At 61.7% G+C, this 48416-nt stretch carries 51 protein-coding genes, 2 tRNA genes and 1 pseudogene (1 of these 54 cut by a window edge); 25 read left to right on the top strand and 29 right to left on the bottom strand.

The window, feature by feature from the left end:
* The 5 genes and pseudogenes from guaA to M511_RS08775 form a co-directional block, all read left to right on the top strand.
* Positions 1-599 carry the 3' portion of a glutamine-hydrolyzing GMP synthase gene (gene guaA, locus M511_RS08755; protein WP_085501956.1) on the top strand. 961 nt of this gene lie to the left of the window's left edge, so the window shows 599 of its 1560 coding nt (coding positions 962-1560); its start codon lies beyond the left edge, outside the window; the stop codon is at positions 597-599.
* A 294-nt stretch (positions 600-893) separates the two neighbouring features.
* Positions 894-1448: an integrase arm-type DNA-binding domain-containing protein gene (locus tag M511_RS08760; protein ID WP_217809590.1), complete on the top strand. Its 555-nt coding sequence runs from the start codon at positions 894-896 to the stop codon at positions 1446-1448.
* Positions 1360-2487: pseudogene (locus M511_RS08765) on the top strand (IS3 family transposase). The gene M511_RS08760 and the pseudogene M511_RS08765 overlap by 89 nt, the downstream one beginning before the upstream one ends.
* Before the next feature lie 428 nt (positions 2488-2915).
* The gene (locus tag M511_RS08770) at positions 2916-3371 is read left to right on the top strand and encodes a tyrosine-type recombinase/integrase (protein ID WP_441339019.1); all 456 of its coding nucleotides are present in this window, start codon (positions 2916-2918) and stop codon (positions 3369-3371) included.
* A 116-nt stretch (positions 3372-3487) separates the two neighbouring features.
* Positions 3488-3664, top strand: coding sequence for a hypothetical protein (locus M511_RS08775; RefSeq protein WP_010396787.1), 177 nt, complete (start codon positions 3488-3490; stop codon positions 3662-3664).
* Between the two features lie 53 nt (positions 3665-3717).
* On the opposite strand, the gene M511_RS08780 is transcribed toward M511_RS08775, so the two are convergent.
* From M511_RS08780 to M511_RS08805, 6 genes are all read right to left on the bottom strand, one after another.
* Positions 3718-4011, bottom strand: a complete 294-nt coding sequence (locus tag M511_RS08780) for an FtsB family cell division protein (RefSeq protein ID WP_010396789.1) — start codon at positions 4009-4011, stop codon at positions 3718-3720.
* A 205-nt stretch (positions 4012-4216) separates the two neighbouring features.
* Positions 4217-4293, bottom strand: a tRNA-Met gene (locus M511_RS08785).
* A 210-nt stretch (positions 4294-4503) separates the two neighbouring features.
* A complete protein-coding gene (locus M511_RS08790; RefSeq protein WP_085501957.1) occupies positions 4504-5346 on the bottom strand; it encodes an ATP-binding protein in 843 nt (280 codons plus the stop codon).
* Between the two features lie 7 nt (positions 5347-5353).
* Positions 5354-6199, bottom strand: coding sequence for a twin-arginine translocase subunit TatC (gene tatC, locus M511_RS08795; RefSeq protein ID WP_010396793.1), 846 nt, complete (start codon positions 6197-6199; stop codon positions 5354-5356).
* Positions 6200-6232: 33 nt separating this feature from the next.
* Positions 6233-6724 (bottom strand): Sec-independent protein translocase protein TatB, encoded by a 492-nt coding sequence (tatB, locus tag M511_RS08800; RefSeq protein WP_010396795.1) that lies wholly within the window; start codon positions 6722-6724, stop codon positions 6233-6235.
* A gap of 18 nt (positions 6725-6742) precedes the next feature.
* Positions 6743-7069, bottom strand: a complete 327-nt coding sequence (locus tag M511_RS08805; RefSeq protein ID WP_010396798.1) for a twin-arginine translocase TatA/TatE family subunit — start codon at positions 7067-7069, stop codon at positions 6743-6745.
* Positions 7070-7240: 171 nt separating this feature from the next.
* Between M511_RS08805 and M511_RS08810 the strand changes: the two genes are divergently transcribed.
* Both M511_RS08810 and M511_RS08815 read left to right on the top strand, forming a co-directional pair.
* Complete coding sequence (locus M511_RS08810; protein WP_010396801.1) at positions 7241-7852, top strand: MarC family protein; 612 nt, start codon at positions 7241-7243, stop codon at positions 7850-7852.
* A complete protein-coding gene (locus tag M511_RS08815) occupies positions 7852-8427 on the top strand; it encodes a retropepsin-like aspartic protease family protein (protein ID WP_085501958.1) in 576 nt (191 codons plus the stop codon). Before M511_RS08810 ends, M511_RS08815 begins: the two co-directional genes overlap by 1 nt.
* 9 nt (positions 8428-8436) lie before the next feature.
* On the opposite strand, the gene M511_RS08820 is transcribed toward M511_RS08815, so the two are convergent.
* Positions 8437-8886, bottom strand: coding sequence for a DNA polymerase III subunit chi (locus tag M511_RS08820; protein WP_010396811.1), 450 nt, complete (start codon positions 8884-8886; stop codon positions 8437-8439).
* Positions 8886-10385, bottom strand: coding sequence for a leucyl aminopeptidase (locus M511_RS08825; RefSeq protein ID WP_010396814.1), 1500 nt, complete (start codon positions 10383-10385; stop codon positions 8886-8888). Before M511_RS08825 ends, M511_RS08820 begins: the two co-directional genes overlap by 1 nt.
* Before the next feature lie 129 nt (positions 10386-10514).
* Here M511_RS08825 and lptF point away from each other — a divergent pair, with 129 nt between their 5' ends.
* From lptF to rsmA, 6 genes are all read left to right on the top strand, one after another.
* A complete protein-coding gene (lptF, locus tag M511_RS08830; protein ID WP_085501959.1) occupies positions 10515-11663 on the top strand; it encodes an LPS export ABC transporter permease LptF in 1149 nt (382 codons plus the stop codon).
* The gene (gene lptG / locus M511_RS08835; protein ID WP_085501960.1) at positions 11660-12784 is read left to right on the top strand and encodes an LPS export ABC transporter permease LptG; all 1125 of its coding nucleotides are present in this window, start codon (positions 11660-11662) and stop codon (positions 12782-12784) included. Before lptF ends, lptG begins: the two co-directional genes overlap by 4 nt.
* Positions 12784-15165 (top strand): LPS-assembly protein LptD, encoded by a 2382-nt coding sequence (locus tag M511_RS08840; protein ID WP_085501961.1) that lies wholly within the window; start codon positions 12784-12786, stop codon positions 15163-15165. Before lptG ends, M511_RS08840 begins: the two co-directional genes overlap by 1 nt.
* Positions 15166-15196: 31 nt before the next feature.
* Positions 15197-16471 (top strand): peptidylprolyl isomerase, encoded by a 1275-nt coding sequence (locus M511_RS08845; protein WP_029372146.1) that lies wholly within the window; start codon positions 15197-15199, stop codon positions 16469-16471.
* Between the two features lie 64 nt (positions 16472-16535).
* The gene (pdxA, locus tag M511_RS08850; protein ID WP_085501962.1) at positions 16536-17510 is read left to right on the top strand and encodes a 4-hydroxythreonine-4-phosphate dehydrogenase PdxA; all 975 of its coding nucleotides are present in this window, start codon (positions 16536-16538) and stop codon (positions 17508-17510) included.
* Complete coding sequence (rsmA, locus tag M511_RS08855) at positions 17507-18355, top strand: 16S rRNA (adenine(1518)-N(6)/adenine(1519)-N(6))-dimethyltransferase RsmA (protein ID WP_010396830.1); 849 nt, start codon at positions 17507-17509, stop codon at positions 18353-18355. Before pdxA ends, rsmA begins: the two co-directional genes overlap by 4 nt.
* A gap of 5 nt (positions 18356-18360) precedes the next feature.
* Here rsmA and M511_RS08860 read toward each other — a convergent pair whose 3' ends face one another.
* The 3 genes from M511_RS08860 to prfA form a co-directional block, all read right to left on the bottom strand.
* Entirely contained in the window at positions 18361-19239 is an 879-nt protein-coding gene (locus tag M511_RS08860; protein WP_040602027.1) for a DUF4167 domain-containing protein, read from the bottom strand.
* A 246-nt stretch (positions 19240-19485) separates the two neighbouring features.
* Positions 19486-20313 carry a peptide chain release factor N(5)-glutamine methyltransferase gene (prmC, locus tag M511_RS08865; RefSeq protein WP_085501963.1) on the bottom strand — a complete coding sequence of 276 codons (828 nt, stop codon included), beginning with the start codon at positions 20311-20313 and terminating at the stop codon, positions 19486-19488.
* 4 nt (positions 20314-20317) lie between these two features.
* Positions 20318-21376: a peptide chain release factor 1 gene (prfA, locus tag M511_RS08870; protein WP_085501964.1), complete on the bottom strand. Its 1059-nt coding sequence runs from the start codon at positions 21374-21376 to the stop codon at positions 20318-20320.
* A gap of 139 nt (positions 21377-21515) precedes the next feature.
* Between prfA and M511_RS08875 the strand changes: the two genes are divergently transcribed.
* Positions 21516-22595 carry a cytochrome-c peroxidase gene (locus M511_RS08875; protein WP_085501965.1) on the top strand — a complete coding sequence of 360 codons (1080 nt, stop codon included), beginning with the start codon at positions 21516-21518 and terminating at the stop codon, positions 22593-22595.
* Positions 22596-22655: 60 nt separating this feature from the next.
* Here the strand turns inward: M511_RS08875 and M511_RS08880 are convergent, their stop codons facing one another.
* Positions 22656-23237: a YceI family protein gene (locus tag M511_RS08880; RefSeq protein ID WP_085501966.1), complete on the bottom strand. Its 582-nt coding sequence runs from the start codon at positions 23235-23237 to the stop codon at positions 22656-22658.
* Between the two features lie 288 nt (positions 23238-23525).
* Between M511_RS08880 and rpsF the strand changes: the two genes are divergently transcribed.
* The 4 genes from rpsF to M511_RS08900 all read left to right on the top strand — a co-directional run bounded on the left by rpsF (position 23526) and on the right by M511_RS08900 (position 25637).
* Entirely contained in the window at positions 23526-23906 is a 381-nt protein-coding gene (rpsF, locus tag M511_RS08885; RefSeq protein WP_010396838.1) for a 30S ribosomal protein S6, read from the top strand.
* A gap of 17 nt (positions 23907-23923) precedes the next feature.
* Complete coding sequence (gene rpsR / locus M511_RS08890) at positions 23924-24151, top strand: 30S ribosomal protein S18 (protein WP_010396850.1); 228 nt, start codon at positions 23924-23926, stop codon at positions 24149-24151.
* Between the two features lie 12 nt (positions 24152-24163).
* Positions 24164-24748 carry a 50S ribosomal protein L9 gene (rplI, locus tag M511_RS08895; protein ID WP_085501967.1) on the top strand — a complete coding sequence of 195 codons (585 nt, stop codon included), beginning with the start codon at positions 24164-24166 and terminating at the stop codon, positions 24746-24748.
* Between the two features lie 148 nt (positions 24749-24896).
* Positions 24897-25637 (top strand): hypothetical protein, encoded by a 741-nt coding sequence (locus M511_RS08900; RefSeq protein ID WP_085501968.1) that lies wholly within the window; start codon positions 24897-24899, stop codon positions 25635-25637.
* 60 nt (positions 25638-25697) lie between these two features.
* On the opposite strand, the gene tig is transcribed toward M511_RS08900, so the two are convergent.
* Complete coding sequence (gene tig, locus M511_RS08905; protein ID WP_085501969.1) at positions 25698-27032, bottom strand: trigger factor; 1335 nt, start codon at positions 27030-27032, stop codon at positions 25698-25700.
* A gap of 735 nt (positions 27033-27767) precedes the next feature.
* Positions 27768-29093: a glutamate--tRNA ligase gene (gene gltX, locus M511_RS08910; protein ID WP_085501970.1), complete on the bottom strand. Its 1326-nt coding sequence runs from the start codon at positions 29091-29093 to the stop codon at positions 27768-27770.
* Between the two features lie 77 nt (positions 29094-29170).
* Between gltX and M511_RS08915 the strand changes: the two genes are divergently transcribed.
* Together M511_RS08915 and M511_RS08920 are read left to right on the top strand one after the other, a co-directional pair.
* Positions 29171-29578 (top strand): metallopeptidase family protein, encoded by a 408-nt coding sequence (locus tag M511_RS08915; RefSeq protein ID WP_085501971.1) that lies wholly within the window; start codon positions 29171-29173, stop codon positions 29576-29578.
* On the top strand, positions 29578-30537 hold the full coding sequence (locus tag M511_RS08920) for a 1-phosphofructokinase family hexose kinase (protein WP_085501982.1): 960 nt from the start codon (positions 29578-29580) through the stop codon (positions 30535-30537). Before M511_RS08915 ends, M511_RS08920 begins: the two co-directional genes overlap by 1 nt.
* 11 nt (positions 30538-30548) lie before the next feature.
* Here the strand turns inward: M511_RS08920 and M511_RS08925 are convergent, their stop codons facing one another.
* The 10 genes from M511_RS08925 to rpmH form a co-directional block, all read right to left on the bottom strand.
* Positions 30549-31067 carry a SixA phosphatase family protein gene (locus tag M511_RS08925; RefSeq protein ID WP_010396860.1) on the bottom strand — a complete coding sequence of 173 codons (519 nt, stop codon included), beginning with the start codon at positions 31065-31067 and terminating at the stop codon, positions 30549-30551.
* A gap of 123 nt (positions 31068-31190) precedes the next feature.
* Positions 31191-32090: an acetylglutamate kinase gene (argB, locus tag M511_RS08930; protein ID WP_010396861.1), complete on the bottom strand. Its 900-nt coding sequence runs from the start codon at positions 32088-32090 to the stop codon at positions 31191-31193.
* A 75-nt stretch (positions 32091-32165) separates the two neighbouring features.
* Positions 32166-32816: a ribosome biogenesis GTP-binding protein YihA/YsxC gene (yihA, locus tag M511_RS08935; RefSeq protein WP_010396864.1), complete on the bottom strand. Its 651-nt coding sequence runs from the start codon at positions 32814-32816 to the stop codon at positions 32166-32168.
* Positions 32813-33571 (bottom strand): MOSC domain-containing protein, encoded by a 759-nt coding sequence (locus tag M511_RS08940; RefSeq protein ID WP_085501972.1) that lies wholly within the window; start codon positions 33569-33571, stop codon positions 32813-32815. The genes yihA and M511_RS08940 overlap by 4 nt, the downstream gene beginning before the upstream one ends.
* A complete protein-coding gene (yidC, locus tag M511_RS08945) occupies positions 33568-35487 on the bottom strand; it encodes a membrane protein insertase YidC (RefSeq protein WP_085501973.1) in 1920 nt (639 codons plus the stop codon). The genes M511_RS08940 and yidC overlap by 4 nt, the downstream gene beginning before the upstream one ends.
* Before the next feature lie 184 nt (positions 35488-35671).
* Positions 35672-36958: an EAL domain-containing protein gene (locus M511_RS08950; protein ID WP_085501974.1), complete on the bottom strand. Its 1287-nt coding sequence runs from the start codon at positions 36956-36958 to the stop codon at positions 35672-35674.
* A 58-nt stretch (positions 36959-37016) separates the two neighbouring features.
* Complete coding sequence (gene ttcA / locus M511_RS08955; RefSeq protein WP_010396873.1) at positions 37017-37913, bottom strand: tRNA 2-thiocytidine(32) synthetase TtcA; 897 nt, start codon at positions 37911-37913, stop codon at positions 37017-37019.
* A 54-nt stretch (positions 37914-37967) separates the two neighbouring features.
* Positions 37968-38213 carry a membrane protein insertion efficiency factor YidD gene (gene yidD, locus M511_RS08960; protein ID WP_010396875.1) on the bottom strand — a complete coding sequence of 82 codons (246 nt, stop codon included), beginning with the start codon at positions 38211-38213 and terminating at the stop codon, positions 37968-37970.
* On the bottom strand, positions 38210-38647 hold the full coding sequence (gene rnpA, locus M511_RS08965) for a ribonuclease P protein component (RefSeq protein WP_010396877.1): 438 nt from the start codon (positions 38645-38647) through the stop codon (positions 38210-38212). Before rnpA ends, yidD begins: the two co-directional genes overlap by 4 nt.
* Before the next feature lie 29 nt (positions 38648-38676).
* The gene (gene rpmH / locus M511_RS08970; protein WP_010396879.1) at positions 38677-38814 is read right to left on the bottom strand and encodes a 50S ribosomal protein L34; all 138 of its coding nucleotides are present in this window, start codon (positions 38812-38814) and stop codon (positions 38677-38679) included.
* A 247-nt stretch (positions 38815-39061) separates the two neighbouring features.
* Here rpmH and M511_RS08975 point away from each other — a divergent pair, with 247 nt between their 5' ends.
* From M511_RS08975 to M511_RS08985, 3 genes are all read left to right on the top strand, one after another.
* Positions 39062-40492: a sensor histidine kinase gene (locus M511_RS08975; protein ID WP_010396882.1), complete on the top strand. Its 1431-nt coding sequence runs from the start codon at positions 39062-39064 to the stop codon at positions 40490-40492.
* Positions 40493-40583: 91 nt separating this feature from the next.
* Positions 40584-40660: transfer RNA gene (locus M511_RS08980), tRNA-Arg, on the top strand.
* Positions 40661-41000: 340 nt separating this feature from the next.
* The gene (locus tag M511_RS08985; RefSeq protein WP_085501975.1) at positions 41001-41513 is read left to right on the top strand and encodes a GNAT family N-acetyltransferase; all 513 of its coding nucleotides are present in this window, start codon (positions 41001-41003) and stop codon (positions 41511-41513) included.
* Between the two features lie 64 nt (positions 41514-41577).
* Here the strand turns inward: M511_RS08985 and M511_RS08990 are convergent, their stop codons facing one another.
* Positions 41578-42474, bottom strand: coding sequence for a LysR family transcriptional regulator (locus M511_RS08990; RefSeq protein WP_085501976.1), 897 nt, complete (start codon positions 42472-42474; stop codon positions 41578-41580).
* A 163-nt stretch (positions 42475-42637) separates the two neighbouring features.
* Between M511_RS08990 and M511_RS08995 the strand changes: the two genes are divergently transcribed.
* Both M511_RS08995 and M511_RS09000 read left to right on the top strand, forming a co-directional pair.
* Complete coding sequence (locus M511_RS08995; RefSeq protein WP_085501977.1) at positions 42638-44179, top strand: AbgT family transporter; 1542 nt, start codon at positions 42638-42640, stop codon at positions 44177-44179.
* A gap of 15 nt (positions 44180-44194) precedes the next feature.
* A complete protein-coding gene (locus M511_RS09000; protein ID WP_085501978.1) occupies positions 44195-45358 on the top strand; it encodes a M20 family metallopeptidase in 1164 nt (387 codons plus the stop codon).
* A gap of 256 nt (positions 45359-45614) precedes the next feature.
* Here M511_RS09000 and M511_RS09005 read toward each other — a convergent pair whose 3' ends face one another.
* The 4 genes from M511_RS09005 to M511_RS19160 form a co-directional block, all read right to left on the bottom strand.
* On the bottom strand, positions 45615-45998 hold the full coding sequence (locus M511_RS09005) for an H-type lectin domain-containing protein (protein WP_010400911.1): 384 nt from the start codon (positions 45996-45998) through the stop codon (positions 45615-45617).
* A 59-nt stretch (positions 45999-46057) separates the two neighbouring features.
* A complete protein-coding gene (locus M511_RS09010) occupies positions 46058-46336 on the bottom strand; it encodes a hypothetical protein (protein WP_010400914.1) in 279 nt (92 codons plus the stop codon).
* A 96-nt stretch (positions 46337-46432) separates the two neighbouring features.
* Positions 46433-46651 (bottom strand): hypothetical protein, encoded by a 219-nt coding sequence (locus M511_RS09015; RefSeq protein WP_010400916.1) that lies wholly within the window; start codon positions 46649-46651, stop codon positions 46433-46435.
* A 302-nt stretch (positions 46652-46953) separates the two neighbouring features.
* Positions 46954-48375, bottom strand: coding sequence for a Hint domain-containing protein (locus M511_RS19160; RefSeq protein ID WP_254901044.1), 1422 nt, complete (start codon positions 48373-48375; stop codon positions 46954-46956).
* Between the last annotated feature and the right edge of the window lie 41 nt (positions 48376-48416).

Raw genomic sequence — 48416 nt, forward strand, 5'->3', positions numbered from 1 at the left:
AGGGCGCCGAGTTTCTGGCTCAGGGCACGCTCTATCCCGATGTGATCGAATCGGTCAGCTTCTCGGGCGGACCTTCGGTCACGATCAAGAGCCACCACAACGTCGGCGGCCTTCCCGAAAAGATGGGCCTGAAACTGGTCGAACCCCTGCGCGAGCTTTTCAAGGATGAGGTTCGAGCCCTTGGCCGCGAACTTGGCCTGCCTGATCAGTTCATCGGCCGCCACCCCTTCCCCGGCCCCGGGCTTGCCATTCGCTGCCCAGGCGAGATCACGCGCGAAAAGCTTGAGATCCTGCGTAAAGCCGACGCGGTTTTTATCGACCAGATCCGCAAGCACGGGCTCTATGACGAGATCTGGCAAGCATTCGTTGCGATCCTGCCGGTGCGGACCGTGGGGGTGATGGGCGACGGGCGGACCTATGATTATGCCTGCGCGCTGCGCGCGGTGACCTCGGTTGATGGCATGACGGCGGATTATTATCCCTTCACCCACGAGTTCCTGGGTGAGACCGCCACGCGGATCATCAACGAGGTCAAGGGCATCAACCGCTGCACCTATGACATCACCTCGAAACCGCCGGGAACGATTGAGTGGGAATGATTTTTGCTTATCCGTGGGTATCCGAAAATACGCTGCAGCACGCTGTTACCCGTTGGTAAAAAAAGAAAAATTTGGTCGGCACCTATCCGCTGCTATCGGTGTGTAAAGGTCGGCGATGACGGACCGCCTGACGGGTCTCTCGCATATTGATCAGTTGTGAAAACGAAAGTACCGTCAAGGGTGAGCAGGCCTTTGACGGTATTTTTCCTCGATAACGCTTTGTAAAAGCAGCGAATTTTCCGCCAAAGCTATCCAGAAGCCGCATGACGGTACTTTTTTGGAGGTGGCGCGGAGATGCTAACGGATGCGGCAATCAAGGCTTTGAAGCCTCAGAGCAAAGTGTACAAAGTTGCGGATCGGGATGGCATGTATGTGCGTGTCATGCCGTCCGGTGCGATATCGTTTCGCCTAAACTATCAGCTGAACGGCCGTCGCGAAACCGTTTACCTCGGGAAGTACGGCCGCGATGGCATCTCACTGGCTTGCGCTCGCGAACTCTGTATTGATGCAAGAAGGGCCGCCAGCGAGGGGCGCTCCCCCGCGATCGAAAAGCAGCGTGAGAAGAGACGCCTGAAGGAAGCAAAGAGCTTCGGAGAATTCAGAGAGAAGTGGCTCGTCAACGCGCCGATGGCTGACAGCACGCGGACAATGAGGCGGTCGATTTTCGAACGAGAGCTGCTTCCGGTTTGGCGCAATCTGGACCTGTCGCGGTTTCGTTCCGGTCTTCTGAGAGCGATGCTCTCCCCAAAGGAGACAGGATATGGCAGCGACACACAGCGCGGAATTCAAACGGGATGCGGTTCGCATTGCACTCACCAGCGGCCTGACACGGCGTCAGGTTGCGTCTGATCCTGGCGTCGGCCTTTCGACGCTTGGCAAGTGGATACGGGCGATTTCCGCTGAGGCGAAGATGCCGGAACGGGATACCGGTCTTCTTCGTGAGAACGAACGGCTGCGCAAAGAGAACCGCATACTGCGCGAGGAGAGGGAAGTACTAAAAAAGGCGGCTCAGTTCTTCGCGGCTCAAAAGCCGTGAAGTTTCAGTTCATTGCCGGCTATCGTGGCAGCCTTTCTCGCCGCCATCTCTGTCGCATGATGGGCGTAACGGATCGCGGGTTGCGCGCGTGGCTGCGCAGGCCCGTCCATCGGTCAGCGGCGCGATATGGTGATCCTGGCCCATATCCGCGAACAGCATCGGCTGAGCCTGGGCAGCTACGGCAGGCCGCGTATGACCGAGGAGCTGAACGAGCTGGGCCTGCGGGTCGGACAGCGCCGGGCAGGCCGTCTGATGCGCCAGAATGGCATTCGCATCATCCGCAGCCGGAAGTTCAAGCGCACCACCGACAGCGATCACGCCTTCAATATCGCGCCGAACCTCTTGCAGCATGACTTTTCGGCGAGTGCCCCGAACCAGAAGTGGGCGGGCGACATTACCTACATCTGGACGCGTGAGGGCTGGGTTTATCTGGCCGTCGTCATCGACCTGTTCCCGAGGCGCGTGATCGGGTGGGCCATCAGCAACCGGATGAAGCAGGATCTGGCGATCAGGGCGCTGAACATGGCCGTTGCCCTGCGCCGCCCGCCACCCGGCTGTATTCACCACACGGATCGCGGCGCGCAATACTGCGCCCATGACTACCAGAAGCTTCTGCGCAAAAACGGGTTCAAAGTATCAATGAGCGGCAAGGGCAATTGCTATGATAATTCGGCCGTCGAAAGCTTCTTCAGGTCGCTGAAGGCAGAATTGGTCTGGAGGCGCGACTGGCCCACCCGGCGTGATGTCGAGATTACCCTCTTCGAATACATCAAAGGCTTCTATAACCCACGCCGCAAACTCTCAGCCCTCGGCTGGAAATCACCCGCGGCCTCCGAACAGAGGGCCGATTAACATGAGCACCTCACCGGAACGAAACCGCCACAGGTCCACAGAGCCCCGTCCACACACTGGGAATGTCGTGGATCTCCTCTCTCGATAAGGCGATCTGGTATGCTGCTCATCACGCCTCGTACTACGATCCCCCCGATTATGCGGTTTACGTCACCACCATCTCGGTCAGCGAAATCTATTGCTGCTTGGACCACTACGACCACGACTGTATCGCCCAAGCACCCGGTTTCTATGGCATGACAGATGGTACGACTTGAACCTGATGCCCCATGTTCAGCCCTCGATACCATGCTGCTCCTGATCGGGTGATCATGGTATTGAATTTGTATAATAAATTGTTATATAATGATTTTTATGGAAGGTGCGCGGCTTTTTGAGCATGGTACTTTTGAAAGGAAACCCAATCCGACCATGCTGGCTGATATCAAATGGCTGACGTTACCCGCGATATGTGTCGAGCTACCTTCGAGCGCGGGCTTAAGCCGAAGTTCGGTAGCCAGAAGCTCACAGAAATCACCCATGAAGATTTACGGGCGCTGACTGATGCGATTGTGGAACGCGGGGCACCGGCAACGGCCGCGCTTTGCCGCGAAATTGTGATGCAGGTCTTCCGTTGGGCTATGGAACGCGGCCAGAAGGTTGAGAACCCAGCCGATCTGGTGCGCCCCTCGACCATCGCCAAGTTCGAGCCGCGAGATCGAACACTGACGCCGGATGAAATCGGCTTGATGTACCAGTACACCAAGCGCATCGGCACGACGCCATCCATTCGCGCGGCCGCCAAGCTTCTGCTGCTATCCGTTGGTCCAAAGCAAACAGCCCTCTACTCCGGAATCCGGCCATTTCCTGGGGGGAGCTTCCAGAGGATGCCGGAAACCGTCTGAAATATCAGAAATTTTTCTTTCTATAATATCTAGCGATTTTATCGTGAAAAATTCGCCGGATCGTGTTAACCTCGAGTCACGGCGCAATCCTGCGCAGTCTGTTTGGAGGACCTCAGATGATCCGCAAACCAAGCAACAGCGAAGTAAAACAAGCCATCTTTGACGAGCGCCGGGCGCTCAAGGCGGCTGCAGATATATTTGATGATCGGGGCGCAGTCAGCCTGACAGACCAGGACAGCGTTCCCGTAGCCCGGCCAAGCTGGGAACAGCAATACGACGCGCTCAGCAGGTAACCAAAGGGCGGCGGGGGTGACCTCGCCGCCTCGTAGGCTTGACCGCACACCGCCTATCTGATCACCACCTCATCCGGCCTCAGAACGCCCAGCATGGCTCTGGCCCGCTCATCAAGCAGGTCCAGGTCGAGGTAATGATCCGATAACCTTCTGGTCAGGTTACGCAGCCGGTCCACCTCAGCTTGCAACCTGTCCCGCTCGGCAACAAGCTCACGCGTTTCGGCCATGATCTGCATACGCTGCAGGACCCCCGAGGGGCCGTAAATGGCTGCATGAATGAAATAGGCGCCAACCAACATCATCACGACAAAAAACATGACGGCGCCAAAAGAATGGCTCTGTTTCATGTCCTGCTCTTCTGCTGTGGCGCTATTCTGCCCAGCTTTGGCAACTGGATCAACCATGACACCAGAACGCAGAGCACATTGAAGGCGGGCCTCAGAGGCCGCTCTTATCGGCTAAGGCAAGGCAATCAAAACAGAATGGAAATCCGCCTCACTGCGATGTGGGCAGATCGTCTTTGATCAATCTTATTAATCAGATGAGGGATTTTGGTAGCGGAGGAGGGATTTGAACCCCCGACACAAGGATTATGATTCCTCTGCTCTAACCAGCTGAGCTACTCCGCCACGGGTGCGTGCGATTTACGGTGCCTAGCGGGGGGCGTCAAGGGGCCGAAAGCAGGTTTTTGGAAGTTTTTGCCGCGATCTGTCACGCGATGGGAAAGCGGGTCCGGCTCGTCGAAATCTGCCCGGTCCAAAGGTACAAAAACAATCGACGCCCCTACCCCCAGCCGGAGTGGGACGTTGGGATTGTTGCTGGAATTAAACGTTTTGCCCTTACAGCGAGATGCCGTGGCGACCAGCAAGGTCGGTAAAGAACTGCCAGGCCACGCGGCCAGAACGCCCGCCACGCGTCGCCTGCCATTCGATAGCCCCGGCACGCAGCTGCTCTTCTGCAATCCGCAGCCCATAGGCGTCGCAATAACCGCGAACCATGGCAAGATATTCGTCCTGCGAACAGGGGTGAAAGCCCAGCCACAACCCGAAACGATCTGATAGAGAGACCTTTTCTTCGACCGCTTCGCCGGGGTGGATGGCCGTCGAGCGTTCATTGTCGATCATATCGCGCGGCATCAGGTGCCGCCGGTTCGAAGTCGCGTAAAGAATCACGTTCGTCGGGCGCCCCGAGATGCCGCCGTCCAGCACCGCCTTAAGCGATTTGTACTGCGTATCGTCGTGACTAAAGGACAGATCGTCCGAGAACAGAACAAAGCGCCGGTGCTTGGCACGGCCCAGAATCGCCAGCAGCCGCCCGACAGACCCCAGATCCTCACGTGCGATCTCGACCAGCACCAGCGGCAGGCCCTGACGCACCGCCTCGGCATGGACCGCTTTGACGAGCGAGCTTTTCCCCATCCCGCGCGATCCCCAGAGCAGCGCGTTGTTCGCGGCATGCCCGCGGGCAAATTGCAGCGTATTGGCCAGCAGCACGTCGCGCGCCCGGTCAATGCCGATCAGCTGTACCAGTTCGACTCGGCTCACTTCTTCGACCGGCTCAAGCCGGTCAGGGTCGGGATGCCAGACATAGGCGGTCGCTTCGGCAAAGCTGGGCTCGGGGGCCGGCGGCGGCGAGACGCGTTCCAGCGCCTCGGCGATGCGCAGCATGATTTCGTCAGACATTGACTTCCTACTCTTCAAGTTCACGTTTGCGCTCGATCCGGCGAACAAGGAAGATCGAAATCTCGTAAAGCCCGTAGATCACCGAAAAGAGCACGATCTGGCTGATGACATCGGGAGGCGTAACCATGGCGGCCAACACCAGAATCACCACGATGGCATAACGCCTTACGCTCGCCAGCCCTTCCGAGGACACGAGCCCCGCCTTACCCATCAGCGTCAGTGCCACAGGCAGCTGGAAAGACAGACCAAAGGCAAGAATGAACTTGGTGGTCAGGGTCAGATATTCCTCGACCGAACCTTGGAAGACAATACCAGCCCAGGGCTGCTCGGCCGAGGCCGTGGCCTGGGCCGCAGCACCCGCCGCCCCGGCAGGATCGTCCGGCAGGGCCAACGGCCCCTGCTGGAAGCCCAGGAAGAAGTCAAAGGCCCAAGGCAGGATGATGTAATAGGCAAAGGCCGCGCCACAGATGAACATGATCGGCGAAGCGACCAGAAACGGCAGCAGAGCGTTCTTTTCGCTGCGGTACAGGCCCGGAGCGACAAAACGCCAAAGCTGGTAGCCCACCACCGGGAAGGCCAGCACAAAGCCGCCAAAAAAGGCGATGCGCATGGCGACAAAAAAGCCTTCCTGCAGTTTCAGCAGGATCAGGCCACAAGTCTGGCTGCGCTTTTCAAGGGCGTAACAGATCGGCTGGGTCAGGAAATCAAAGATCGGGTTCCAGACGAAATAGCACAGCACCATCGCCACGACAAAGGCCAGCACCGACCAGATCAGCCGGGTGCGCAGTTCGGCCAGATGCTCGATCAGCGGGGCGGAGGTATCGTCGATATCTTCTGACTTGGCAGATTTCATCGCCACGGAACGGCTCTCCTGTTGTCAGTCTGGTCAGGCCCGATCCGAACGGCGCACGGCATGCAGGCGGCGGCCACTGGTGGCGGAATCACTGTCTGTCGCCTCTGTGGGCAACGGGGCCGAGACACCCGGCGCGGGCGGCAAAGCGTCATTTCCTTCGACAGCGGGATCGGGCGGCCGGGGCGCGGCGGGATCGGGCGTTGGCCCTTTCTGCGCGGCATCTGCCCTGGTGGGGGTCAGCGGGTCCCATTTCTCGAACCGCTCGGTCGCGCGCTCCAGCGCATCAAGCCCAAGGGCGCGCTTAGATCCAAGCCCCTTGACCTCTTTCAAGGTCTTTGCAGCATCATCAAGGCCAGAGGATTTGGCCGCATCCTCCATCGCGCTGCTGAACTCGCGCGCCATCGAACGGGCACGCGCAGTCAGCCTGCCCAGCGTATGAAACAGCTTGGGCAGATCCTCAGGGCCGATGACGATCAGCGCCACAACGCCGATCAGCAAAAGCTCGCTCCAGCCGATATCGAACATGACCTTTGAGCCGGAAGATCAGAGCTTGTTCGTATCGTTTGGCGTCACATCGCGCAGCGTGCTGTCAGCAGCAATGCGGGCGCGCTCGGCTTCCAGTTTGGCGCGTTCGGCGGCCAGTTCGGCGCGGGCGCGCTCGATATCGTCGGCGGTGTTGACCTGCTCAAGCTCTTTGGTTTCGCCGCGGGCAGCCGCGTCGATATCCTCAGCGCCTTCCTTGACGCCTTTCTTAAAGGCGGTGATCCCCTTGCCGACCTCGCCCATCAGTGACGAGACCTTGCCGCGCCCGAAAAGAACCAGAACGACGATTGCGATGAGCAATAGCGCCATGGGTGAAGGTGCGTGCATCTATTTACCTCCGTGGCAGGCCCCTGTGGACCTTGCGGTGCATCTATCTGTCCCGATATAGGGCGGGATCGCCTTGATCGAAAGCCCCAAACGCGTGATTGCGCGGTGCAAAGCCGGTCGGGTGCCTGTGCCCGCTTCCCCCATCCGCGCTTCTGCGCAATACTGACTTTCATGGAAATTACCCAGATCATCAGCGCCTTCGTCACGCTTTTTGTCGTGATTGACCCGGTGGGCCTTGCGCCCCTGTTCATCGCCCTGACCCGCGGCATGTCGTCCCAGAGGCGGCGCCGAATCGGCCGAAGGGCACTTGTGATCGCCGCCATTCTGCTGACGCTTTTTGGCCTTGCGGGCGAGGCGATCCTGGCCGGCATCGGCATCTCGTTATCCGCGTTCCGCATCGCGGGCGGGCTTTTGCTGTTCCTGACCGCGCTCGACATGCTGTTTGAGCGGCGCACCGAACGGCGCGAGGGTCAGGCGCGTGATGATGACGACGACCCCTCGGTCTTTCCCCTGGCCACACCGCTGCTTGCCGGACCGGGGGCGCTGGCGAGCATGGTGCTGCTGGTCGGACAGAACCCGAGCCCGGCCCATACGCTGATGATCCATCTGGTCATGCTTGCAGTTCTGGGCATCGCGGCAATCCTTTTCTCGATGGCCGGGCCGATCGGTAAGGTGCTGGGCCGGACGGGAACCATGGTGGTCACGCGACTTTTCGGCATGTTACTTGCCGCCTTGTCGATCCAGTTCGTGATCGACGGCCTCAAGGGGTCAGGACTGGTGTAATGAGTGATGATTTCGGACGTTTTGCCTATCTGGCGCTGCTGCTCGTCGTGGTCGGCGGCTATCTGGTGACCGAATTGCGCAGCCGCCCCGGACAGGCCACCCGGCAGGCCGTGGCATGGGGACTGATTTTTCTGGGGGTGATAGCGATTGCCGGGTTGTGGGACGATATCCGCAACGCCATCTCGCCTCAGGCGCGGATGCTGGAGGGCAACCGTATCGAGGTTCCCGTCGGCAACGATGGCCATTACCACCTGCAGGCCGAGGTAAACGGGACTCCCATTCGCTTTGTCATTGATACCGGGGCAAGCACGATAGCACTTGGGCCACGCGACGCGGCACGGGTTGGCATCGATACCGAAAGCCTTGCCTATGCTGGTCAGGCCCGCACGGCGAATGGCCTTGTCGAGACGGCGACCGTGCTGCTTGATTCGGTCGCCATCGGCGATATCCGTGACAGCCGGGTTCCGGCGGTGGTGCTGCGATCCGACCTGGAGCAATCGCTGATGGGCATGTCCTATCTGTCCAAATTCGCCCGGGTCAGCATCGAGGGCGGCCGGCTCGTTCTGGAGCGCTGACCGCCCGGTTTACTGCTTGCGTTCCCAGCGGCCACCGGCCTCGGACCAGTATTCCGCGGTCACGCCTTCGGCCTTGAGCACACGCCATTGTGCCCTTGCGCGTTCAAGTGCCCCGGGGTCGTTACCGTCAAAGACGATGCAGGCACGCTCAAGCTCCTGACATTCGGCGCTTGTCACTTCGGCCCCGTCAACCGCGATCAGGCAACGCACCTCGTTGGCCGCCGTTTGACCTTCGACCGTCAGCAGCACCGGTTGGCGCGCGTCGTGCGGACCTCCGGCAAGGCCATGGGGCAAAAAGCCCTCGCCCAGCCACAGCGCCTCATCAAGCATCACCTGCCGGGCGCGGTCCCTGCCCCGCAGCTCGACCCGCCATCCGGCCTGCAGGCTTTTGCCGATCAGCATCGGCAAAAGCTGCACCGGGCCCGAGCGGGTCAGATGATAGAACAGGGCCGATCCCATCAGCCCTGCTTCTCGAAGCGATCACGGACCAGCCGGTCCAGCGTCATCACGCCCCAGCCGGACGCGCCCTTGGGCGCAAGCGCCGTACCCGAAGGCGGCAAAGCCACCCCGGCAATATCAAGATGCGCCCAAGGCGTTTCCTTCCGCACAAAGCGATTAAGGAACTGCGCCGCGGTGATCGAGCCAGCAGGCCTGCCGCCGGTGTTCTTGATATCGGCCAGACGGGAATCGATCTGCTTGTCATAAGCATCGCCCAGCGGCAGACGCCACAGCCCCTCGCCCTCGGCTCTGGCGGCGACAAGCAGGGCGGCGGCGAAAGCATCGTCGTTCGAGAACAGCCCCGCATTCTCATGCCCCAGCGCGATGATGACAGCCCCGGTCAGCGTCGCCAGATCGACAATGGCCGCAGGCTGAAAGCGTTCCTGCGCATACCAAAGCACATCCGCCAGCACGAGGCGGCCTTCGGCATCGGTGTTGATGACCTCGATCGTATCGCCCTTCATCGAGCGGACGATATCGCCTGGACGCTGGGCGCGGCCATCGGGCATATTCTCGACCAGACCGACCAGGCCGACCACATTCGCCCTGGCCCGGCGCAGGGCCAGCACCCGCATGACCCCCGCAACAACACCCGCGCCGCCCATATCCATGGTCATCTCCTCCATGCCGCCGGCGGGCTTGATCGAGATGCCGCCGGTGTCAAAGACGACACCCTTGCCGACCAAAGCCAGCGGCGGCTCTTCCCCACCACCATTCCAGCGCATCACCACGACCTTTGAGGGGCTTTCAGAACCCTGCCCCACGGCCAGCAGCGCACGCATGCCCAGCCGCTCAAGCTCGTCCTCGTCCAGCACTTCGACCTCAAGCCCCAGTTCACGCATTGCAAGCAGGCGGTCGGCAAAGTCGCTGGTGGTCAGCACATTGGCCGGCTCATTGACGAGATCGCGGGTGAAGAACACCCCTTCGGCCAGCGCCGCTCCGTCAGCCGAGGCGCGGGCGAGGACTTCGGGGTCCTTGTGCATAAAGGTCACCCGGCCGCGCGCGGTTCCGGTCGCCCCGTCCTCACCCTCTGCGCCGTCACCCGATTTCTTTGACTTATAGGCCGTGAATTCATAGGCGCGCAGCGCCAGCCCCAGCGCCACCTCGGCCGCGCCCGGGTGATTGTCGGCCAGAACCAGCGTCTCATCCTTGCCCAGTTTCGCACCGATGCTGGCGCCTGCCGCACGCGCGGCCGGCACATCGGCATCCTTCGGCAACAGGACGATTTGCAGCGCATCAGCCTTCAACCCGGCGGGAAAGGCGAGTTCAAGCGCCTTGCCGGGCTTGACCGCCTTCCACGCGTCCGATGCAAATGCCCGCATCAGCGCCTCGCGCGTCGGGCGCGGCAGGCCCGTGGGCAGCCGCCCGGCCCCGGACACAAGAATAGCGATGCGGCCGGACCGCTCTGCCAGCCCCGCGACATTCATTGCCGTGAAAGAAATTTCGACGGGATGCGTCATAGCCCTGCCCCTTGCATTGTTCCTATGGGCGGAAACTAGTCACGCACATGCGCCTTGACCAGAGCCAGGGCTTTCCCAATGCTGGCGCAGCGGCTAATCAGTCGAAATCCGAGCCTCGTGAAAGCCACCATGCCGCGCATTGACCGCTATATCCTGTCGCAATTCATGACCCTGTTCGGGTTCTTTGCGCTGGTGCTGGTTTCTGTCTATTGGATCAATCGGGCCGTGTCCTTGTTCGAGCAACTGATCTCGGATGGGCAGACTGCTCTGGTCGTGCTGGAATTCACCGCCCTGACCCTGCCCCTTGTCATATCGGTTGTGCTGCCCATCGCGGCCTTTGCCGCCAGCGCCTATGGCACCAACCGGCTGGCATCGGAATCAGAGCTTGTGGCGATGCAGGCAACCGGCATGTCTCCCTGGCGGCTGGCACGGCCGGTCCTGGTTTTTGGTGTGCTTGTCGGGCTGATGGTGGCGCTGCTGGTCCATGCCGTGGTGCCGATGGCACGCGGACGGCTGGCCGACCGGCAGGCCGAAATCGCACAGAATGTCACCGCGCAATTCCTGCGCGCAGGCGCGTTTCAATATCCGGTCAAAGGGGTCACGCTATATATCCGCGACATTGCCGCGGACGGGCGGCTCATGGATTTTTTCCTTGAGGACGCGCGCGACCCCAACAACCAGGCCACCTATACCGCGACCGAGGCGCTGCTGGTCAGGACCGACGCCGGGCCACGGCTGGTCATGATGCGGGGCATGGTCCAGAACCTGCGTCGTTCGGACGGGCGGCAAAGCCTGTCGGTGACGCGTTTTTCCGAACTGGCCTATGACCTCGGGACGCTGATCGACACCGGAGGCAGCCGTCGGCGCGACCTGCGCGCCTATTCGACGCTGCGGTTGCTTGATCCCGACCCAGAGTTGCTGGCCGCGACCGGTGCCACCCCCGACAAGGCGCTGGCCGAGGCGCATGAGCGGCTGTCGAAACCCTTTCAGGCCCCCGTCGCCGCGCTGCTGGGATTTGCCATGCTGCTATTGGGCGGGTTCAGCCGCTTTGGCGTCTGGCGGCAGGTGATCTGGGCTGTGATCGCATTGATTGCAGTACAGTTCCTCGCTACGGCGGCCGAGAATCAGGTTGCGGGCAATGCGGCACGCTGGCCGCTGATCTATGTCTCGCCACTGCTGGGGGCGCTGATCTGCGTCGTGGTGCTGTGGCTTGCCGCGCGCCCAAGGCGGCTGCGCAGCCCGGCACAAACCGGCGAGACGAAGGAGAGTGCGGCATGATCCTGTCTACCTATGTCGCACGGCGCTTTCTGCGCATGCTGGTGATGATTGCATTGATCTTTGGCGCGATCCTGTTTCTGATCGACATTGTCGAGCAGATCCGACGCTTTTCGGATGAAAACATCGGCCTGTCCGGGGCGGCCGGACTGTCGCTGCTGAATATCACCGCAAGCTTTTATTCGATCCTGCCGCTGATCACGGTGCTGGCGGGCATCGCGCTGTTTCTGAGCCTTTCGCGCAGCTCAGAGCTTGTGGCGATCCGCGCCTCGGGCCGGTCGGCGATCCGGGTGCTTTGTGCCCCGGCAGTCACGGCGATTCTGGCCGGGATGCTGGCCGTCGCCGTTCTGAACCCGGTAGTGGCAGCAACCACGAAACGCTACGACGATGCGGTCGAGCGGATGCGCAGCGGAGGCGGCCAGACGGTCAGCGTCGGCGATAACGCAGTCTGGCTGCGTCAGGCCCTGCCCGTCCAGAATGGCGAAAACGGCGGCGAAACCGAGGGGCAGGTCGTCATCCGCGCCAGCCGCGCAAGCCCTGATGCGACAACCCTTTATGACGCGACCTTCATGGTATTTTCGCCCGAATCCGGGCCGACGCGCCGTATCGACGCCGCCACCGCCCGGCTGACCCGCGGCGCGTGGGAGCTGACCGACACCAAGGAATGGCCACTGACCCAGCCCAACCCCGAGGCGATGGCCCGCAAGGCACCCCTGCTTGAACTGCCGACCGATCTGACCGCCGCCCGTATCCGCGACAGTTTCGGCCGGCCCGAGGCAATTCCGGTGTGGCAGTTGCCCGCCTTTATCCGCGGGCTTGAACGTGCAGGATTTTCAGCCCAACGCCATAAGGTATGGCTGCAAATGGAACTGGCCCGCCCGCTGCTGATGGCGGCGATGGTCGCCATTGCGGCGGTGTTCACCATGCGGCATATGCGCGGGCGCAAGATGGGACTTTTGGTGCTTGGCGCCTTTGGTTGCGGCATCGGCCTGTTTTTCCTGCGCAACCTCGCGCAGGTTCTGGGTGACAATGGCGGCATTCCTCCGGCTTTGGCTGGCTGGGCACCCCCCATAGCGGCGCTGCTTTTTGCCTATGGGGCGCTTTTGCGGCTGGAGGATGGTTGATGGCGGGCAGGCATAAGCGACATCGTGGCAGACCGTCGGCACGCGCGGCCTTGCTGGCGGCCCTGCTGCCCGGCGCGGCGCTGGGACAAAGCCTGACGCCCGAAGGTCAGACTCTGCCGGTCTATGGTCAGACCGAAGAGGTACAGAAAACCCCTGCCGGACCCGCACTGGCCCCGACCGAATCACCCGATCAGGCCAGGCGCTTTGCAGATGGAACCGAGGCATCGCACACCCCGGTCGTGTCTGTCAGACCGGGTTCTGTCCGTATCACCGGCAGCGGCGAAGAGACCGCGGCCGATCCGGCAACGCTGCTCGCCGATGAGGTGATGCTTAGCGCCGATAGCAAGCTGACCGCTTCGGGCGGGGTGGTGATCTGGTACCGCGGCGCGCGGCTGGTCGCCTCACGCGTGGTCTATGACAATGCTACCGGCGCGGCAGTGATCGAGGGGCCTATCCATCTGACCGAGCCTGCCCGCTCTGGCACGCCAGATGAGACCATCCTGATCGCTGACAGCGCACAACTGGACCCCAACCTTCAGGATGGCATTCTGCGCGGCGCACGGCTGGTTCTTGCCCGCGAAATGCAGATGGCCGCGCGTGAGATGCGCCGCAGCGAAAACGGCAATGTCACCCGGCTTGACAATGTCGTCGCCTCAAGTTGCCAGATCTGCGCCGAGGACCCGATCCCGCTGTGGGAGATCCGGGCCCGTTCGATCACCCATGACCGCCGCACCCGCAAGCTGCATTTTGAACGCCCGCAACTGCGCGCACTTGGCCTGCCGGTCGCGACCCTGCCCTGGCTGACCGCCCCCGACCCCAGCGTCGAGCGCATGACCGGATTCCTGCGACCGCAGTTCCGCACCACCTCGGGGTTGGGCTTCGGGATCAAGCTGCCTTATTTCATCACGCTTGGCGATCATGCGGATATTACGCTGACCCCCTATGTCGCGGCCAGCCGCACCTCGACGCTGGAACTGCGCTATCGCCAGGCCTTCTCGAATGGCGCGATGGAATGGAACGGCGCAATCTCGCGCGATGATATCGAACAGGGTCACACCCGCGGCTATCTGTTTGGCGGCGCCCGGTTCGAACTGCCACGCGGCTATATGCTGGGCCTGCAGATCCAGATGGCGAGCAACCGCGCCTATCTGCTGGATTACGACATTTCCGAAGCTGACCGGCTGTGGAGCGGCCTTACCCTTGACCGCGTCCGCCGCGACCGGATGGTCATGGCCCGGATCGGCAATTACGAATCGCTGCGCGATGACGAACCCGAGGCCGCGACCCCCACCATGGTAGCCGATGCGCTGTGGAAACGGCGCTGGACGCCGGAGCGGATCGGCGGGATCGCAAATCTGGAATGGTCCCTGCACGCTCATCGTCGGTCATCCAGCGAAGACGGCGAAAGCGGGCGCGACATGGCCCGTGGTTCGGTCTCGCTTGGCTGGCTGCGCAGCGCCATCCTGCCCGGCGGGCTGGTCGGCACAGTCCAGACCCAGGCCAATGTCGATTTCTACCGCATCAATCAGGACAGTGCCTATGAGGACTGGGTGATGCGCGCCGACCCGGTTCTGGCGGCCGAGCTGCGCTGGCCCCTTGCCCGCCATTCTGGCGGCGTTACCCATATGATCGAACCGGTCGCCCAGCTTATCTGGTCCCCTGACAGGGATGACGACGACGATGTCCCGAATGAGGACAGCCGGCTGATCGAATTCGACGAAGGCAACCTCTTTTCGCTGAACCGCTTCCCGGGCCGGGACGCACGCGAATCGGGCTGGCGCGCGAACCTTGGCCTTAGCTGGACGCGAATCGATCCGGCAGGCTGGTCGGTCGGGATGACGGCGGGACGGGTTTTCCGCTCAGATGCCGATCCGGCCTTTGAAAATAGCGGGCTCTTGGGCGGCCACCGCTCGGACTGGCTGCTTGCGGCGCATTATTCGGGGGCGAACGGGCTTGCCATCTCGAACCGCGCGCTTTTCGATGACAGTTTCTCGATCAGCCGCAATGAGCTGCGTCTGGGCTGGTTCCGGCCCGGGCTTCAGGTCTCGGCCGGGTATCTCTGGTTTGATTCGGATGAAAGCGAAAGCCGGCCCGATGATGTGTCCGAACTTACCATGGCCGGTGGCTGGCAGATCGCCGACGGCTGGTGGGCGACGACCGAGACGCGCTATGACTTTACTGCGGACCGGGCCCAGAAAGCGCAGTTGGGGCTGGAATTCCGCAATGAATGCATGACAGTCGAGATGTCGGTCGAGCGGCGTTTCACCTCATCCGAAGAGTTGCGGCCCGACACCCGTTTCGACCTTGGCATCCGGCTTGGCGGCTTTGGTCGGCAAAAGCCCGGTCCGGGAACGGTGGCGCGTCGCGCCTGCCTGCGCTAATGTCCGGCAAAACCATGCGGCGAGGGAGCTGATGCGGCGAATACTTCTGGGGGCGGCCATGGCCGCGATGCTGGCAGGAAGCGGGGTTTCCCCGGCATTTGCGCAGGGCAATCCATTCCAGCCGCTGATTTATATCAACGACTCGGCCATCACCCGGTACGAGGTTGATCAGCGCATCCGCTTTATGCAGCTGCTGCGCGCGCCCGAGGCAGATCGCGCGGCGGCCGAACAGGCGCTGATCGACGACCGGCTGCGGGTGTTTGCCGCGCGCCAGCTGGGCATCACTGCAAGTGATGAACAGATCGACGCCGGGCTCGCTGAATTTGCCGGCCGCGCCAATATGGGGGTCGAGGATTTTATTCAGGCCCTTGGATCGGCAGGGGTCGAAAGACAGGCTTTCCGTGACTTCGTCGCCGCTGGTGTTGTCTGGCGCGAAGTGGTCCGCCAACGTGTCATGCCTCAGGTCAGGATCTCGGACGCCGAGGTTGATCAAGAGCTGCAGCGCGTAATCGAAACCCCGCGCGTCACCCATATCGCTCTGTCCGAGCTGATCATCCCTGCACCGCCCGGACAAGAAGAGCAGGCGATGGACCTTGCGGAATCGCTGGTGCAAAACGTCCGTTCAGAGGCTGACTTTGCTGCGGCCGCGCGCCGCTATTCGGCGACGCCGTCGGCGCCTCAGGGCGGGCGGTTGCCCTGGACGCCGCTGGCGAACCTGCCCCCTTCGCTGCAACCGATAGTCCTGTCGATGAAGCCGGGCCAGATCAGCCAGCCGCTCAGCGTTCAGGGTGCCGTGGTGCTGTTTTATCTGCGCGATACGCGTGGCACCTTGCGCCCCGGTGCGAAAGAGCAGGTGCTGGACTACGTCCGCTTCCGCCTTGCAAGCATCGCTGATGCGCAGCGCATTGCAGCCGTTTCAAATAGTTGCGAAGAACTGTTCATCCATGCACGCGGCCTGCCACCCGAGCAGATCCAGCGTCAGACGCTGTCGCAAGGCCAGATCCCGACCACCGAGGCGCTGCGCCTTGCAGTGCTTGACGACAATGAAGCGGTCGTTTCGGGTCAGGATGGCGCGGCCGAGATCCTGATGCTTTGTAAGCGCCAGTCGGCCCTGATTGCCGGGGGCGCGCAGCCAGCCCCGGTCGCCACCGCCGCCGCCGGAGGGGAAGATGCCGCGATGCCCGATCCCGACGCGCTGCCTGACCGCGAAGAGGTCCGAAACCAGGTTTTCAACCGCAAGATCAATATGGCCGCAGAGAACTATCTGGCCGAACTGCGCGCCAATGCCGTTATCCGGCGCCCCTGAGCGCGGCCATAATGCCGGGGGCACTTTACCCCCGGCCCCGCAAGGGCATCTGGGACACTGAAATATGACTGAAGCCCGCCCCATTCTTCTGACCTGCGGCGAACCGGCGGGCATAGGGCCCGAACTCGCGCCTAAGGCGTTGGCTGCGGATGTGCCCTTTGTCTTTCTTGGCGACCCGCGCCATCTGCCCGAAGGCACAGACTGGTCTGAGGTTTCGGACCTTGGCGACAAGGTCCCGCCCGGGGTTCTGCCCGTACTTCGTCACGACTTTCCAGCCCCGGCCCGGCCCGGAATACCAGACCCCGCCAATGCCCCGGCCGTGATCGAAGTCATCGCCCGTGCCGTCGGTCTGGCAATGTCCGGCGCGGCAGGCGGAATCTGCACCCTGCCGATCAACAAGGAGGCGCTGAAGCGTGGCGCCGGTTTTGCCTTCCCGGGCCATACCGAATATCTGGCCCATCTGGCCGGAGACGTGCCGGTGGTGATGATGCTCGCCTCGACCACGGTCGAACCGCCCTGCCGGGTGGTGCCGGTAACCATTCACATCGCCCTTTCCGAGGTGCCCGCCGCCCTGACGCCCAAAAGCCTTACCCAGGCGATTCGCATCACTGATGCTGCGATGCGCCGCGATTTCGGGATTAAGCAGCCACGGTTGGCAATCGCCGGGCTGAACCCTCATGCCGGGGAAAACGGCGTTATGGGCGACGAGGAAATGCGTTGGATCGCCCCCCTGATCGAGCAGCTCCGGCGCGAAGAAGGTCTGGACCTGCGAGGCCCGCTGCCCGCCGACACAATGTTTCATCCCTCGGCACGCGCACGTTATGATGCGGCGCTTTGCGCCTATCACGATCAGGCACTGATCCCGATCAAGACTCTGGATTTCGCGGGCGGGGTCAATGTGACGCTGGGACTGCCCTTCGTGCGGACATCGCCCGACCATGGTACGGCCTTTGATATTGCAGGCCGGGGCATCGCCGATGCAGCCAGCGTCATCGCTGCGCTGCGCATGGCCTGGGATATGGCGGGGCGCAGGAAATGAGCACCATCGACGGACTGCCGCCCTTGCGCGATGTGATCGCGCGCCACGACCTGAGGGCGAAAAAACAGCTTGGGCAAAACTTTCTGCTCGACCTGAACCTGACCGCCAAGATCGCCCGTGCTGCGGGGGATCTGGCGGGCTGCGACGTGATCGAGGTCGGCCCCGGTCCGGGCGGGCTGACGCGTGGCTTGCTGGCCGAGGGCGCAAGGCATGTGCTCGCGATCGAAAAGGATGCACGTGCCCTGCCCGCTCTGGCCGAGATCGCCTCGGCCTATCCCGGACGGTTGACCGTGATCCATGGCGATGCGCTTGAAATCGATCCGCTGGCGCATCTGACGCCGCCAATCCGCATTGTCGCCAACCTGCCCTATAACGTCGGGACCGAGCTTCTGATCCGCTGGCTGACGCCTGCGGCATGGCCGCCCTTCTGGCAATCGCTGACGCTGATGTTTCAGAAAGAGGTGGCCGAGCGGATCGTCGCCCAGCCGGGCGGCAAGGCATATGGCCGGCTGGCGGTGCTGGCGCAATGGCGAACCGAGGCGCGGATCGTCATGACCCTGCCGCCCGAAGCTTTCGTACCCGCGCCCAAGGTTCACTCGGCAGTGGTGCATCTGACCGCCCTGCCCGAGCCGCGCTATCCAGCCGACCCGGCGGTCCTCAGCCGTGTTGTCGCAGCAGGCTTTAATCAGCGGCGCAAGATGCTGCGCGCCGCCCTGAAAGGTTTGCACCCCGATATTGAGGCCTTGCTGGTCGCCGCCGGAATCTCGCCTACAGCACGGGCTGAAGAAATCGGGCTGGAGCGGTTTTGCGCGCTGGCGCGGGGTCTTGCCGCCGCGCCGCGCTGATCGCGTTACTCGCCCGAGGCATCCTCAGGCTGCACTTTGGGGGCACGCGACCGGCCACCCTGCGCACGGGTCGAGGTTTTAGCGGCCGGAGCCTTTTCATCCTCTTCCACGGCCTTCTTGCGGCTGCGCGTAGCGGTGCCGGCGGGACGGCCACGACGGCGCGGCTCGGCTTCTTCGGCAGCCGGCCCGGGCGTGGCTGCGGGGGCTTCTGGCTCGGCGCTCGCCTCAGGGGCAGTTCCGGCCGGAGCCGGAGCTACCGCAGGGGCTTCGCTTTCCGGGGTTTCGACCGGGCCGCTTCGACGCTCTTCGGGGGCAATCGCCAGAGGCAGACCGGGAAGAGTGGGCTCTGCCACGGCCTCCTGCGGGCATTCCTCTGCGCGGCTGGCGCGGCGATCCTCACGCCGGTCATCGCGACGCTCGTCACGCCGGTCATCACGACGATCATGGCGTTCCTGACGCTCTTGCCGGTCCTGACGTTCATGGCGCGGCTCATGCCGTTCATGGCGATGGCCGTTCTGGCCGTTGCCGTTTTCTGACGGCCCCGAATGACCATGGCCGTTACCATTGCCATTGGCATTCCCATTGCCCTCGTAATCATCGTCACGGGACTGATGGTGTTGCTGCTGGCGTTCGGCCTGCTCACGCTGTGCCTCACCCAGAAGACGGGTGTAATGCTCTGCGTGCTGAAGAAAATTCTGCTCAGCCACCCGGTCATTGGAGAGCTGGGCATCACGGGCAAGCGTAAGGTATTTTTCGATGATCTGCTGGGGCGTGCCGCGCACCTTGCCCTCGGGTCCCGAAGAATCAAAGACACGGTTAACGATATTGCCCAGCGAACGCTGTCGGTTCGACTTGTTACGCGAACGGGATTTGGATGATCTCATCAGCTTGTTGTCAGTTTATGCCCGGCAAAAGCCGGCTGAGGTTAGGGTCATCTCTAAGGCGAGTGCCAGCGCAGGAGCGGCGCTTGGCCTGGTTCCCGCGTCACCAGTGTAGGCTGGGTTATCTGAGTATAACTGACCCGTGCGTGGGCTGCTCGCCCCCGTCACAATTGCGAATAAACATGCCGCGCCGCGGCTTACAAGCGAAATTTTCATCTCCTGGCATGAAAAGCGCGGATCATTGCCGGCTCAGGGCGCATTACGAGCGCAAACAACCCGGTCACGGCCATCAAGATCAGGCAGGATACGCACATCAATCAGCCCGGCAGCACGCATCAGCCCCGCGACGGCAGCGCCTTGCGTCGGGCCGATTTCAACCATCAGGCGGCCGCCGGGCGACAGGTGTGCGGGCGCTCCGGCGGCAATGGCGCGATAGGCGGTAAGCCCGTCAGCCTCATCCGTCAGGGCCTGACGCGGCTCCCATTTCTGCACTTCGGGGACAAGATCGCCCATTTCATTCAGCGCGATATAGGGCGGATTCGAGACGATCAAATCAAAGGTTTCCGTGATCGCCATAAACCAGTCAGATTCGAGGAAATTTGCAGAAACATTTATTTTATATGCATTTTCTCTCGCAACTTCCAGCGCCTTTGCGGAAATATCGGTGCCTGTCCCGCGCACACCCGGCCGCTCGGCCAGAAGCGAGATCAGAATGGCGCCCGTCCCGGTACCAAGATCAAGAACGGATGAGAAAGGCTCGGCCAGCGCCGCCTCGACCAGCGTTTCGGTTTCGGGCCGCGGGTCAAGCGTATCGCGGGTGACGCGGAACTCATGCTTCCAAAATGCGCGGCGGCCAAGGATCTGACTGACCGGCTGACGCTCGGCCCGCGCGGCAATGGCTGCGTCAAAACGCCGCAACATCTCTGAGGGCAGCGGAGCGGCCAGTGCCCCGGTCAACCGATGGCGCGGCACATCCAGAATATGGGTAAGCAGCAGGCGCGCGTCATCTGCCGCGCCGGGAACACCAGCGGCAGCAAGGCGCCTGGCGCCTTGGCGCAGCGCCTCGGCCCCGGTCATGCGCTTAGCCCCCTTCCGCAGCAGCCAGGCGCGCGGCCTGATCGTGGGTGGTCAGCGCATCGACGACCTCGCCCAGATCACCCTGAATGATGCGGTCCAGCGAATAAAGGGTCAGGCCAATGCGATGATCGGTCATCCGCCCTTGCGGAAAGTTATAGGTGCGGATGCGTTCGGAACGGTCGCCAGATCCGACCTGAGACTTGCGATCAGCTGCACGCTCAGCATCAGCGCGCGAGCGTTCCAGATCGTAAAGCCGGGCGCGCAGCACGGCCATGGCGTTGGCGCGGTTCTGGTGCTGGGACTTTTCCGAACTGGTCACGACGATACCGGTCGGCAGGTGGGTGATGCGCACCGCCGAATCGGTCGTGTTGACGTGCTGGCCGCCCGCACCGCTGGCCCTCATGGTGTCGATGCGAATGTCATTGGCTGGAATCTCGATATCGACCTCTTGCGCTTCGGGCAGCACCGCGACAGTCGCAGCACTGGTATGAATACGCCCGCCCGATTCTGTTTCGGGAACGCGCTGAACGCGATGAACGCCGGATTCGTATTTCAGCCGGGCAAAGACGCCTTCGCCCTCGATCCGCGCTACGGCCTCGCGTACGCCACCCAGATCGGATTCGGCAAGCTCAAGCAGCTGGAACTGCCAGCCCTGCGATTCGGCAAAGCGGCGATACATGTTGAGCAGATCCGCCGCAAACAGCGCGGCCTCTTCGCCGCCGGTTCCGGGGCGGATCTCAAGGATCGCGGGGCGGGCATCAGCAGCGTCGCGGGGCAAAAGCGCAATGCGCAGCGCGTGCTCCAGATCCGGCAGCAGACTGCGCAGACGCGACAGCTCATCCTCGGCCAGTTCGCGCATCTCGGGATCGGCAAGCATCGCCTGGGCTTCGCGGATGCCGTCCTGTGCTGCACGCCATTCACCGATCTGGGCGACGACGGGCTTTAGCTCGGCATATTCGCGGCTGATCGCCGCAATCTCGTCCGGGGCGGGCCCGGCGTTCAGCCGCGCTTCGAGATACTCGAAACGCTCGACGATCTGGTTAAGGCGGTCCTGCGGCAGCATGAGGTGGAATTAGCCCCTGCGCGCGCCACCGGCAAGGCGGAACCGCGTGGCGGTCTGATACAGATCAAGGCGCCCGTCCGGACCATGAGGCACAATAGCCTTGGCGCGCGACCCAACTCATGTCCTGAGGAGGCATAACGTGAAATTCGTCCCCCTGCTGACCGCAACGAGCCTTGCCCTGTCGGCGCTTGCCGCCTCGGCACAGGTCGCAGCCATCGACAGCAGCGCCCTGCGCGAAGAAGCCAAGGGCATATTCGAGGCGATTCCCGAAACGCTGACCGCTATCAAGCAGACCGAAGAAAACCCCGGGGGCGTCCCCCTGACCGCCGAGAAAATCGAGCTGGGCAAGGCACTGTTTTTTGACCCGCGCATGTCGCGCTCGGGCCTGATCTCGTGCCAGACCTGCCATAACGTCGGGATCGGCGGCGTCGACGGTTTGCCAACCTCGGTCGGGCATGGCTGGCAGCATGGGCCGCGCAACGCCCCCACGATGCTGAATGCGATCTTTAACGCCGCACAGTTCTGGGATGGCCGCGCCCCGGACCTTGCCGAACAGGCCAAAGGCCCCGTGCAGGCCAGTGTCGAGATGAGCAATACCCCGGAAGAGCTGGTCAAGACGCTGAACTCGATGCCGGAATATACCGAGGCCTTCAAAGCGGCCTTCCCCGACCAGCAGGACCCGGTGAGCTTTGACAACTTCGCTGCCGCAATCGAACAGTTCGAGGCAACGCTGATCACCCCGCACAGTGCCTTTGACCGTTTTCTGACCGGCGACGATAACGCGCTGAACGAACAGCAAAAGCGCGGATTGCAGGCCTTTATGGATACCGGCTGCACGGGCTGTCATTATGGGATTAACTTTGGCGGACAGGACTACCATCCCTTTGGCCTGATTGCCAAACCGGGCGCGGATGTTCTGCCCGTTGCAGACAAGGGCCGGTATGAAATCAGCCTGACGGCCAGCGACGAATATGTCTTCCGCGCCGCGCCGCTGCGCAACGTTGCGCTGACCGCGCCCTATTTCCACTCGGGCGTGGTCTGGGATCTGAAAGAGGCGGTGCAGATCATGTCTTCGGCCCAGCTCGGGACTGAACTGACGCCGGAACAGGTTGACGATATCGTCGCCTTCCTTGGCGCACTGACGGGCGAGCAGCCGCAGATCACCCATCCGATCCTGCCAGCCCGGACCGACACGACACCCCTGCCCGCCCCCATGTAAGAGGGCGCGAATGAAAAAGGGGCCCGACCGGGGGCCCTTTATCTGGTGCGATGGTGACTGTTACTCGGCCTTTACCGCCTCGACAGTCACCTTGATTTCGACCTCATCAGCAATGGCCGGGGCGAATTTACCAAGGTTGAATTCCGAGCGTTTGATATCGGCCTCCCCATCGAAACCGGCAGCTTCCTTGCCGGTCATCGGATGGTTGCCGCGCTGGTTCAGATCAACGTCCAGCACCACCTGCTTGGTAACGCCGTTCAGCGTCAGATCGCCGGTGACTCTGGCTTCGTCATCGCCATCAAGCTCGACCTTGGTCGATTTGAAGGTCGCGACCGCGCCGCTTGCATCGGTGTTAAAGAAATCCGGCCCGAACAAATGCTTGTCCAGCTCTTCGGAAACGGTGCGCAGGCCCGACAGCGGGATCGTCGCCTCAACGCTGGAATTGGCCGGGTTCTCTGCATCAAGCAGCAGTTTGCCGGTCACGCCATTGATGATGCCAGTGCTCGTCGAAAAGCCAAGGTGGCTGTACTCGAACACCACCTGGCTGTGCGAAGGATCAAACTCATAGGCCACCGGCTCGGCCATGGCGGCAGTGGTGCCAAGCAGGACAAGCGCTGCGGCGGGGGCGAGGATGGTTTTCATGCTGAACTCCCGTTTGAAAAGGTTGCATCGGTTCTGCCAGAAAATACCCCGGCATCAACAATGGTTTCCCACAATAAACCTGACATTTTCGTGTTTCGCCGCAGCGCCGGAACTCTGTCGCCGCCATGGCGATTTTCCGGGATTTTATGGTGTTTTGCCTTGCAATCCCGGCCCGGACCGATATAAGGCCGCATCCTTCCGCAAATGCGAAACCGGCGCAGCCTCTCGTGGCGGGGCGCGGAAGGGATGTCCCGCCGTTGAAATGCGCCCCGACACAAAGGTGCAGACATGCCGCTTTATGAGCATGTGATGATCGCCCGTCAGGACCTGTCGAATGCACAGGCCGAAGGGCTGATCGAACATTTTTCGACCGTGATCGCCGATAACGGCGGCAAGGTCGTGGACAGCGAATACTGGGGCGTGCGCACGCTCGCCTATAAAATCAACAAGAACCGCAAGGGCCATTACGCCTTCCTGCGTTCGGACGCGCCCTCGGCCGCCGTGCAGGAGATGGAGCGTCTGGCCGGTCTGCACGAAGATGTCATGCGCGTGCTGACCATCCGCGTGGACGAGCACAAAGAAGGCCCGTCGATCCAGATGCAGAAACGTGACGAGCGCAGCGAGCGTGGCGAACGCCGCGAGCGCCGTGAGCGCGACGACCGGAACTAAGGGAAAGGAACCAGATCATGGCTAACAAACCTTTCTTCCGCCGCCGGAAAGTCTGCCCCTTCTCGGGTGAGAACGCCCCGACCATCGATTACAAGGACACGCGCCTGCTGCAGCGTTACATCAGTGAACGCGGCAAGATCGTGCCCTCGCGCATCACCGCCGTCTCGGCCAAGAAGCAGCGTGAACTTGCGCGCGCCATCAAACGCGCCCGCTTCCTCGCCCTGCTGCCCTATGCCGTGAAGTAAGGAGAGACGATCATGCAAGTCATCCTGCTGGAACGTGTGGCCAAGCTGGGCCAGATGGGCGACGTGGTGAAGGTCAAGGACGGGTTCGCACGCAACTTCCTCTTGCCGCAAGGCAAGGCGCTGCGTGCCTCGGACGCCAACATTCAGGCTTTCGAAGCCCGCAAGGCCGAACTCGCCGCCCGCAACGACGAGACCCGCGACGAGGCACAAAAGATCGCCGGGAAGCTGGAAGGTCAGACCTTCATCATCATCCGCTCGGCTTCGGATTCGGGCGCGCTCTACGGCTCGGTCACCCCACGTGACGCCGCCGAGGCCGCTCAGGCCGAAGGCTTTGCGGTCGAGCGCCGTCAGGTCGTTCTGACCGCTCCGATCAAAGAGCTGGGTCTGCACGACATCCGCGTGCACCTGCACCCGGAAGTTGATGTGACGATCCGCCTGAACGTTGCCCGTTCGGCCGAAGAGGCCGAGCTGCAAGCTACGGGCAAATCGATCCAGGAACTGGCCGCCGAAGAAGAGGCTGCTGCCGATTTCGAGATCGCCGAACTCTTCGACGATATCGGCGCGGCCGGCCGCGACGAGGACGAAGCCGAAAGCTGATCTCAGCCCGGCATATCGCTATTATGGAAAAACGCGCCGCAACCCGGCGCGTTTTTTCATGGGCGGCGTCGACATACGCCGGGCGGAACATTCCTTGCAGTTCAGGGGTTGAGATAGAAAGCCTCCGACAGCCAGAGGATCTGCCTTCATGCCCGATCACGACGATCTGCCCTTTGACGATGATACGCCGCCCATCACCCGCACAGCTGCTGATGAGACGAGCCAGACCCGATTTGGCCCCCAGCCGGTGCCCGAAGGTCATCACCGTCCATCAGGACCGGCAGAATCGCGTCACATCCCGCCGCATGGCGATGTCGCGCCTGATGGTCTTCGCGCTTGGCCGCGCCCCTCACGCCCGGCGAAATGGCTGGTCTGGGGCGGAGCAGGACTTGCAGCCGCTGCTTTGACAGTGGGGGCGGCCTATGCCGCACGCGGGCTGGTCGATCTGCTGGTGGATGACAAGCGCGCGCCCTCACCGCGCAGCAGGGATGCAGCCCCCGCGGCCCCGCCAAAAGAGCCTGCGCGAAAACCCCGCCCGCCCAGGGCGACACGGCGCGCCCCGCGCCAGAATCTGTTGCAAGAGGTCGAGGCAAACACTGCCAGCCTGACCAATGGCATTGAAAATGTGATGGGCGCCATGACCGCCGCGATGGAAGGCTTTCGCACCGTCGCCGGTCAGGCCAGCGCCATCATGCAGGAATTCGGCGATGCCGCAGCACTGGCCAGCAGTCTCACCGGCCGCAATCCGGCTGAGCCGCACGCGCCCAAACCACGGCGCGACAGCGGCCCTATGCCCGATCTGCGTGATGATCCCCTGACCCACGATCCAATGGACGGTCCCGAGGGGAAAGGCCCCGCTGATCACGATCCACGCCTGCATCGGCTGTAGGGCCGAATATGAAAAGGGCCGCCCCGGGGCGGCCCTTTGATGTTTCACCGACAGGTCGGATCAGACCTGATCCAGAGCCTCAATGGCTTTTTCGAGGTCTTCCTTGGTCACGGTCTTGTCCGAAACCTTGGCGCCTTCGACGATGTGGTCGACGACCTTATCTTCAAAGATCGGCGCGCGCAGCTGCTGCTGGGCCTGCGGGTTCTGCTGAACGAACTCAAAGAAGGCACGCTCTTGACCCGGGAACTGACGGGCCTGACGCAGCACCGCCTGGGTCATCTCCTGATCCGAAACGGTGATTTCGGCCTTCTGACCGATCTCGGCCAGCAGCAGACCCAACCGGACGCGACGCTCGGCCAGCTTCAGATGCTCGTCGGTCGGCTCGATCTCGCCATGGTTATGGCCGTGCTCTTCGGGGTGCTCTTCGTGCCAAAGCTGATGCGCGATCTGATGCGCCTCGGCCTCGACCAGCGATTCGGGCAGTTCGAACTGAACCAGAGCGTCCAGCTTGTCGAGCAGCGCCCGCTTGAGCACCTGACGCGAGGCACCTTTATATTCGGCCTCAAGACGCTCACGGATCTGGCCTTTCAGCGCATCCAGGCTTTCAGCGCCGAATTTCTTGGCCAGTTCGTCGTCAATCTCGGCCGGTTTGGGGGCCTTGACCGCCTTGACGGTGGTTTCAAAGATCGCGTCCTTGCCGGCCAGATGCGGCGCGCCATACTCTTCGGGGAATTTGACCTCGACCTTGACTTCCTCACCGGCTTTGGCGCCGATCAACTGATCTTCAAACCCGGGGATGAAGCTTTTCGAGCCCAGCACCAGCGGATAATCCTCGGCCGTGCCCCCCTCGAATGCTTCGCCATCGACGATGCCTTTAAAGTCGATCACAACCTGATCGCCTTCTTTGGCTTTGGTGCCTTTTTTACGGTCCTCAAAGGACTGGGCATTCTTGGCGAGGTTTTCCAGCGCCTCGGTCACCTGCTCTTCGCTGGCTTCGACGACCAGACGCTCAAGCTCGATACCCGACAGATCGGCCTCGGGAATCGCCGGCAGGGCTTCGTAGTTCACGGTAACGACGACATCGTCGCCTTCTTTCCAGTTCTCGCCGTTGACCATTTCGATCTTGGGCTGAACGGCAGGACGGTCGCCCGATTTTTCCAGGTGATCGCGCAGGGCCTTATCAATGGCCTCCTGCATGGCGTCGCCCATGACGCGCTGACCGAACTGCTTTTTCAGCAGCGCCAGCGGCACCTTGCCCTTGCGGAAGCCCTTAATCTCGATCTCGGGCTGAGCTTCTTTCAGCTTCGCATCCACCTGCGCCGCCAAATCGGCCGCAGGCAGAGTAAATTCGTAGCCCCGCTTCAGCCCCTCGTTCTGGGTTTCCTTGACCTGCATTTGTCTTCCTTCATCCACAAACCATGCCGCGGGCAGAGGCATCCCGGCCCCTGGCGCCGGAAATTCCTTTCCGCGCCCCGCCTGTTTCAGCGCGCTAGCTAGGGGATTTCGCCCGCCATAGCAAGGACGAAGGCAGGTTTTGCAGGTTGGACAGCCAAGGAATCGCCCCGTCAAAGCCCCTTACGCGACCACCCCGCTTGCACCTGTCAGACCTGGGGTAGAATCGCCAAAAACATATCGGTCAGTCAGGCGGCGCAAACAGGCCACGAAGCACAATCAGCGGTCTTTTGCCGAGCCTTCCCTGCACAACCGCCAATTGCCGGTTCAGCAAAATCAAGCGTATCTGACCAAAAAGTCAGTAATTTGAACCTAACTTATGGATATATTCCCATAAGGAAGGCAACAGTGCATACAGGCCGCGCTGCGTAAGTGGTTGTTTGTTCAAATCGGCAAGCGGTTATCTGGTCATCAGTTCAGACTGACCGGAATGCAGAGATTCCTGCATTCCCCGGGCCATTGTCCGGGACGGACTGTCGGACCAGCGCATGTCCAGATTGCAAAAGACCAGCGCTGATTTAGTCCACACTCGCCCCGAACGGGCCAATCTACATCTGGTTCTAGGTATCTCTGCACATAAATTGTGCAGAAACTTTTCATCTTTGCATGGCTGGCCCTGCACCAGAATACAAAGGCCGCCCTTGGGGCGGCCTTTTCGATGCGGATTTGCCGGGGTTATCAGCCCCGCGCACGCACCACCTGCAACAGCGGCATCACCTCGGACATGTCTGGCCCATGCGCCTGCCCAGTCAGGGCCTTGCGCAACGGCATAAACAGCCCCTTGCCCTTACGGCCAGTTGCCTCTTTTACCTTGGCCGTGAACTCGGCCCAGCTGGTTTCGCTATAGGGCGGAGGCGGCAAAAGCTTCATAGCCTCGGCAATGAACCCGGCATCTTCGGGGTCGATCTGAGGCTCAGCACCTTTCGAGAAAATCTCCCACCAGCCAGCAAGATCGTCAAGCTTGGTGATGTTTTGCGAAGCCACCCGCCAGAACCGCTCGGCCAGATCCGCAGGGACGCCAAGCGTTGCGATGCGATCGCGGACAGCATCGAACGGGCGCGACTGGTTTGCTTCGCGGGTCAGCGGCCAAAGATCCTCGGCATCAAACTTGGTGGGCGAGGCGCCGAACTGGCCAAGATCGAACCCTTCGGCAAGCTCGTCGAGCGACATCCGCAGCTCGACCGGCTGCGAAGAGCCCAGCCGCGCCATCAACGACAGCAGCGCCTCGGGTGCGACGCCATTTTCACGCAGGTCCTTGATCGACAACGTGCCAAGGCGTTTGGAAAGCTCTTCCCCCTGAGCGCCGGTCAGAAGGCTGTGATGGGCAAAAGCCGGCGGCTCGGCCCCAAGGGCGCGGATGATCTGGATCTGCGTCGCCGTATTCGTCACATGGTCGGCACCGCGTACGATATGGGTCACGCCCATATCGGCGTCATCGACCGAGCTGGCAAAGGTGTAAAGCACCTGCCCATCCGCACGGATCAGCACCGGGTCCGAGACGCTGGCCGCGTCGATCGAGATCGGGCCAAGGATGCCGTCGGTCCACTCGATCCGCTCCTGATCCAGCAGAAAGCGCCAGTAGCCATCACGCCCCTGAGCGCGCAGCTTGTCCTTGTCTTCGACCGACAGGTTCAGCCCGGCGCGGTCATAGACAGGAGGCTTGCCCATGTTGAGCTGCTTTTTGCGCTTCAGGTCCAGCTCGGTCGGGGTCTCGAACACCTCATAAAGCCGCCCAGCCTCGCGCAGGCCCTGCGCAGCCTCGGCATAGCGATCCAGCCGGTCGGACTGACGCTCGATACGGTCCCAGGTCAGGCCCAGCCACTCAAGGTCGCGCTGGATGCCGTCGGCGTATTCCTGCTTTGACCGCTCGCGGTCGGTGTCGTCCAGACGCAGGATAAAGGTGCCGCCCGTCTTGCGCGCGATCAGATAGTTCATCAGCGCCGTGCGCAGGTTGCCGACATGGATATGGCCGGTGGGCGAAGGGGCGAAACGGGTGATTGTCATGGAAGGTCTCCTGTCGGCTTCGCTCTTTCACAAACGGCGGTTTTTGTCCATATCGGGACCAAAGACGAGGTGAGCAGATGCTTGACTGGAAGAACGCCGAGGCCCCTGACACGGCCATGATCGAGGAACTGGCGCGCGAGGCCATCGCCGGCCTGCCCCCTGAATTCGCCGGCCCCGCCTCGCAGGTCGTTCTGCGCGTCGAGGACTTCGCCAGCGACGCGTTCCTCGATGAGCTGGAAATCGACGACCCGCTAGAGCTGACCGGCCTCTATGACGGCGTGCCGATGACCGAGAAATCTGCAAGCGCCCCTCAGCATTTTCCCGACACGGTCTGGCTGTTTCGCCGGGCGATCCTGGATGAATGGGCATCGCGCGGCGATGTGACGTTGGGTCAGCTTGTCGCGCATGTCGTGGTACATGAATTCGCCCATCACTTTGGCTGGTCCGACGATGATATCGCCGCCATCGACCGCTGGTGGGAATGATGCCGCAGGCCCCGATCCTGACCATCACACTGAACCCGGCGCTGGATGTCACCACCGCTGCGGCGCGGGTAGTGCCTGATATCAAGCTGCGATGCGATGCGCCGCGACTGGATCCCGGCGGCGGTGGCATCAACGTCAGCCGCGCGATCCGCGCCATGGGAGGGGAAAGCACCGCGCTGGTCGCGCTGGGTGGCAGCACGGGACAGCGCATTGCCGAGCTGCTGGAGGAAACCGGCATCCCTCTGCACATGCTGCCCGCCCCAGGGGAGACACGGCAATCCCTTACCGTGGACGACCGCACGATCCGTCAGCAATTCCGTTTCGTCATGCCCGGGCCGGAATGGTCCGCGGCGGATGTCGATGCCGCACTGGATGCCGCAGCACGCGAGGCGCGGCCAGGCGCTCTGGTGGTGCTCTCGGGTTCGAACCCTCCCGGCGTGCCTGCCAGCTTTGCCGCGCTGTTGGCCGAAAGGCTGCGCGGCACTGGCGCAAGGCTGATCGTGGATACCTCGGGCGAGGCATTGACCGAGATCGCGGCAGCCACCGACAGGCGGGTCGAGATCCTGCGGATGGACGACGAAGAGGCCGAGGGGCTTGCGGGTCGGTCTCTGCCCTTTCGCGCTGATACAGCCGCCTTTGCGGCCAACCTCGTCGCATCGGGCGCAGCCCATGGGGTAATCGTCGCGCGCGGGCGTGACGGCAATATCATCGCCACAGACCAAGGCGTCTGGCATGCCGAGGCCGCGCGTGTGCAGGTCGTCAGCAAGGTCGGCGCGGGCGACAGCTTCCTTGCGGGCTTTACCCTTGGTCATGCCCGTGGCTGGCCGGTGGCCGAGGCCTTGGGTCTGGCCGCCGCAGCCGCGTCAGCAACCGTACAGACCCCCGCGACCGAACTTTGCCGGGGCGGGGATGTCGAGCGGCTGTTTGCGGCACGGGTGGTGACGCAAATGCAGCCCTGACAGCACGCGGCCTAACTGCGCCCGTCCATACGCACGAAATCCAGCACGCTGCCCTGACCCGGGCCCAATTCGGACCAGCTGTCGATCTGGAAATCAACCACCAGCGTCGCTGCCGTCGGATAACGACGAAAATCCGGATCAAGCGGTGCACGTGCCGGCAGCATAGCAGCAAATTCGGCAATGCCGGGATTGTGCCCGATCATCATCACCGTCGGGGCCGTGGCGCTGCGCAGAATCGCAAGCATCTTCTCAGGCCCAGCCTGATAAAGCGCCGGCTCATAACGAAGATGCGGGCGCACCTCCAGCGGAGCCTTGGCCACCCGATCCCAGGTTTCGCGAGTGCGCTCGGCAGTCGAGCACAGCACCTCTTCGGGCTCATAGCCACGGCTTGCCAGCCAGTCGCCCAGTTCCCGCGCCGAACGGCGGCCACGCTCATTCAACGGGCGGTCATGGTCAGGCTGCGTCGGATCGTCCCAGGACGATTTCGCGTGACGGGTCAGGATCAGACGGCGGTGTCCGAGTGGAGTCATCGAATTGCCTTTTCGGCCATACGGTTAAGGACGTGACGGTTAAGGACAAGGCAGCGCAGCCGAGCCTGCCACAGCTTCCGCCGCGCGGGCAAGCATTCTCTTGCAGGCGCTGCGACGCTGCCGCTAGAGGCTGCTGGCGCCCTGACGCAGACCGTGCGGCTTGATCCGCGGTTCGGTCGAACGAATGAGAGAGCCTGCGCCGTGTTCAGTGAACAGCTCTAGCAGACAGGCGTTCGGCACCCTACCGTCAAGAATGACCACGGCACGCACGCCCTCTTCCAGCGCCTTCAGCGCCGTTTCGGTCTTGGGGATCATGCCACCGGCGATGGTCCCATCAGCGATCATCGAGCGCACCTGATCGGGGTGCAGCTGCGTCACCACCTCGCCCGAAGCGTCCTTGACCCCCGACACATCCGTCAGAAGCAACAGGCGATCAGCCTGCAGCGCACCTGCAATCGCACCCGCGGCGGTATCGCCATTGACGTTGAAGGTTTCGTTATCCTCCATCCCCGTCGCCACAGGCGCAATGACCGGGATCAGACCGGCGTTATAAAGGTCGCGGATAATCTGGACGTTCATCTCGACCGGGCGGCCGACAAAGCCCAGTTCGGGATCGTCCGGCTCGCAAACCATCAGGTCATCGTCTTTGCCCGAGATGCCGACCGCGCGACCGCCGGCGTCGTTGATTGCCTGCACGATCCGCTTGTTGACAAGACCCGAGAGAACCATTTCCACCACCTCGACCGTCTCGCGGGTGGTGACGCGCTTACCGCGCACAAAACTGCTTTCGATGCCCAGCTTGCCCAGCAGTTCGTTGATCATCGGGCCACCGCCATGACAGACCACCGGATGAATACCGACCTGCTTCATCAGCACGATATCGCGGGCAAATTCGGCCATGGCCGCATCGTCGCCCATGGCATTACCACCGAATTTCACGACCACGACCGCGCCCGAATAGCGCTGCATATAGGGCAATGCTTCCGAGAGGGTACGGGCGGTGGCGATCCAGTTCCGGTTCATGTTCTGCTTTCTCATCAGGGGCCCCTGTTCGTCGCGCCGACCCTAGGACGCACGCGGCCGTCAGTCCAGACCGGCTCAGTCAAGGCCGGCGATGATGGTGCGCAAGGTCACGATCCCCAGCCCCTTGTCAGAGCTGGTCACCACCAGTTGCGGGAATGCGGCAGGGTGTTTCTGCAGCGCCTCCTGCACCTGTTCGATGGTGGCGGCAAGCTGCTGGGCAGTGATCTTGTCAGCCTTGGTCAGCACGACCTGAAAAGGCACTGCCGCACGATCCAGCAGCTGCATGATCTGATGGTCCACGTCCTTGACCCCATGACGGGAATCGATCAGCGCAAAGGCGCGCCGCAGGGTCGGTCGCCCCGAAAGGTAGCTTTTCAGAAGCGCCTGCCATTTCGCCACGACCGCGACCGGGGCCTTGGCAAAACCATAGCCCGGCAGGTCGACAAGATAGGCGCGATCGCCCAGCTTGAAATAGTTGATCTCTTGTGTGCGCCCCGGAGTGTTCGAGGCCCGGGCCAGACCCTTACGCCCGGTTAGCGCATTAATCAGACTGGATTTTCCAACATTTGAACGACCCGCAAAGCAGACCTCGGGCCGGTCGGCGGCCGGCAACCCGTCCATCGCCACCACACCTTTGAGGAAATCGACCGGACCAGCGAAAAGCTGGCGCGCCGCTTCAGCCTCTGCAGGATCAGGCTCGGGAGCCAGGGAAAAGCTGACCTTCATATGCCGAACTCGTCTCCTAGGGCGATCTCGCCGCCGGTTACCACCTCGGCATAAATGCCAAAATCGCGATGGCCGAACTGTGCGTCCAGCGCAGCAGGCATGTCGATATCAATACGGCCGGTGTTCGGATCGGCACTGGTTGCCGGACAGCGACCGATTGTTTCGGTCACGCGCAACTCGACCCCGCCAATCGTCAGAACCTGACCAATCAGATCGCGTTCGCGGTAGGGCTCAAGCCCCTCAAGCCAGATATTGCCGCGCCAGCGCTCGATACCCAGAGGCATTTCCAGCCGCGCCTCAAGATCGGCAAGGCTCGACAGGGACAGAATCGATATCCACGGCTGGTTTGCGTCAGTCCAGCCGGTCGGCCCGCGAACCAGACGGGTTGGTGCTGGTCGATCCTCTGGCCAGAGCGGTCGCACCCATTCAACCAGCCGCCCCCCCTCGGTCTCGGGGTCAAAGACCAGTTCACCAAGTTCGGGGTGGGTCAGGCGGATTGGGCCGGTATCTGCGCCCTCACCCCAGCCGCCTTGAATGGCCTGCAGCCCAGCGGCTGCCGCGCCGCGCAGGAAACAGGATTTAGGCAGCCACCGCGCGGGAACCGGACCAGCGTGACGCTCTCCGCCTTCGTTCAGCAGAGCCCAGATACGATCGCCCGGCAGGCGGCGAGCCGCATCCAGACGGACGCGGCCAAGGTCCTCACCACCGATCGACTTGATCGGATGCCGACGGATCCGGGCGATGCGCGCAGTCATTTGTGGCCCTTATCTCCGCCTTTGGCATCAGACTTGCCATTGCCGTTCGAACGCGAGGGCAAACTGGCGCGAATGTTGCCAAAGAGATCGGGCCGATGACCATGCATGCTCATGATCGTGTACTGCTGAATGATGGTGATGGTGTTGTTGGTGATCCAGTACAGCACCAGCCCCGAGGCAAAGCCCCCCAGCATCAGCATGAAAATCCACGGCATCCAGGCAAAGATCATCTTCTGCGCCGGATCAGCGGGTGCCGGGTTCAGCTTTTGCTGCATCCACATCGAGATACCAAGCAGGATCGCAAGCACCGGCAGGGTAAAGCTGTGCAGGAAGCTGCCCTGACCCGGCGCCGCCCAAGGCAGCAACCCGAACAGGTTCCACAGGCTTGACGGGTCCGGTGCCGCAAGGTCACGGATCCAGCCGATCCAAGGCGCATGACGCAGTTCGATCGTCACGAAGATCACTTTATAGAGCGCAAAGAAGATCGGGATCTGCAACAGCACCGGCAAGCACCCCGCCGCGGGGTTCACCTTTTCGCGCTTGTAGAGCTCCATCACCTCTTTCTGGAACTTCATCCGGTCGTCACCCGTGCGCTCTTTGATCGCCTCCATCTGCGGCTGCAGCTCCTTCATCTTCGCCATCGAGATGTAGGATTTTCGCGCCAGCGGGAAGACGAGCAGCTTGAGCACAAAGGTCAGCGCGATGATCGACCAGCCCATGTTGCCGATCATACCGTGCAGCCAATGCAGCAGACGGAAGATCGGCTTGGTCAGGAAATAGAACCAGCCCCAGTCGATGGAATCGACGAAACCGTCGATGCCGGGGTTCGCTTCATAGCCGCTGATGACTTCCCACACCTTCGCGCCAGCAAAAAGATAACTTGAGGTGGTCACGCTGGCACCCGGGGCGACGGTCTGCATCGGCATCCGCGCCTCGGTCTGATAAATATCGGCGCCGGGGACATATTTCACCGCTGCGGTAAAGCCCTGACCCGGCGCAGGCGCCAGAGTGGTCATCCAATATTTATCGGTAAAGCCGATCCAGCCGTTCTCTTTCACCTCGATCAGCTGGGCAGGGCCTTCGCCCGGCTGCGGATCAAGCTTGGCGATATCCTTGTACTTCTCTTCCAGCAGCTTGCCGTCGGTCATTCCGACAGCGCCTTCGTGCAGCACAAAGAAATTCTGGGTGTCGGGCTGGCCCTGCCGGGCAAGGATGCCATAGGGCGCAGCCGAGAACGGCGCAGCCCCGGTGTTTTCGACTGCCTGAGTGACTGTGAACAGGAATTTGTCGTCCAGCTCATAGGTGCGGCGGAAAATCTGGCCCGCGCCATTGTCCCAGCGCAGCGTGACCGGCTGGCCGGGGGCGAGGGTCGAGCCGGATTCGACCTCCCATACCGTAGCAGGCCCGGGAACCAGCGCAGGATCGGTGCCAGCACCCGGTACCCAGCCATAGACGGCATAATAGGGCTTTTGCACTACAGGCAGGCTGTCACCACCCGGCGCGACAGCAGTACCTTCGGCCTGCTGGGCGGGACGCGTCGTCGGCGAAAGCAGGCGCACGAAAGGCGAATTCGGGTCCAGCGTCTCGCGATAGCCGGTCAGTTCCAGATCATCGATGCGACCGCCAGCCAGCGAAATCGTGCCCGACAGGACCGGAGATTTGATCGTCACACGCCCAGCTGTGACCGAAGGGTCATTGGTCGCAGCACCCACAGCCGCAGGGGCTGGCGTTGCGCCCTGCGGGGCCGCACCCGGCGTTGCGGGGGCGCCATTTTCCGGCGCAGTCGTCCCTTGCGCGTTAATCGCGGTGTCCTGTGCAGGGGGCACCGGCTCGGGCGCGAAGAAAATCGACCAGACGAGCATGACGAGAGCAGAAAGCACCATCGCCAGGATTAGGTTGCGGTTATTGTCTTGCATTCCGGACCAGCCCTTCGTCGTCACCCTGCCTGAGGGTTCGGGGTGCTTCAACAGAAGCGACCGCCAAAGGTCAAGGGAATTTGCCCGCCCTGCAGAGCGATTCCCCTGTCTGCCCCCCTATTCTTGTCCATCGCGGCACGAGATGTGTCCTTGTCTGAAAATGCCTTTGCCAAGACCGATGGTTTCACGCCCTTCCCCATACTTTGGGTGAGAAGCAAGCAGCGAAGCCCCGGTGGAGCAGAAGATCATCAACTTCTTCCGCAGATAATGGCAGAAACACCGCCGGCCCTTGAACCCCATCAACGCCAATTTGGCTAAGGAAGGACCGCTCATCTCGGGTAGAGACCCCATCGGCGATGACTTGCAATCCAAGGTGACGAGCAAGTGCTGTAATCGCCAATAGTGTCCGTTGCTGATCTCCCCGATGATCACAACCGGCAACAAAAGATCTGCCGACACGCACACGATGAAAACCATGATGGCGCAGGTTATCAGGACGCGTCATGCCGGTGCCGAATTCACCTAAACCAAGCTGACAGCCCGCCCTGCGCAATTCTTGCAAGTTAGCGGCAACCACGGCTTGCGTGGCACCTTTGCCAACCGGTTCAATCACTTCGATCTCAAGCCGGTGGGGAGAAAGATCATGCCGCTCAAGCTGTGCCAGAATAACCTCAACGACAGAGGGGCTGGCCAGAATGCGATCCGGAAGGGCCAGTGACAGGCAGGGAACATAGCGGCCCATCCGGTCCCAGCCTCTCAGACTCGCGCAAGCCTCGCGCAGCAGGGCCGTCGTGATCCGCAGCTGCCGGTTGTCATCAAGACGAGGCAATATGCCAGTCAGGTTACGGCCTTGTCCCACCTCTCGAACAAGGTGAATACGGGGCAGGACCTTCAGTGCCAGAACGCTTCCTGTGGTGCAGCAGATTTGCGGCTGGAATTGCAGGCTGATCTGATCATCGCCTGCAAGGACGGGATATGCTCGCCCCTCTTGCCCCTCCATATCGACGAGACGGATATGACTTGAAAGTGTGTGAGGGCTTGACCCATCCAGAACGACCCGGCCATGGGCGTAAAGAGCCGTGCTTTCATGGCAACCAAAGGGATCGGCAACAATCACCCCCTGCACCATCGGGTATAAAGACACCCCCGGCAGGTAGATTCTTTCGCTGCAAATCGCCCTGAGCCGCAAAAGAAGCCCCCGCCCCGCCTGCGGCCCGGGATCAGCGACAAGTCCGCAGATTTCGTCCCCGTCGTCACAGCTGGAATGCAGCGACAGTCCCAGCTCAGCAACCAGACGCGACCTGAGTTGGTCACGTATCTGCCGGGACAGCGCGGAGCCAACGCCGCCCGGCAGATACTCCGGATTTGTTACCCGCAGCACCAGCGCAAAGCGCTGCACGCCCTGCCCGCTCGCCTGTCCCCAGACAGGCCATGTCGGCCATTCAGTGGCCGCCGCAATTCCGTACCCCATGCCCAGACCCGAATCCTGTTTCAGATTCGCAGCCTGCCTCGGATTGCTTTTCGTTCAGTTAATGTTCGCGCAGGATCGGCACGTCTTTTTCATTAGAATGCGCGCTATCTGGCATCAGGGCACTGAAATCGAACAGCTTTGGATCCGGCAGATGCGAGGGACGCACATTCATCAGCGCCCGGAACATGACCTGACGGCGGCCGGGGCTGCGCGATTCCCATTCGTCCAGCAGTTTTTTGACCTGCATGCGCTGCAGCCCTTCCTGACTGCCGCAAAGATCACAGGGAATCACCGGATAGTTCATAGCCGAGGCAAAGCGCGCGCAATCAGCCTCAGCCACGAAGGCAAGAGGGCGCAGCACGTTAAGATCGCCCTCTTCGTTCAACAGCTTCGGTGGCATCGATGCAAGCCGACCACCGTGGAACAAATTCATAAAGAAGGTTTCCAGAATGTCATCGCGATGATGACCCAGAACCACGGCCTGACAGCCCTCTTCACGAGCGATTCGATACAGGTTTCCCCGACGCAGGCGCGAGCACAGGCTGCAATAGGTGCGTCCTTCGGGGACCTTTTCCTTAACGATGGAATAGGTGTCCTGATATTCGATCCGATGCGCAACGCCGCGCTCGGTCAGAAATTCGGGCAGGACTGTTGCCGGAAACCCCGGTTGTCCCTGATCCAGATTGCAGGCCAGCAGATCCACCGGCAAAAGCCCGCGCCATTTCAGCTCGTGCAAAACGGCGAGCAGTGTATAGCTGTCCTTGCCGCCCGAAAGGCAGACCAGCCAGCGGTCGCCCGGACGGATCATGTCGTAGGTCTCGATCGCGGCGCGTGTCTCGCGCACCAGACGTTTGCGTAGCTTGCGAAACCCGGTCGAGGTGGGCGCGCCGTAAAACAGCGGGTGGATCTCCTCACCCGCCTCGAAATCCTCGGATTCGTTGATCTCGTCACGCATCTGTAGATCCCCGTCGCGCCTCTGCGCCCTGATTAACATGTCTGTGCCGCGACGTCAGTCCCGCGACGGATCGGCCTCATTCCCCGGAACCGGGTCATAGCCATGCCCGCCCCAAGGGTGACAGCGACAGATGCGCCGCGCCGCCAGCCATCCGCCGCGAAAGGCACCGTGCCGCTCAAGCGCCTCAAGCGCATAGGCCGAGCAGGTCGGTTGAAAGCGGCATCCGTGGCCGACCCACGGGCTGGCAACAAGGCGATATGCCCGCACCGGCAAAGCCAGAACATGGGCAAGCGGGCTCATCCGCGTTTGCCGTGAATGCGATCGAGCGCATGAAGCAGATCCTGACGCAGATCGGCAAAGCCGCGCTCGACAGTCGCTTTAGGACGCCCGACCAGCACATAGTCCCAGCCGGGCCTGGCGGCTGTGGGCAGGATCTCTCGTGCCAGGGCGCGCAGCCGACGCTTCGCGCGGTTGCGCATCACCGCATTGCCGAGCTTTTTCGAGCAGGTGAAGCCGACCCGGATCAGCTGCCCCGCCTCTTCCCCGTCGCGGGGGCGTGCTTGCAGCAGAAAGCCTGACACCCCCTGCCGCCGGCCAGAGGCAACGCGCAGAAAATCGGCCCGCTTGCGCAGGGTTTCAAGCCTGAGGCCTGAAATGACGGAAGCCGCCCTGTCCGGTGTCGCATCAGCAACGGTCCGGTCAGCGGCGGCAGCTTCTGTGGCACTGTCCGTCACGGATAGCCCACGCCCTGCAACGCAGGAACTCAGGCGCTGAGAACTTTGCGGCCCTTGGCGCGGCGGGCGTTGATCACGCGGCGGCCGCCTTTGGTCGCCATGCGCGCGCGGAAACCGTGGCGGCGGGCGCGAACCAGGTTCGACGGCTGGTAGGTGCGTTTCGACATCTTTCAACTCCGGGTCATGGCGGGCCAGGGTATGGGCTATCGGCCCACGCAAGACGCGCCGGTCATTCGAGGCCCGCTGGATAGTCGCCCCCGCCGTCCAAGTCAACCGCCGAAGCAACGATATCGCAAGGTTTCCGGTATAGACACGAACAGTGGGGAACCGGGACCGTGTCACGCAGGTTTGAACTGCACAAAGCCAATCACTATGTGAAGCAGCGGCGAGACGAGGGGAATAACAAAGCTCATCATGTCCCTGAATACCTTATCAGGCCGGTTCGCGCTGATCACGGGCATTTTCGTGCTTTTGGCCGAGTTGCTGATCCTGCTCCCCTCAATTGCCAATTACCGGCTGGATTTTCTGGAATCGCGGCTGGAACGCGCGCAGATCGCAAGTCTTGCGCTGCTTGCGACGGATGAGTCGCTGGCCACAGATCTGGAATCAGAACTGCTTGAGAATGCGGGGGTCTTTAACGTCGTCCTCAGGCGGAACGATGTGCGTCAGCTTGTGCTGTCTTCGCCGATTCCCGGCCCCATCTCGGCCACCTATGACCTGCGGGATCAGCCTCTGTGGACCTCGGTCCGCGATGCGATTGCCCAGATCGCTGATCCGCGCAATCAGGTGATCCGGGTGATCGGCGCGCCGGTGAACCAAGCCGGACAGCTTATCGAAATCACAACCGACACCCAAAGGCTGCGCACCGGGATGATTGACTACGGGCTGCGGATGCTCGTGATCTCAGCCGCTTTCTCGATCCTTACCGCGGTCTTTCTGAACCTCGCTGCGCAAAGACTGCTGCTGGTTCCGATCCGACGCGTCATCAGCCACATGACCGCCTATGCAGCCTCACCTGAGGATGCCCGCGCCATCATCACGCCGAACGCTCGCCTGGCCGAACTGAACGAGGCCGAGACGGCGCTTGCAGCCATGCAGCGCACGGTGACCTCCTCGCTGAAGCAAAAGGACCGGCTGGCACAGCTGGGTCAGGCAGTGGCGCGGATCAGCCACGATCTGCGCAACATCCTGACGACAGCGCAGATCTTTGCCGACCGGCTAGAGACCAGCGCCGACCCTGCGGTTCGGCGCGCGGCACCCAAACTGGTGAACTCGATCAGCCGGGCGGTGAACCTGTGCGAAACCACGCTGGCTTTTGGCAAGGCCGAAGAGCCGGCCCCTTCCCTGTCGCGTTTCAACCTGCTTGCGCTGGCAACCGAGGTGACCGAGGGCGAATCCATGTCCTCGGACCGTCAGGACGGGGCCGAGCCGATCGAATTTCTGACCGATATCCCCCCCAGCCTGACGGTCCGTGCCGACCGCGATCAGCTTTTCCGGGTGCTGTCGAACCTCGTACGCAACGCCCGTCAGGCGATCGAAGCGACGCGCCAGCCCGGCACAATCGAGATTGGCGCGGGCGAGGACGAATCGGAATGGTGGATACGAATCGGCGATACCGGCCCCGGACTGCCGAAAAAAGCGCGGGATTTCCTGTTCCAACCGTTCTCTGGGGGCTCGCGCAAAGGCGGCACCGGGCTTGGCCTCGCCATCGCGGCAGATCTGGTGCGCAACCACGGCGGCCGGCTGGAACTTTTGCGCAGCGATGAGGACGGGACCCAGTTCATCCTGCACCTGCCGCGCGAACTTGCAGGCATTTCCCCACAGGAAGAGGCAGCCACAACCTAAGGTTAAACAGAGTCGAGACGAAAATTTCTTCAAACGGTCATTTTTGCCCTTGCACCCCCCCGGCACTGTCTCTAAATCACCGCCTCACAGCGGACCCGTAGCTCAGCTGGATAGAGCACCAGACTACGAATCTGGGGGTCGGGCGTTCGAATCGCTCCGGGTCCGCCATTTAATATCCAGACATTATTGCGTCTTTTCACTGCTCTGCCCCTTTCCCGGGGCCGGTTTGCAAAGGCGGTGGCCGGGCTGATCTCGAAAGCCTGAATCGCGGCCCTCGAAAGCGCAGGCGTCATCACCATGTACTTCTCAAGAATACGGGTAGCCGATTGCAGCGTGTGCCCGGTGATCGACGCGATCTGAGGCATCTCGCGCCAGCCTTGGCCAACAACGTGACGGCCGTGCCTCGCAGATCATTGAGGCGCGCGTACAAGGTCACAGACCGTCATTACCTCCTTGCGATGTTGGGCGTCACTGTCGAGGTTGTCAGGCGCGAGACAGGAGAAAACCCATGGACGATGTGCGGGTCATAGAGCTGAAAGCCGAAGATCTGCCGATCTTTAAAAAGATCAGGCTCGAGTCGCTAAAGATGGCCCCCTCGGCCTTCGCCAACACATTCGCAGACTGGTCGTCTTTGTCCGACGAGGAATGGCAGAGCCGGATGAAGTGCCATGTCTTTGTCACGCTGAAAGGGCAAGAGCCGGTGGGAATTATGGGGCTATTGCCCCAGCTTGGGGAAAAGCGTTCTCACCGCGCAACTATCATCATGGTTTACATGCGGGAAAGCGAACGCGGCTCTGGCCTCGCAAGGCATTTGCTGCAGGTGGTCACAGATTTCGCCAGACAGATCGGGGTGCGCCAGCTTGAACTAAACGTCAACCACAGCAACGCCAGGGCCATTCGCTTTTACGAACGGCACGGCTTTGAAACGGTCGGCAGAATACCTGCAGCAACGATTGAGGACGGACATAAGGTGGACGAACTGATCATGGTGCATCAGCTAGACGAGAAAAGCCCAGGTTAGCCCGGTCGGCAGCCCATCTTGAATAGGCCATGCCCCCTGCCCTTTCCGTCCTGCACGCATCCACTCAGGCCAGCGGCTCGGCGATCCCGAAAGCGCTGGCAAGAAAGTTGCGCACCGGCTGCGGCAACTGGCGTCCCGCCATGGTCACGACCTGCAGCACGCTGCCCGAAAATACCTCATCCTCGACCGCGACCTCGGCATGGGTCTGGGTGATGCCATGCATCTGCCCACGAACCGAGGTCGAAAACATGACGCAGCCAGTCATGCAGGAAACGGTTTTCAGCATGGCCATCGAATTGGTCGAAAAGACGCGGTTCAGATTGAACCCCCGCGCCGCCAGAGCGGTCTCGATCAGCTTGCGCTGACTGCGGCTGTTGTCGGGAAAGGCAAAGTCCTGTCCACGCAGATCTTCCAGCGACACCGATGCCCGGCGTGCCAGCGGGTTGTCGCGCGGGATCAGCGCATAGATCGGCCGCACCTCGACAAGCTGGATCGTCAACCCCGGAGGCGAGCTGTGGCTATAAGTGATCCCGATATCGGCCTTGCCTGCCAGCACCCGGGCACAGATATCCTCGGAATTCCCGACCCAGGCATGAACCGTGACTTTGGGATGCTTTTCGCGGAAACGCGCCACCGCCTGGGATAGCGTTTCGATCGCGTAACCTTCGTAGCTTGCCAGCCTGATATGCCCATGATCCGCGGCCTGAAAATTCCGGATCTCGGTCAGCGCCATTTCGGTTTCCAGAGCGATGCGGCTGACATGGCGTGCCAGTTGCTGGCCCGCCTGGCTCAGCACCATACCGCGTGGATGACGCTCAAACAGCGTGGCGCTGAGGTTTTCCTCCAGCTTGATGATCTGGCGGCTGACAGCCGATGCTGAGACGTTCAGCCGTGTGGCCGCTTTGGTGATCGAGCCGGTCTCGGCCACCTCCTGAAAATAACGAAGGGCGATATGCTGCATTCCGCTTTGCGTTTAAAGCAATGATCCGTGAACTTAATGCTGCTTGTTGCACGGCTGGGGACTAAATACCAACACCCATTACACAATCACTCCTCCCGGCATGGGACCGCGCGGCAGCGTTTCCCCCTGTGCCATAACGCCGGTCGCATTTGGGTAGGTTACCATGACCAATGAAACGTTTGCGGAACCGTCCGCATCAAAAGGGCTGCAGCGCGCATTCCGCTTTTTTGCCATCGTCGAAAAAGTCGGCAACCTGCTGCCAAATCCGTTCTGGCTGTTCTGGATCCTCTCGATCCTTCTGGCGGGGATCAGCGCCCTTCTGGCCGGTGCCAGCACCACCAACCCCGCAACCGGCGAAGAAGTGACCGTGCTGAGCATGTTCACCGCCGAGGGGCTGCAGATGGTGTTGGGCACGGCAGTCAAGAACTTTGCCACTTTTCCGCCCATGGCCACGATCATCACCGTGCTGCTCGGTATTGCTGTGGCACAGAAATCTGGCCTGATCGACGCGCTGCTGCGGGGGATGGTGACCCGTGTTCCGGCCAAATACCTGACATTTGCACTGTCGATGGCGGGCATGGTCGGTCACGTCGCGGGCGACGCCGCTTATGTGACGCTGATCCCGCTGGGCGCGATGGTCTTTCTGGCAGCAGGGCGCAGCCCACTGATCGGGATCGTGGTTGCCTATGTGTCGATTGCCGCAGGCTATGACGCCTCGCCCTCGCTGACCACGACGGATGTGCTGCTGTCAGGACTGACCACGGCGGCTGCCCATACCATCGACCCGGCCTATGTCGTGACTCCGGTTACTAACTATTACTTCGGCCTCGCCTCTTCGTTCCTGATCGCGCTGGCAATCACGGTAGTGACTGAAAAAGTGCTGGTCCGTCGTCCTGACCTGCAAGTGGATGACGATGTTGACCTGACCAACCCCGCCAAGCTTGCCACGCTTGAGACTACGCCCGCTGCCCGCCGCGCAATGCGCCTGACCGGCCTTGCCGCGCTGGTGTTCGCGGCGGTGATCGTTCTTGCCTTGGTGCCTGCCAACTCGCCCCTGCGTGGTGAAGGCGGAGGTATCGTGAACTCGGTCGTGTTCAGCGGCATGGCGTTCATTCTTTGCCTGTTCTTTACCACTATTGGCCTGGTCTACGGCTTTGTCAGCGGCAGCTTTGCCAAAAGCCACGACATCATCGACGCAATGATTGATGGCGTACGTTCACTCGCCCCGATCCTTGTGCTGTTCTTTGCAATCGCGCAGTTCCTTGCCTATTTCAAATGGACCAAGATCGGCGAGGTCATGGCGATCACCAGCGCCGAATGGCTGGCAAAGATGAACGTGCCGGGCTGGGCAATCCTGCTTGGGATTGCGATCCTGATTACCTTCATGAACTTTGTCATCACCAGCGGATCTGCGCTTTGGGCGCTGGCCGCTCCGGTCTTCGTGCCGATGCTGATGCTGCTGAACATCCCGCCTGAGACGACGCAGGCCGTTTACCGGATCGCGGATTCCGTCACCAACAGCGTCACCCCGATGAGCCCGTATTTCGTCATGGCGCTTGGCTTTATGCAGCAATACCGCAAAAGCGCGGGGATCGGGACACTTGCCTCGTTCACCATCCCGATCGCCATCGTGGTCTGGATCGTCTGGATGGCCTTTTTCATGGCCTGGTATTTCACCGGCTTCCCCTTTGGCCCCGGCTATTGATCCTGAGAGCGCGCAATGAACGTTTCAACACCCTTTCCGTCAGCGGAAACCGTCCAACAGATCACAGCCGATATCATCGAGCTGGTCGAATGCGAAAGCCACAGCTACGACCGTCAGGGGTTGGATGCCTGCCTGTCGCTGCTGATTGATCTGACAGAGCGACGCCTTGGCAAACCCGCCGAGATGCAGCGTTATCCCGGAGGGGAACAGGGCGATATCGTCACCCTGACCTATCCGGGCAGCGGAACCGGTCATATCGCCATCATCGGGCATTACGACACGGTCTGGCCCCGGGGCACGCTTGCCGCCTGGGGTGAGCGGTCATCGCAGGACGACACCGGGCGGCTGCGCCTTAGCGGTCCCGGGATTCTCGACATGAAAACCGGGGTCGTGCAGGGTATCTGGGCGCTGCGGCTGGCGCGCGAAAGCGGTCTGCAGGTCCCGACCGTCACCTTCCTTTTCAACGGCGACGAAGAGATAGGCTCGCTCGCATCACGCAAGGTGATTGAAAGCGTTACGGCACCACTTGATGCAACGCTGGTACTGGAACCCAGCCACCACGGTGCGGTCAAGACCGAACGCAAGGGCGTTGGCCTGTTCAAGGTCGTCGCAACCGGGGTTGAATCGCATGCCGGTCTGAACCCGGCAGCCGGGGCCAGCGCGATCCACGCCATGGCCGAATTCATCACCGCCATCATCGCCGCTGCCGATCCCGCAAAGGGCACAACGATCAACGCCGGACTGGTCGAAGGCGGTACCGGCAGCAATGTCGTCGCTGGCCGCTGTGCGGTTCAGTTTGACATCCGGGTGAGGTCTTTGGACGAGCAGGCCCGCATCGATACCGCCTTCGACGCAGTCACGGTCTCGGACCCCCGGGTCAAGATCGAGGTCAGGCATAACTGGAACCGCCCGCCAATGGAGCTGACCAAAGCTTCGCTGCCCTTGCTCGAACATGCGCGGCAGGTTGCAAGCGAACTGGGCTTTGCTTTGCAAAATGTCGCTGTGGGCGGTGCGAGCGACGCAAACTTTGTCGCTGGACTGGGCCGTCCGGTTCTCTGCGGTCTCGGCGCGGTCGGCGACGGTGCCCATGCCCGCAACGAGTTTATCTATGCAGATATGACCGGCAGGCAGACGGCACTGCTGACCGGCATCATCCAGCGCCTCGCCAACGGGATATGACCACCATACGGCCGCCACGCTTTCAGCACCAGCACCGGGGGGCACGCTGACCCTCGGCGTTGCCCGAAACAACTGAACCCCGCTCCCAGATCGCTGTGTGATCGGAACGGGGCTGTCTTTCGTTTCGACAAAACGGCTATGGTATCCCCGCCGCCCCAAATTGATCGGCACGAACGGGGCCGGATACACCCTTACCCCTGAGTTTTCCTGTAGTTAGGTTCCCCCCTTTTGGGGACCTTCTGTGTCGAAGGGAGGCTCAGTTACTCTGGACGGCATCGTGGCTGCCTGTTGAGGGGCCGATTGCCTGCCAGGTCACCGAGGCCCGCGCGATATGCGTGTCGCCCCAGGTCACAAACTCGACCACAAAACCAGAGCGTGTCACCTCCACCGCCTCGAGCCGGAAGCGCAGGTTCTGGTCATGCGCCGCATCAAGCCCGCTCAGCCCCAGGTTCACGCATGGAACCGCACCGAAAGGCGCGACAAATGAGGTGCTGATCCGGACACTCCGGTCACCACTGCCCGCCCACATCGGCAGCCCCGCATCAACATGGTTGAAGAGCTCGCCCGAGGCGCTGATCATCTGAAGCTCTCCGGTCCAGATCAGGTTCTGCGTAAAAGGAGAGCGCGTATCATCCAACATCTTCTGATCTCCGATCCTGATCGACCCCCGGCCGCGGCCGGGGCTTACGAAGCGCGGCTTCACAAGGACAAATCGGGTTCAGAGGCGCCGGCGGGACTGGTGCCCGCGGCCTTCTGACGCTGCCCCTCACTGAGGCAGATCTGATCCGCGGCAGCCACCGTCATATTCGCCGGGCGATCAATCGAGCGGTCCCAGGTGACGAGCGATCTGGTGTAAAGCTGGCAGGTGACCGGGCCCGAGGCCGTCTGGACCGTCACCGGCGCCGTTTCATAATCCTTGGGGTCGATCGAACAGGCCGCAAGCAGCCCCAGCGCCAGGACCGGCAGGAATTTGTTCATCTCTGGTTACCTTCTGCTACCATTACACAAGACAGGGCGCGGAACTCCCGGGCCCGCCGTTACTTCCGCCCCGCCCGACACGGGGCGGGACGGTCATCACAAACCGGTATTCCGGCCGGTCGGATCGCGGGTCTCAGCCGTCTGCGGCGCCATCAGGGCAATCATCGCACCCAGGCTGGAAACGATGCGGCGGGTTTCGCCCTCGGGCACCATCTCTGCCGTTGTCGAGAGAAGCTCCGAGACAACCTTCAGGACCGCCTGCTGCCCGTCTGCGAACCCGGCCTCGTACCAGGACCGATGACTGTCGGAATTCATCAGATACCTCCCCACCAAAGCACCCCATTGCGCATTCGGGCCGAGCAGATGCCGGCGCCCGCCTGCCAGTCGGATTGCGGGTACGTGCGACGGTTCATCCGACACGGGAGAGACCTTTACGGCGCATCATGCGACCCCGGGCCGGATGTGAAGACCGTGCACCACGCATGCCAATCATCCGGCACAAGGCCGCATCGGGCCTGCGGCCGGGCAGACAGGGCCCCGGCGCGCAGATCGGTCAGCCTGCCGCATGTGCCGGGACACGGCCCACGGGCGTGATCCCCGTCAACATCCCCCGGCCCTTAGTGAAGGGCGCGCCCGACGGGATCATGCTCGACAAGCGGGCGGCTGTTCTGCAGATGCCGCACCCCCATCTTGCGCGCCTGACGGCCCGAGGGCAGAAACCGCGCCGGCTGCGGCACATGGGACGGATCCGCAAGCTCGGGGAAAAGCGCGCAGATCTCCTGCACCGCCTCGTCGCCGACGGATTTCAGCGCCTGCGGGCCGGTATAAAGCGACTCGGTCTCGGCCCCGTTCGAGATCACCACCTCGTGCCGGTCGAAGAGGATGTGGAAATACTCGACCTCCTGCACGTCGTCGGCGATGTCGATCCCGTCCAGCAGCACAAGCTGCTTGGCCGCGACCAGAACCTCCATCGCGCCGAACATCTTCTGCGCGACCTTCGAGCGCACCAGCACCCGATGCTGCGGCGAGACCATCAGATCGCTGGCAGGCACCCCCGGCCCCATCGCGCCGGCCCTGATGCGGACCGGACGCAGGTTCGGCATCGTTTCAAGCTCATGCGCCCAGAGCTGGCGCGAGCCGATCCAGCGCACAGGCTGAAGCCCGTGGTCCCGCGTCAGCACAAGATCCCCGACACAAAGATCCTCAACCGCAACCTCACCACGATCCGTCATGAGCAAGGTGCCGCGGACAAAACACACAACCGGAAGCGGGTCATTGCCACCCTTGGCCTTGAACTGCGTGTCGTCAACATACGGCCTGATATAATCTTCAGTCAGTCTTTCCAGTTTATCGAGCCATTTTTTCCAAGGCGCAAAAGCCTCGTCCCTGGCCTTGAGAGCCGCCGCGACTTTCTGCTCATGGGTCATAGTATTCGGATACCCATTATAAGCCTTAAAGAAAGCGTCGTTTGCAGCCTTATCAGCATCTGGCCGCAGCAAATCGTAAAGCTTTTTCTGGAACTCTTCCGGCGTCTGGCCATGCGCTGCGTATGTTTTTCCATTAATGGAAAAGCCACCGCCAACAATCGGAGTCTCATATTTGGACAGATCCGTATCACTGACGAAGTAGGTATTCCCATCGGAACCCTTGATCAAATGCCCTTTGATGTTACCGTGAAAGATGCTGATCTGCCCCTGACCCGGGACATCCACAACCTGAGAAGGACTGGTCAGGATGGTTTCCACGGAGCCGACGTAAGTCCCGGTAATTTTCTCGCCATTCGGGAGATGTACAGTTACATCCTGCCCGTTCTTGGCGGTAGACGACGGGTTGCCGTTCGTTCCTTTCGCCGAGATGTGATCAAGCTCTTCCGACCCTTGCGATATGTCGGAATAGTTTCCCTTCCAGTTATCATTGACCTTCCACTTATCTCCATCCTTGACGAGGAGATTGTCATCCACTTTCGTGATATACATTTCATTACCCCACAACCATCGGCACCGCCGTGCCGAGAAACTCGTTACGATCTTGACAAGCACACTTCAGACGCCAGCCGGATGAACTGGCAGGTCAGCTATTT

It is taken from the genome of Paracoccus sp. J56 (assembly GCF_019633685.1).
Lineage (GTDB): Bacteria > Pseudomonadota > Alphaproteobacteria > Rhodobacterales > Rhodobacteraceae > Paracoccus > Paracoccus kondratievae.

Excerpts from the sequence above, each read along its gene's own strand:
- M511_RS08760 (WP_217809590.1), top strand. The coding sequence starts at position 894 with ATGCTAACGGATGCGGCAATCAAGGCTTTGAAGCCTCAGAGCAAAGTG.
- M511_RS08770 (WP_441339019.1), top strand. The coding sequence starts at position 2,916 with ATGGCTGACGTTACCCGCGATATGTGTCGAGCTACCTTCGAGCGCGGG.
- M511_RS08775 (WP_010396787.1), top strand. The coding sequence starts at position 3,488 with ATGATCCGCAAACCAAGCAACAGCGAAGTAAAACAAGCCATCTTTGAC.
- M511_RS08780 (WP_010396789.1), bottom strand. The coding sequence starts at position 4,011 with ATGAAACAGAGCCATTCTTTTGGCGCCGTCATGTTTTTTGTCGTGATG.
- M511_RS08790 (WP_085501957.1), bottom strand. The coding sequence starts at position 5,346 with ATGTCTGACGAAATCATGCTGCGCATCGCCGAGGCGCTGGAACGCGTC.
- tatC (WP_010396793.1), bottom strand. The coding sequence starts at position 6,199 with ATGAAATCTGCCAAGTCAGAAGATATCGACGATACCTCCGCCCCGCTG.
- tatB (WP_010396795.1), bottom strand. The coding sequence starts at position 6,724 with ATGTTCGATATCGGCTGGAGCGAGCTTTTGCTGATCGGCGTTGTGGCG.
- M511_RS08805 (WP_010396798.1), bottom strand. The coding sequence starts at position 7,069 with ATGCACGCACCTTCACCCATGGCGCTATTGCTCATCGCAATCGTCGTT.
- M511_RS08810 (WP_010396801.1), top strand. The coding sequence starts at position 7,241 with ATGGAAATTACCCAGATCATCAGCGCCTTCGTCACGCTTTTTGTCGTG.
- M511_RS08815 (WP_085501958.1), top strand. The coding sequence starts at position 7,852 with ATGAGTGATGATTTCGGACGTTTTGCCTATCTGGCGCTGCTGCTCGTC.
- M511_RS08820 (WP_010396811.1), bottom strand. The coding sequence starts at position 8,886 with ATGGGATCGGCCCTGTTCTATCATCTGACCCGCTCGGGCCCGGTGCAG.
- M511_RS08825 (WP_010396814.1), bottom strand. The coding sequence starts at position 10,385 with ATGACGCATCCCGTCGAAATTTCTTTCACGGCAATGAATGTCGCGGGG.
- lptF (WP_085501959.1), top strand. The coding sequence starts at position 10,515 with ATGCCGCGCATTGACCGCTATATCCTGTCGCAATTCATGACCCTGTTC.
- lptG (WP_085501960.1), top strand. The coding sequence starts at position 11,660 with ATGATCCTGTCTACCTATGTCGCACGGCGCTTTCTGCGCATGCTGGTG.
- M511_RS08840 (WP_085501961.1), top strand. The coding sequence starts at position 12,784 with ATGGCGGGCAGGCATAAGCGACATCGTGGCAGACCGTCGGCACGCGCG.
- M511_RS08845 (WP_029372146.1), top strand. The coding sequence starts at position 15,197 with ATGCGGCGAATACTTCTGGGGGCGGCCATGGCCGCGATGCTGGCAGGA.
- pdxA (WP_085501962.1), top strand. The coding sequence starts at position 16,536 with ATGACTGAAGCCCGCCCCATTCTTCTGACCTGCGGCGAACCGGCGGGC.
- rsmA (WP_010396830.1), top strand. The coding sequence starts at position 17,507 with ATGAGCACCATCGACGGACTGCCGCCCTTGCGCGATGTGATCGCGCGC.
- M511_RS08860 (WP_040602027.1), bottom strand. The coding sequence starts at position 19,239 with ATGAGATCATCCAAATCCCGTTCGCGTAACAAGTCGAACCGACAGCGT.
- prmC (WP_085501963.1), bottom strand. The coding sequence starts at position 20,313 with ATGACCGGGGCCGAGGCGCTGCGCCAAGGCGCCAGGCGCCTTGCTGCC.
- prfA (WP_085501964.1), bottom strand. The coding sequence starts at position 21,376 with ATGCTGCCGCAGGACCGCCTTAACCAGATCGTCGAGCGTTTCGAGTAT.
- M511_RS08880 (WP_085501966.1), bottom strand. The coding sequence starts at position 23,237 with ATGAAAACCATCCTCGCCCCCGCCGCAGCGCTTGTCCTGCTTGGCACC.
- rpsF (WP_010396838.1), top strand. The coding sequence starts at position 23,526 with ATGCCGCTTTATGAGCATGTGATGATCGCCCGTCAGGACCTGTCGAAT.
- rpsR (WP_010396850.1), top strand. The coding sequence starts at position 23,924 with ATGGCTAACAAACCTTTCTTCCGCCGCCGGAAAGTCTGCCCCTTCTCG.
- rplI (WP_085501967.1), top strand. The coding sequence starts at position 24,164 with ATGCAAGTCATCCTGCTGGAACGTGTGGCCAAGCTGGGCCAGATGGGC.
- M511_RS08900 (WP_085501968.1), top strand. The coding sequence starts at position 24,897 with ATGCCCGATCACGACGATCTGCCCTTTGACGATGATACGCCGCCCATC.
- tig (WP_085501969.1), bottom strand. The coding sequence starts at position 27,032 with ATGCAGGTCAAGGAAACCCAGAACGAGGGGCTGAAGCGGGGCTACGAA.
- gltX (WP_085501970.1), bottom strand. The coding sequence starts at position 29,093 with ATGACAATCACCCGTTTCGCCCCTTCGCCCACCGGCCATATCCATGTC.
- M511_RS08915 (WP_085501971.1), top strand. The coding sequence starts at position 29,171 with ATGCTTGACTGGAAGAACGCCGAGGCCCCTGACACGGCCATGATCGAG.
- M511_RS08920 (WP_085501982.1), top strand. The coding sequence starts at position 29,578 with ATGCCGCAGGCCCCGATCCTGACCATCACACTGAACCCGGCGCTGGAT.
- M511_RS08925 (WP_010396860.1), bottom strand. The coding sequence starts at position 31,067 with ATGACTCCACTCGGACACCGCCGTCTGATCCTGACCCGTCACGCGAAA.
- argB (WP_010396861.1), bottom strand. The coding sequence starts at position 32,090 with ATGAACCGGAACTGGATCGCCACCGCCCGTACCCTCTCGGAAGCATTG.
- yihA (WP_010396864.1), bottom strand. The coding sequence starts at position 32,816 with ATGAAGGTCAGCTTTTCCCTGGCTCCCGAGCCTGATCCTGCAGAGGCT.
- M511_RS08940 (WP_085501972.1), bottom strand. The coding sequence starts at position 33,571 with ATGACTGCGCGCATCGCCCGGATCCGTCGGCATCCGATCAAGTCGATC.
- yidC (WP_085501973.1), bottom strand. The coding sequence starts at position 35,487 with ATGCAAGACAATAACCGCAACCTAATCCTGGCGATGGTGCTTTCTGCT.
- M511_RS08950 (WP_085501974.1), bottom strand. The coding sequence starts at position 36,958 with ATGGGGTACGGAATTGCGGCGGCCACTGAATGGCCGACATGGCCTGTC.
- ttcA (WP_010396873.1), bottom strand. The coding sequence starts at position 37,913 with ATGCGTGACGAGATCAACGAATCCGAGGATTTCGAGGCGGGTGAGGAG.
- yidD (WP_010396875.1), bottom strand. The coding sequence starts at position 38,213 with ATGAGCCCGCTTGCCCATGTTCTGGCTTTGCCGGTGCGGGCATATCGC.
- rpmH (WP_010396879.1), bottom strand. The coding sequence starts at position 38,814 with ATGTCGAAACGCACCTACCAGCCGTCGAACCTGGTTCGCGCCCGCCGC.
- M511_RS08975 (WP_010396882.1), top strand. The coding sequence starts at position 39,062 with ATGTCCCTGAATACCTTATCAGGCCGGTTCGCGCTGATCACGGGCATT.
- M511_RS08985 (WP_085501975.1), top strand. The coding sequence starts at position 41,001 with ATGGACGATGTGCGGGTCATAGAGCTGAAAGCCGAAGATCTGCCGATC.
- M511_RS08990 (WP_085501976.1), bottom strand. The coding sequence starts at position 42,474 with ATGCAGCATATCGCCCTTCGTTATTTTCAGGAGGTGGCCGAGACCGGC.
- M511_RS08995 (WP_085501977.1), top strand. The coding sequence starts at position 42,638 with ATGACCAATGAAACGTTTGCGGAACCGTCCGCATCAAAAGGGCTGCAG.
- M511_RS09000 (WP_085501978.1), top strand. The coding sequence starts at position 44,195 with ATGAACGTTTCAACACCCTTTCCGTCAGCGGAAACCGTCCAACAGATC.
- M511_RS09005 (WP_010400911.1), bottom strand. The coding sequence starts at position 45,998 with ATGTTGGATGATACGCGCTCTCCTTTTACGCAGAACCTGATCTGGACC.
- M511_RS09010 (WP_010400914.1), bottom strand. The coding sequence starts at position 46,336 with ATGAACAAATTCCTGCCGGTCCTGGCGCTGGGGCTGCTTGCGGCCTGT.
- M511_RS09015 (WP_010400916.1), bottom strand. The coding sequence starts at position 46,651 with ATGAATTCCGACAGTCATCGGTCCTGGTACGAGGCCGGGTTCGCAGAC.